General features: G+C 72.5%; 45 protein-coding genes (1 of these 45 running past the window's edge). 22 read left to right on the forward strand and 23 right to left on the reverse strand.

Translation table 11 applies throughout. The annotated features are described in order from the left end of the window. Positions 1-222: 222 nt before the first annotated feature. Entirely contained in the window at positions 223-585 is a 363-nt protein-coding gene (locus IF55_RS14525; protein ID WP_048831976.1) for a hypothetical protein, read from the reverse strand. 306 nt (positions 586-891) lie between these two features. Between IF55_RS14525 and IF55_RS14530 the strand changes: the two genes are divergently transcribed. After that, positions 892-1,731 (forward strand): DUF5753 domain-containing protein, encoded by an 840-nt coding sequence (locus tag IF55_RS14530; RefSeq protein WP_030885579.1) that lies wholly within the window; start codon positions 892-894, stop codon positions 1,729-1,731. Continuing rightward, positions 1,709-1,930, forward strand: a complete 222-nt coding sequence (locus IF55_RS37155; RefSeq protein WP_078644391.1) for a DUF397 domain-containing protein — start codon at positions 1,709-1,711, stop codon at positions 1,928-1,930. Before IF55_RS14530 ends, IF55_RS37155 begins: the two co-directional genes overlap by 23 nt. A 52-nt stretch (positions 1,931-1,982) precedes the next feature. On the opposite strand, the gene glgB is transcribed toward IF55_RS37155, so the two are convergent. The 5 genes from glgB to IF55_RS14555 all read right to left on the reverse strand — a co-directional run bounded on the left by glgB (position 1,983) and on the right by IF55_RS14555 (position 8,798). After that, a complete protein-coding gene (glgB, locus tag IF55_RS14535) occupies positions 1,983-4,235 on the reverse strand; it encodes a 1,4-alpha-glucan branching enzyme (protein WP_048831999.1) in 2,253 nt (750 codons plus the stop codon). 707 nt (positions 4,236-4,942) lie between these two features. After that, entirely contained in the window at positions 4,943-6,472 is a 1,530-nt protein-coding gene (locus tag IF55_RS14540; RefSeq protein ID WP_157854430.1) for a maltokinase N-terminal cap-like domain-containing protein, read from the reverse strand. Positions 6,473-6,934: 462 nt separating this feature from the next. Further along, the gene (yczE, locus tag IF55_RS14545; protein WP_030885587.1) at positions 6,935-7,585 is read right to left on the reverse strand and encodes a membrane protein YczE; all 651 of its coding nucleotides are present in this window, start codon (positions 7,583-7,585) and stop codon (positions 6,935-6,937) included. After that, positions 7,572-8,159, reverse strand: a complete 588-nt coding sequence (locus IF55_RS14550; protein ID WP_030885592.1) for a TetR/AcrR family transcriptional regulator — start codon at positions 8,157-8,159, stop codon at positions 7,572-7,574. The genes yczE and IF55_RS14550 overlap by 14 nt, the downstream gene beginning before the upstream one ends. Before the next feature lie 81 nt (positions 8,160-8,240). Continuing rightward, on the reverse strand, positions 8,241-8,798 hold the full coding sequence (locus IF55_RS14555; RefSeq protein ID WP_030885594.1) for a TetR/AcrR family transcriptional regulator: 558 nt from the start codon (positions 8,796-8,798) through the stop codon (positions 8,241-8,243). Between the two features lie 101 nt (positions 8,799-8,899). Here IF55_RS14555 and IF55_RS14560 point away from each other — a divergent pair, with 101 nt between their 5' ends. Next, positions 8,900-10,129, forward strand: coding sequence for an FAD-dependent monooxygenase (locus tag IF55_RS14560; RefSeq protein ID WP_030885598.1), 1,230 nt, complete (start codon positions 8,900-8,902; stop codon positions 10,127-10,129). 78 nt (positions 10,130-10,207) lie between these two features. Here IF55_RS14560 and treS read toward each other — a convergent pair whose 3' ends face one another. The 3 genes from treS to IF55_RS14575 form a co-directional block, all read right to left on the reverse strand. Further along, on the reverse strand, positions 10,208-11,920 hold the full coding sequence (gene treS, locus IF55_RS14565; RefSeq protein ID WP_030885601.1) for a maltose alpha-D-glucosyltransferase: 1,713 nt from the start codon (positions 11,918-11,920) through the stop codon (positions 10,208-10,210). Then, a complete protein-coding gene (locus IF55_RS14570) occupies positions 11,917-13,911 on the reverse strand; it encodes an alpha-1,4-glucan--maltose-1-phosphate maltosyltransferase (protein ID WP_030885604.1) in 1,995 nt (664 codons plus the stop codon). The genes treS and IF55_RS14570 overlap by 4 nt, the downstream gene beginning before the upstream one ends. A gap of 508 nt (positions 13,912-14,419) precedes the next feature. Continuing rightward, the gene (locus tag IF55_RS14575; protein WP_425428520.1) at positions 14,420-15,745 is read right to left on the reverse strand and encodes a S8 family peptidase; all 1,326 of its coding nucleotides are present in this window, start codon (positions 15,743-15,745) and stop codon (positions 14,420-14,422) included. A 596-nt stretch (positions 15,746-16,341) separates the two neighbouring features. Here IF55_RS14575 and glgP point away from each other — a divergent pair. Both glgP and IF55_RS14585 read left to right on the forward strand, forming a co-directional pair. Then, positions 16,342-18,981: an alpha-glucan family phosphorylase gene (gene glgP / locus IF55_RS14580; RefSeq protein ID WP_030885611.1), complete on the forward strand. Its 2,640-nt coding sequence runs from the start codon at positions 16,342-16,344 to the stop codon at positions 18,979-18,981. 195 nt (positions 18,982-19,176) lie between these two features. Then, positions 19,177-19,692: a hypothetical protein gene (locus tag IF55_RS14585; RefSeq protein ID WP_030885614.1), complete on the forward strand. Its 516-nt coding sequence runs from the start codon at positions 19,177-19,179 to the stop codon at positions 19,690-19,692. Positions 19,693-19,714: 22 nt separating this feature from the next. On the opposite strand, the gene IF55_RS14590 is transcribed toward IF55_RS14585, so the two are convergent. Then, positions 19,715-20,341 carry a hypothetical protein gene (locus IF55_RS14590; RefSeq protein ID WP_048831977.1) on the reverse strand — a complete coding sequence of 209 codons (627 nt, stop codon included), beginning with the start codon at positions 20,339-20,341 and terminating at the stop codon, positions 19,715-19,717. A 287-nt stretch (positions 20,342-20,628) separates the two neighbouring features. On the opposite strand from IF55_RS14590, the gene IF55_RS40555 reads away from it, so the two are divergent. The 4 genes from IF55_RS40555 to IF55_RS14610 are packed head-to-tail and all read left to right on the forward strand — an operon-like array spanning position 20,629 to position 23,087. After that, the gene (locus IF55_RS40555; protein ID WP_245661199.1) at positions 20,629-21,027 is read left to right on the forward strand and encodes an SAV_915 family protein; all 399 of its coding nucleotides are present in this window, start codon (positions 20,629-20,631) and stop codon (positions 21,025-21,027) included. After that, entirely contained in the window at positions 21,015-21,317 is a 303-nt protein-coding gene (locus IF55_RS14600; protein ID WP_030885624.1) for a DUF6317 family protein, read from the forward strand. Before IF55_RS40555 ends, IF55_RS14600 begins: the two co-directional genes overlap by 13 nt. Beyond that, on the forward strand, positions 21,317-22,606 hold the full coding sequence (locus IF55_RS14605; protein WP_030885627.1) for a WXG100 family type VII secretion target: 1,290 nt from the start codon (positions 21,317-21,319) through the stop codon (positions 22,604-22,606). The genes IF55_RS14600 and IF55_RS14605 overlap by 1 nt, the downstream gene beginning before the upstream one ends. Continuing rightward, on the forward strand, positions 22,584-23,087 hold the full coding sequence (locus tag IF55_RS14610) for a hypothetical protein (protein ID WP_030885630.1): 504 nt from the start codon (positions 22,584-22,586) through the stop codon (positions 23,085-23,087). The genes IF55_RS14605 and IF55_RS14610 overlap by 23 nt, the downstream gene beginning before the upstream one ends. A 14-nt stretch (positions 23,088-23,101) precedes the next feature. On the opposite strand, the gene IF55_RS14615 is transcribed toward IF55_RS14610, so the two are convergent. The 5 genes from IF55_RS14615 to IF55_RS14635 all read right to left on the reverse strand — a co-directional run bounded on the left by IF55_RS14615 (position 23,102) and on the right by IF55_RS14635 (position 31,871). Then, a complete protein-coding gene (locus tag IF55_RS14615) occupies positions 23,102-24,838 on the reverse strand; it encodes a helix-turn-helix domain-containing protein (RefSeq protein WP_030885633.1) in 1,737 nt (578 codons plus the stop codon). Positions 24,839-24,974: 136 nt separating this feature from the next. After that, complete coding sequence (locus IF55_RS14620) at positions 24,975-25,592, reverse strand: response regulator (protein WP_425428521.1); 618 nt, start codon at positions 25,590-25,592, stop codon at positions 24,975-24,977. Positions 25,593-25,754: 162 nt separating this feature from the next. Continuing rightward, positions 25,755-27,440: a M4 family metallopeptidase gene (locus tag IF55_RS14625; protein WP_030885639.1), complete on the reverse strand. Its 1,686-nt coding sequence runs from the start codon at positions 27,438-27,440 to the stop codon at positions 25,755-25,757. A gap of 202 nt (positions 27,441-27,642) precedes the next feature. Beyond that, on the reverse strand, positions 27,643-29,271 hold the full coding sequence (locus tag IF55_RS14630; RefSeq protein WP_449657825.1) for a M4 family metallopeptidase: 1,629 nt from the start codon (positions 29,269-29,271) through the stop codon (positions 27,643-27,645). Positions 29,272-29,585: 314 nt separating this feature from the next. Next, the gene (locus IF55_RS14635; protein ID WP_030885645.1) at positions 29,586-31,871 is read right to left on the reverse strand and encodes a M4 family metallopeptidase; all 2,286 of its coding nucleotides are present in this window, start codon (positions 31,869-31,871) and stop codon (positions 29,586-29,588) included. Positions 31,872-32,394: 523 nt separating this feature from the next. Between IF55_RS14635 and IF55_RS14640 the strand changes: the two genes are divergently transcribed. The 4 genes from IF55_RS14640 (at position 32,395) to IF55_RS14655 (ending at position 38,004) form a co-directional block, all read left to right on the forward strand. Further along, positions 32,395-32,925 carry a DinB family protein gene (locus tag IF55_RS14640; protein ID WP_030885647.1) on the forward strand — a complete coding sequence of 177 codons (531 nt, stop codon included), beginning with the start codon at positions 32,395-32,397 and terminating at the stop codon, positions 32,923-32,925. Between the two features lie 91 nt (positions 32,926-33,016). Beyond that, positions 33,017-33,517: a hypothetical protein gene (locus IF55_RS14645; RefSeq protein WP_030885653.1), complete on the forward strand. Its 501-nt coding sequence runs from the start codon at positions 33,017-33,019 to the stop codon at positions 33,515-33,517. A 35-nt stretch (positions 33,518-33,552) separates the two neighbouring features. Next, positions 33,553-37,155: a tetratricopeptide repeat protein gene (locus IF55_RS41190; protein ID WP_051776182.1), complete on the forward strand. Its 3,603-nt coding sequence runs from the start codon at positions 33,553-33,555 to the stop codon at positions 37,153-37,155. A 207-nt stretch (positions 37,156-37,362) separates the two neighbouring features. Next, positions 37,363-38,004 (forward strand): class I SAM-dependent DNA methyltransferase, encoded by a 642-nt coding sequence (locus IF55_RS14655; RefSeq protein ID WP_211269991.1) that lies wholly within the window; start codon positions 37,363-37,365, stop codon positions 38,002-38,004. 4 nt (positions 38,005-38,008) lie between these two features. Here the strand turns inward: IF55_RS14655 and IF55_RS14660 are convergent, their stop codons facing one another. Further along, on the reverse strand, positions 38,009-38,968 hold the full coding sequence (locus tag IF55_RS14660) for an NAD(P)H-quinone oxidoreductase (RefSeq protein WP_030885657.1): 960 nt from the start codon (positions 38,966-38,968) through the stop codon (positions 38,009-38,011). 171 nt (positions 38,969-39,139) lie between these two features. Next, entirely contained in the window at positions 39,140-39,724 is a 585-nt protein-coding gene (locus IF55_RS14665; protein WP_030885661.1) for a TetR/AcrR family transcriptional regulator, read from the reverse strand. Positions 39,725-39,855: 131 nt separating this feature from the next. On the opposite strand from IF55_RS14665, the gene IF55_RS40575 reads away from it, so the two are divergent. After that, positions 39,856-41,274 (forward strand): NADH:flavin oxidoreductase/NADH oxidase family protein, encoded by a 1,419-nt coding sequence (locus IF55_RS40575; RefSeq protein WP_037965884.1) that lies wholly within the window; start codon positions 39,856-39,858, stop codon positions 41,272-41,274. Between the two features lie 101 nt (positions 41,275-41,375). Then, positions 41,376-42,350, forward strand: a complete 975-nt coding sequence (locus IF55_RS14675; protein ID WP_030885664.1) for an alpha/beta hydrolase — start codon at positions 41,376-41,378, stop codon at positions 42,348-42,350. A gap of 122 nt (positions 42,351-42,472) precedes the next feature. On the opposite strand, the gene IF55_RS14680 is transcribed toward IF55_RS14675, so the two are convergent. Further along, positions 42,473-43,039, reverse strand: a complete 567-nt coding sequence (locus IF55_RS14680) for a TetR family transcriptional regulator (protein ID WP_030885666.1) — start codon at positions 43,037-43,039, stop codon at positions 42,473-42,475. 201 nt (positions 43,040-43,240) lie between these two features. Here IF55_RS14680 and IF55_RS14685 point away from each other — a divergent pair, with 201 nt between their 5' ends. Then, positions 43,241-44,167: an SDR family oxidoreductase gene (locus IF55_RS14685; protein WP_030885670.1), complete on the forward strand. Its 927-nt coding sequence runs from the start codon at positions 43,241-43,243 to the stop codon at positions 44,165-44,167. A gap of 127 nt (positions 44,168-44,294) precedes the next feature. Here the strand turns inward: IF55_RS14685 and IF55_RS14690 are convergent, their stop codons facing one another. Genes IF55_RS14690 through glgX form a run of 3 tightly spaced genes read right to left on the reverse strand, consistent with a single transcriptional unit; the run spans position 44,295 to position 50,513 of the window. Next, on the reverse strand, positions 44,295-46,151 hold the full coding sequence (locus tag IF55_RS14690; protein WP_030885673.1) for an ABC transporter ATP-binding protein: 1,857 nt from the start codon (positions 46,149-46,151) through the stop codon (positions 44,295-44,297). Further along, positions 46,148-48,022, reverse strand: coding sequence for an ABC transporter ATP-binding protein (locus IF55_RS14695; protein ID WP_030885676.1), 1,875 nt, complete (start codon positions 48,020-48,022; stop codon positions 46,148-46,150). The genes IF55_RS14690 and IF55_RS14695 overlap by 4 nt, the downstream gene beginning before the upstream one ends. A gap of 34 nt (positions 48,023-48,056) precedes the next feature. After that, entirely contained in the window at positions 48,057-50,513 is a 2,457-nt protein-coding gene (glgX, locus tag IF55_RS14700) for a glycogen debranching protein GlgX (protein ID WP_078644393.1), read from the reverse strand. Between the two features lie 324 nt (positions 50,514-50,837). Between glgX and IF55_RS14705 the strand changes: the two genes are divergently transcribed. The 6 genes from IF55_RS14705 (at position 50,838) to IF55_RS14730 (ending at position 56,710) form a co-directional block, all read left to right on the forward strand. Beyond that, positions 50,838-52,064, forward strand: a complete 1,227-nt coding sequence (locus IF55_RS14705; RefSeq protein ID WP_030885682.1) for a L,D-transpeptidase — start codon at positions 50,838-50,840, stop codon at positions 52,062-52,064. 281 nt (positions 52,065-52,345) lie between these two features. Then, on the forward strand, positions 52,346-53,518 hold the full coding sequence (locus tag IF55_RS14710) for a L,D-transpeptidase (protein ID WP_030885685.1): 1,173 nt from the start codon (positions 52,346-52,348) through the stop codon (positions 53,516-53,518). 109 nt (positions 53,519-53,627) lie between these two features. Continuing rightward, on the forward strand, positions 53,628-54,395 hold the full coding sequence (locus IF55_RS14715; RefSeq protein WP_030885688.1) for an enoyl-CoA hydratase/isomerase family protein: 768 nt from the start codon (positions 53,628-53,630) through the stop codon (positions 54,393-54,395). 262 nt (positions 54,396-54,657) lie between these two features. Continuing rightward, on the forward strand, positions 54,658-55,161 hold the full coding sequence (locus tag IF55_RS14720) for an ATP-binding protein (RefSeq protein WP_030885692.1): 504 nt from the start codon (positions 54,658-54,660) through the stop codon (positions 55,159-55,161). Between the two features lie 591 nt (positions 55,162-55,752). Further along, positions 55,753-56,382 (forward strand): N-acetylmuramoyl-L-alanine amidase, encoded by a 630-nt coding sequence (locus IF55_RS14725; protein ID WP_030885694.1) that lies wholly within the window; start codon positions 55,753-55,755, stop codon positions 56,380-56,382. A 115-nt stretch (positions 56,383-56,497) separates the two neighbouring features. Beyond that, positions 56,498-56,710 (forward strand): EF-hand domain-containing protein, encoded by a 213-nt coding sequence (locus IF55_RS14730; RefSeq protein WP_030885697.1) that lies wholly within the window; start codon positions 56,498-56,500, stop codon positions 56,708-56,710. Positions 56,711-56,728: 18 nt separating this feature from the next. Here IF55_RS14730 and IF55_RS14735 read toward each other — a convergent pair whose 3' ends face one another. After that, the gene (locus IF55_RS14735) at positions 56,729-57,037 is read right to left on the reverse strand and encodes a hypothetical protein (RefSeq protein ID WP_030885701.1); all 309 of its coding nucleotides are present in this window, start codon (positions 57,035-57,037) and stop codon (positions 56,729-56,731) included. 96 nt (positions 57,038-57,133) lie between these two features. Continuing rightward, positions 57,134-57,671 carry the final stretch of a cryptochrome/photolyase family protein gene (locus IF55_RS14740; RefSeq protein WP_030885704.1) on the reverse strand. The gene runs 851 nt beyond the window's last position, so only the last 538 of its 1,389 coding nucleotides appear in the window; its start codon lies beyond the right edge, outside the window; the stop codon is at positions 57,134-57,136.

Raw genomic sequence — 57,671 nt, forward strand, 5'->3', positions numbered from 1 at the left:
CCAGCCGGCAGGCAGCGAACCGGCGCCCGCCCGGCCCCCTCCCCCGCCGCTGCCAGCGCTTTGGACCCGGAGGGTCCGAGACGAAACCCGCGCTGGCCCACCGGCAATACCGCCCCACCCAGCGACGATCAGTGACGTCCGCCCCGCCCGACCCGCAGACAGCGAGCCAACCCCAACCCGATCCCCACCCTCGCTGGCATGAACCTCAAGCCGCAACGCACCCTAGGCGGGCGCGCCGGGCCCGCCGCGATCGAGGTCGCCCTCCTCCTCGGTGTCCTCGTGCGTGCCGTCGTCTTCCGGTTCTTCGGGTACGGGCAGCCGGCCGCCCCTGCTGGTCGCGACGCGCAGCGCGTCGTGTAGCGACTCGGACAACCTCGTGCCGAGGAAGTGGAGTTCGATCGCGGACGTGTGGCGGTTCCTGAGCATGTCCTTCGCGAACGCCAGGAGTTGGACTCCGGTGGCGAGTTGCTGTTCCTCGATCTGGTCGGCGAGGCGCGAGACGCGGCCCGTGCCGCTCTGCGACTTGAGGTAGCACGGTTTCCCGCGCTCGTCTGACCATGGCAGCAGCCGCAGGGTGTCGTTCACCGGGCCACCGCCATGGCGCTGCGCGCGCTGTGAGGGTACGGGCGCGGGCCCGTCGGCGAGTGGTAGCCGCGGGCGATACCGTGGTGCATGTCGTCAACTCCGTGTGTTTGATGGCCACACCCCCGGGCCGTTGCCGCGGTCGCGGGGGTTTTCTCGCACATGACATTCGAATACCGCGAGATTTCGCCCCGGCTGTCGGAGCGGTGTGGTACCACCATTCCTGAAAGCTCCCTTTGAGCGCACGCTCTGCGCGTCACCAATTGCCCAGCGTGGACACCGAGTTGAAGCGAAGAAAGGTTCGACTTGATGGAGTTGAACGACGAATACGGCAAGCTCAGCCCACGTGTCAGGCTTGGTCGCCGGTTGCGGCGACTGCGGGAGCGCAGGGGGCTTTCCCTGCGACAGCTCTCCGACGAAGTGGGCGGGTACTCGCACAGTTATCTCGGTCGGGTGGAACTGGGGGAACAGCTTCCCTCGGAAGCTCTCGTGAACGTGCTGGACGAGTTCTTCGACACGGACGACGCGCTGGCCGAACTGCTGGATTTGGCGCACGACAAGCTAATTCCTGACTACAGCCGGAAGGTAGTGAATCAGGAACCAGAGGCTGAGCGCATTCAGGTTTTCAGCAGCAGTTTCGTGCCTGCGCTCTTGCAGGCAGAGGCTTACACGCGGGAGATGTTCCGCAAGGCTCTTCTGCGGGAAACCGACGCTCAACTCGAAGAGCGGGTGGCCACTCGCATGCGGCGGCAGCGAATCCTGGAACGGGAGAACCCGCCCTACTATTGGGGCATCATGGACGAAGCCGCTCTTGCGCGCACAATTGGCGACACGGGGTGCATGTCCGGGCAACTCCAACACCTACTGGAGATTGGTGTTCGGCATCATGTCACGGTGCAGGTGCTGCCGTTCTCCAAGGGGGCATACCCCGCCATGGGGGGAAGCCTGATCCTGCACACGATGCCGAACGGCGCGACTGTGGGCTCAGTCGAGAGCTTCGCCTCCGGAGAACTGATCGAGGAACCGAAGAGAGCGCTGGAGCTGGTGCGAAAGTTTGATGTTGTACGCTCCATGGCCCTCTCCGGGGAAGACTCGCTCGATCTGATCCGCAGCTACTTGAAGGAGTATGAAGGTGACGATGATTCCTGATGCATCGGCTCTGCCCGACTGGCGTAAGTCGAGCTACAGCGAGAATGCAGAAGGCGCTTGCATCGAGGTTTCGGACGGCTACCCCGCCGGCGTCCCGGTCCGTGACTCCAAGAACCCCCACGGTCCTGCGGTCATCTTCGAGCCGACCGCATGGTCGTCCTTCCTCGCCGCCGTCAAGGGCGGTGGCTTCGCCGCTTGAGCGAGGCTGGGAGCCCGTACCGAAACCGCCTCGGTACGGGCCCCCGCTCGTACTACACCGGCCGCAGCCACACCGTGGCCAGCGGCGGGAGCACCGGCAGGATGCTGGTGCGGTGGCCGTGGGAGGGGACGGACTCGGCCTTGAGGGGGTCCGGGTTGGAGACGCCGCTGCCGCCGTAGCGGGTGGCGTCGGTGTTGAGGGCCTCGTGCCAGACGGTGAAGCCGTTTGGCACGCCGAGGCGGTATTCGTGGCGGACGACGGGGGAGAAGTTGGAGACGGCGAGCAGGGGGCCGCCGTCCGCGTCGTAGCGGAGGAAGGCGAAGACGTTGTCCTCGCTGGCCTCGCCGTCGATCCAGGCGAACCCCTCCGGCTCGGTGTCGCGCTGCCACAGCGCCGGTGTGGCGGCGTAGGTGTGGTTGAGGTCGCGGACGAGGTCGCGTACGCCTCGGTGGTCGGGTTCGGCGGAGTACGAGGGGTCGAGGAGCCACCAGTCGGGGCCGTGGCCCTCGGACCATTCCGCGCCCTGGGCGAACTCCTGGCCCATGAAGAGGAGTTGCTTTCCGGGGTGGGCCCACATGTAGCCCAAGTACGCGCGGTGGTTGGCGCGCTGCTGCCACCAGTCGCCCGGCATCTTCGCGGCCAAGGAGCGCTTGCCGTGGACGACCTCGTCGTGGGAGATCGGCAGGACGTAGTTCTCGCTGTAGGCGTAGACCATCGAGAACGTCATCTCGTGATGGTGGTACTTGCGGTGCACCGGCTCCTTGGCCATGTACTCCAGGGAGTCGTGCATCCACCCCATGTTCCACTTCAGGCCGAAGCCGAGGCCGCCGAAGCCGCTGGGGCCGACGTGGTGGGTGGCGCGGGTGACGCCGTCCCAGGCGGTGGACTCCTCTGCCACTGTGACGACGCCGGGGCAGCGGCGGTAGACGGTGGCGTTCATCTCCTGGAGGAACGCGACGGCGTCCAGGTTCTCCCGGCCCCCATTGGCGTTGGGGGACCATTCGCCGGGTTCGCGGGAGTAGTCGAGGTAGAGCATGGAGGCGACGGCGTCCACGCGCAGGCCGTCGATGTGGAACTCCTCGCACCAGTACACGGCGTTGGCGACGAGGAAGTTACGGACTTCCTTGCGGCCGTAGTCGAACTCCAGGGTTCCCCAGTCGGGGTGCGCGGCCCGTGCCGGGTCCTCGTGCTCGTACAGCGTGCGGCCGTCGAACTCGGCGAGCGCCCAGTCGTCCTTGGGGAAGTGTGCCGGCACCCAGTCGACGAGGACGCCGATGCCGGCCCGGTGCAGGGCGTCGATGAGGAACTTGAAGTCGTCGGGGGTGCCGAGGCGGGCCGTCGGCGCGTAGAAGCCCGTGACCTGGTAGCCCCACGAGCCGCCGAAGGGGTGCTCGGCGACCGGCATCAGCTCTACGTGCGTGAAACCCAAGTCGGCTACGTACGCGGGGAGTTGTTCCGCTAGCTGACGGTACGTCAAGCCCGGGCGCCAGGAGGGGAGGTGGAGTTCGTAGATGGACAGGGGCGAGGAGTGCACGGCGCGGCCCGCGCGGTGGATGAGCCACGCCTCGTCCCGCCACGTGTGGTGCGAGCTGTGCACGATGGACGCGTTGGCGGGCGGCGCCTCCGTCTGGCGGGCCATCGGGTCGGCGCGCAGCGTGTGCGTACCGTCCGGGCGTGTGATCTCGAACTTGTAGAGCGCGCCCTCGCCGACGCCGGGCAGGAACAGTTCCCAGACGCCGGTGCCGCCGAGCGAGCGCATGGGGGTGGCGGTGCCGTCCCAGTAGGTGAAGTCCCCGACGACGCGTACGCCGCGCGCGTTCGGCGCCCAGACGGTGAACCGCGTGCCGGTCACGCCCTGCCACGTCATCGGCTGCGCGCCGAGCGCCCGCCACAGCTCCTCGTGGCGGCCCTCGCCGACCAGATGCAGATCGAGATCACCGAGCGCGGGCAGGAAGCGGTACGGGTCGTGGACCTCCACCTCGTTGTCCTCGTACGTGACCAGCAGCCGGTAGTCCGGAATGTCCCGCAGCGGCAGCAGCCCCGCGAACACCCCGTCGCCCTCGTCGATCAGGTCCGCCCGCAACCCCCTGGCCGTCACGGCCACTTCGCGCGCGTACGGGCGCAGCGCCCGGAACACGACGCCGCCGCGCACGGGGTGCGCGCCGAGCAGGGCGTGCGGATCGTGGTACGAGCCGTCGAGCAGGCGGGCCCGCTCGCCGGGGTCGAGCGGGGGAGCGGGACGTACGCCGCGACTGTTGTGACTGGTGCCGTTATTGCCGTTATTGCCGTTGTTGCCGTTGGTGATGGCGGGGGCCGGGGCGGGGGCCGTTTCGGCCTCCGGCTCCGCCTGCACCTCTGGCTCCGCCCCCCGCTCCGGCCGGGGGGCGCGGGGCGTCGGCGGCGCGTTGTACGAGGAACGGCGCGGCTGGGGCGGTTCCGGCTGGACCGGGCCTGGCCGGGCCGGTTCCGGTCGGACCGATTCCGGCTGGGCCGGTGGGGTGGGCTCCGCCTCCTGGGCGCGCTCCTCGGCGCCGTCCGCTTCCGGCAGCGGCACCTCCTCGACGGGCGCGCGCGTACGGCCGGGAAGCCGCGGCAGTCCGCCCGGCTCGGGGGCGGGCGGGGCCTCCGACGCGGGCGGGGCTTCCGGAGCGGGTCGCCCCTGGCGCGGCGTGGCCGGGAGGAACGTGGCGGGCACCTCCGGGGGCGCCGGCGGGCCCGAGCGGTCGTCCGCGTGCGGCGGGCGGTTGGTCGGCGGACGTGCGGTCACGGTCTGGTCCTCCTCAAAGCCCCGGCACCGTTGCCGGGGGACGAATCAGTGCTGCGTCGTCGTGCGTCCGGTACGAGTTCCCGCCTCCCCGGACCCAAGCCTGAAAGCGGGCCCCGGCCCGTTCCCCGGCCCCGGCCCGTTCCCCGGCCCGTTCTCAGGCCCCGGCCCGTCCCCCGGCCTGAGCACGACGCCCGTCGCGCGGGCCCTGAGTACGCCGCCCGCCGCGCGGGCCCCCGGGCGTCGTCTCACGCCGGCCCCCCGTCCGGCAGCTCGCCCCCGTGCGCCCCGGCCGCCAGGCGGCGGATCGCGGACATCGGGACGGGGAGCCAGTCGGGGCGGTGCCGGGCCTCGTACAGGACCTCGTAGACGGCCTTGTCGGTGACGTACGCGCGGAGGAGGGCGGGGTCCTCGCGGGGGTCGGTGCCGGTGGTGGCGGCGTAGCCGTCGCAGTAGGCGGTGCGGGCGCGCTCGGACCAGGCGCCGGACGTGGCGTGGCCGACGGCGGCGGCGTAGTCGAAGGAGCGGAGCATGCCCGCGAGGTCGCGGGCGACGGGCTGCGGGCGGCGGCGCTCCGCGAGCGGGCGGGCGGGTTCGCCCTCGAAGTCGATGAGGGACCAGCGGCTGTCGGCGGCCGTCCGCAGCGTCTGGCCGAGGTGCAGGTCGCCGTGGATGCGCTGGGCGGTCCAGGTGCGGCCGGCGCGTCCGAGCAGGGCCATGGACTCGTACGCGGCGTGCAGCGCGGGGCCGTACGGGCGCAGCGCGGGCACGGCGGCGGCGGTCGCCTCCAGCCGCTCGGTCATCGCGACGGCGAGGTGTTCGAGCTGCGGGCGGCGCAGCGTGACGGTGGGGAGCGTGTCGGCGAGCGCGAGGTGCACCTCGGCGGTGGCGTGCCCGAGGGCCCGCGCGGAGGCGGCGAAGTCGGCGCTCAGGGAGAGGGAGTTGAGGGCGAGCTGCCAGCCGTCGGCGGAGGAGGCGAGGTAGTTCTGGAGGACGCCGAGCGTCATCGGCTCCGCGGCCGGCTCGGGGGACACGGCTTCGTACCAGGCGACGGGCGCGGGCACCCGCGAGCATTTGGCGCGGGCCAGCGCGAGGGGCAGTTCGAGGTCCGGGTTGGCGCCGGGGCAGACGCGCCGGAAGAGCTTGAGGATGTACGTCTCGCCGTACACGACCGAGGTGTTGGACTGCTCTGCCGTCACCAGACGGGGCGTCAGGTCGGGGTCGATGAGGGCGCCCGGGGTGTGGGTGAAGCGCAGCGGACCGAGCCGGCCCGGTGTGCGCAGGCGCTCCAGCAGTACGGCCGACAGGCGGGCGTCGGCCAGTGCCTCGTACACGGTCAGGCCGTGCAGCGGCCCCTGCGCCGGGCGGCCGATGAGCGCGGGCGCGAGGTGCGGCGGCAGCGTCTGGCGGACGCCGAGCAGGAGTTGGTAGCAGTCGGCGGCGTCGGCGGGCTCCGGCTGCGCGCCGGACTGCTGGGCCCGTACGAGCAGGTGGAGCAGGCCGGGTGAGGTGCCGTGGGGCGGGCTGGGCAGCAGCTCGGTGACGGCGACGGGGGTGAACCCCGTGATGGGGCGGCCCTTCCCCGCGAACCAGCGCTGCCTGGGCAGCCACTCCGCGAGCAGCGGCACGAGCGAGGCGAGCAGCCCGGCGTCCCCCGCGGCGGCCTGGACCGGTCGCCCGGCGGCCGCGGCGGCCGCGGCGGCGGCAGCGGTGGCCGCGGTGGCCGCCGGGCTGCCTCCGCTGCTCGCCTTGGCGCGGGCCGAGAATCCTTCCGGCATGACGTCGCGTCCTTTCCCCGGGCACACGACAGTTAGGGCGAAGTGTCCCGGATTGCGGCAGTGACTGTGCGGCGGTGCGGGACGTGTCGGCCGAGGATCGTCCATACGGTCAGCCCGTACGACCGGGTCGAACAGCCGAGACGCTGTCCGGTCCGTACGGCGAGTGGGGCGGACGCGATCCGGGAAGCCCGGCCCGTTCGGTAATAGGGAGACTTCCCAGGGGCGGGTGGTGAAAACTCCAACACGCGCCGGGGGCGCGCGCGGGCGCGACCTCCCCGCCGCCGAGCCCTGGCCTGGCGGCTGGCGGCAGGAGAGGGCTGGGCTCCAGCCCGGCGGCCGGCAGGGGTTAGGCGTCGGGCTTTGGGTCGGCGGCCGGCAGGGGTTTGACGTTGGGCCTTGGGCCCGCCGCCGCCGCGGCCCGCCGCCGAGCCCCCGCAGGGCCCCGGACTCGGTCTGCTGGGGTCACCCCGGAGTGTCGGGAGCGGGTTGGGCGCCTCGGGGGCCGTCATCGCCGTTTCCCGAGGCCGGCAGGGTCAGTTTGGGGAGGGTGTAGCCGACCAGGGGGCCTATGCCGGCGGCGAAGGCGACGGTGGCGATGCCTACGGTGCCGCCCAGGAGCCAGCCGACGGTGAGTACGGTCACCTCGATGCCGGCGCGGGCCGCGATCAGCGGGATGCCGCGGCGTACGAGGCCGGTCATCAGGCCGTCGCGGGGGCCCGGGCCCCAGCCGGCGCCGACGTACAGGCCCGTGGCGACGGCGACGCCGGTCACGGCCACGGCCACGTACGCGACGCGCCCGGCCAGGGAGCCCGGGGTGGGGAACCAGGCGATTCCCAGGTCCACGAACGGGCCCACTACCAGCGCGTTCGCGGCCGTGCCCAGGCCGGGCCGCTGGCGCAGCGGTATCCAAAGGACCAGCAGGGCTAGCGAAATGGCGACGGTGGTCTCGCCCAGCGTGAGACCGGTGGCCCGCGCGACACCTTGCCCGAACACGGTCCACGGGTCGGTGCCGAGGTGGGCTTGGACCAGTACCGCCTGGCTCAGCCCGTACAGCGCCAGACCCACCGCGACCCGCAGTGAGCGCTGCCCGGGGCGGTCGTCAAGGCGCGCCATGGCCGTGAGCGGCAGACGTCAGGAGGGCGTCGGCGGCGCGCGCCGCCGCGGTCGTGGCCGCGCCCGCCTCACCCGGGCCGTGTACGAGGACCCGCGCGGCGACCCCGTCGATCAACAGGAGGAGCTGCGAGGCGAGTTCGTCGGGGCGGTCGTACCCGGCCTCCGCGCACAGCTCCCGCAACACCCCCAGCAGCCACAGTTTCTCTCCTCGTACGGCGGCGGTCACCGCCTCGTCCGCGGGGGACTCGGCGGCGGCGTTGAGGAAGGCGCAGCCCCGGCCGTTGGCGTGCTCGTACAGGGTCGCGAGCCAGTCGAACACGGCGGTCAGGCGCGGTGTTCCGGGCTCCACGTCCGCCAGGTGGGCGGCGAGGTCGGCCGCGATGCGCCGCTGTCGCGCCTCCAGCGCTCCGGCCGCGAGCGCCGACTTGGAGGCGAAGTGCGCGTATACGGTCGGCTTGGTCGCCTTGGCCGCTCGGGCGACGGTGTCGATGTTCGTCCTGGTGATGCCCCGCTCGTAGAAGACCTGCTCCGCGGCGGCCAGCAGACGGGCGCGCGAGGTCGTGTTCCGTTGCATTATTTTAACTTACCAGATAGTTAAATTAAGCGCCCGCAGACCGAATCGGCCGGGAGGGGCGGGCTGGCCGATGGGTACGAGCTATCGGAGCGCCGCCGCCACCAAACCGCGGATCTCCTGCTCCGACACGGTTCCCCCCGTCACCAGACGATCGAAGACCAACCCGTCCACACAGGTCAGCAGCGTGACGGTACGGCCGTCGGGGTCCGCGACGCCGCGCGCCGCCAGGAAGTCGCGGGCGGCGTGACGCGCGGCGTTCGGGCGCGGCGTGAGGATCTCCCGCAGCTCGGGGTGGTGCACGCTCTCCAGCGCGCAGGCGTAGCGCGCGAGGGAGCGCCGTCGTCCTTCCCCCGTGGTCCGCCGCTCGATGAAGGCGGCGATCCCGGCGACCAGTTCCTCGGTGCCGCGCGGCGCCGGCGCCTGTTCCCCGATCGCCTGGAGCTCCGCCTGGTCGAGGGCGACCAGGCGCCGGACCAGCGCGGTGAGCAGTGCCTGGCGGGTGCGGTAGTAGGCGGACGTGGTGCCGGCGGGCAGGTTCGCGGCCCGATCCACCGCGCGGTGGGTCAGTCCCCGCATCCCGGCCTCGGCGAGCACGCCGATGGCCGTGTCGGCGAGGACGGTACGTCGATCGGTGGGCATCGCCCTTTTCTACACCTGCTTCTACAGCCGCGGGGGAGCGAGTACGCTTGTGCTGCGTCTTCTACATCTGTAGAAGGGCGGAGCGGACGAGGGAGGCCGGCATGGGCGGCAGCGCGGTGGTCGTGGGCGCGGGAATCGGCGGACTGGCGGCCGCGATCGGTCTGAGGCTCGCCGGCTGGGAGGTGACCGTCGCCGAACGCGCCCCCGTCCTCGCCGACGTGGGCGCGGGCATCTCCCTGCACGCCAACGGCCTCCGCGCGCTGGACGCCCTCGGCGTCGGAGCCGCGGTGCGCGCGGCCGCCCGGCCGCAGTACACCGGAGGCACCCGCGTCCCCGACGGGTCCTGGCTGGCTCGGATGGACGGCGCCGCCCTCGAACGCGAACTGGGCACGCCGATCGTCGGCATCCCCCGCGCCGTACTGCACCAACTGCTCCGCGCGGCGCTGCCGCCGGAGTGCCTGGTCGTCGGGGCCGAGGTGACGACCGTCGACCGCTCCGACCCGCGGCGGGTGCGCGTCCCCCTCGGGAACACCGCCGGAAACACCGCCGCCAAAGCCGCCGGGAGCACAGCCGGAAACACCCTCGGAAGCACCGTCGCGAACACCGTCCTGGAGGCCGATCTGGTCGTCGCCGCCGACGGCGTGGGCAGTCGCCTGCGCGCCCAACTCTTCCCCGGGCACCCCGGCCCGGCCTACAGCGGCTCGACCGTGCTGCGTGCCATCACCGAGCGCCCGGTCGACCTGGCCACCGACTTCGAGCTGACCTGGGGGAGGGGGGCCGAGTTCGGCCACATCGCGTTCGCCGACGGCCGGGCCGAGTGGCACGCGGTGCTCAACTCGCCGCCCGGCGTCCGGCACGCGGACGCCCTCGAAGCGCTGCGCCGCCGCTTCGGCGACTGGCATGACCCGATCCCCCGGCTGCTGACCGCGACCCGGCCCGAGGCCGTTCTGCACCATGACATCCACGAACTCGTGACGCCCCTGCCCGCCTTCGCCGCGGGCCGGGTCGTCCTGCTCGGCGACGCGGCCCACGCCATGACCCCGAACCTCGGCCAGGGCGCCTGCCAGGCGCTGGAGGACGCGGCCGTACTCGCCGCCGCGCTCGCCGCCGGGCCCACCGTCGAATCGGCGCTGGCCCGGTACGACGCCGAGCGCCGCCCGCGCAGCCAGTCCGTCGCGCGCGCCGCCCGCCAGGCCGGCCGGATGGGCCAGCGACTGGCGCACCCCCTGGCCGTCGCCGTGCGCAACACCGCGCTCCGGCTGGCGCCTTCCCGCGCGACGGTCCGCACCATCCTGCGGCACGCCGACTGGACGCCCCCGGCCCTGAGCTGACGACACCGCCCCTACCAGCGCCCCCCGCCGCCGCCACAGGGGCCCGCCCCCCGGCCCCCGCCACAGGGACCCGCCCCCTCAGCGGATGGCCGGCGGCTCCCCGTGCCGCAGCCGGAACCAGTAGAAGCCGTGGCCCGCGAGAGTCAGCAGATACGGCAGCTCGCCGATGGCGGGGAAGCGGACGCCGCCGATGAGTTCGACGGGGTGGCGGCCGTTGAAGGACTGGAGGTCCAGTTCGGTGGGCTGGGCGAAGCGGGAGAAGTTGTTCACGCAGAGGACGAGGTCGTCGCCGTACTCGCGGAGGAAGGCGAGGACGGCCGGGTTGGAGGAGGGCAGCTCGGTGTAGGAGCCGAGGCCGAAGGCGCGGTTCTGCTTGCGGATCTCGATCATGCGGCGGGTCCAGTGCAGCAGCGAGGCGGGGCTGGACATCGCCGCCTCGACGTTGGTGACCTGGTAGCCGTAGACGGGGTCCATGATCGTCGGAAGGAAGAGCCGGCCGGGGTCGCAGGAGGAGAACCCGGCGTTGCGGTCCGGGGTCCACTGCATCGGGGTGCGCACGGCGTCCCGGTCGCCGAGCCAGATGTTGTCGCCCATGCCGATCTCGTCGCCGTAATAGAGGATCGGCGATCCGGGGAGGGCGAGCAGCAGGGCCGTGAACAGTTCGATCTGATTGCGGTCGTTGTCGAGGAGCGGCGCGAGCCGCCGCCGGATGCCGATATTGGCGCGCATCCGCGGGTCTTTGGCGTATTCCGCGTACATATAGTCGCGCTCTTCGTCCGTGACCATTTCCAGCGTCAGCTCGTCGTGGTTGCGCAGGAAGATCCCCCACTGGCAGCGAGCCGGAATCGCCGGGGTCTTGGCGAGGATCTCGGAGACCGGATAGCGGGACTCGCGCCGTACGGCCATGAAGATGCGCGGCATGACGGGGAAGTGGAACGCCATATGGCACTCGTCGCCGCCCTGGTGGAAGTCGCCGAAGTAGTCGACGACGTCCTCGGGCCACTGATTGGCCTCCGCCAGGAGCACGGTGTCCGGGTAATGGGCGTCGATCTCGGCCCGTACGCGCTTGAGGAATTCGTGCGAACGGGGGAGGTTCTCGCAGTTGGTGCCCTCCTCCGCGTACAGATACGGGACCGCGTCCAGCCGGAAGCCGTCGATGCCCAGGTCCAGCCAGAAGCGCAGGGCGGCCAGTACCTCCTCCTGGACATTGGGGTTCTCGTAGTTGAGGTCCGGCTGGTGCGAGAAGAAGCGGTGCCAGTAGTACTGCTTGCGTACCGGGTCGAAGGTCCAGTTGGAGGACTCCGTGTCGACGAAGATGATCCGCGCGTCCTGGTACTGCTTGTCGTCGTCGGCCCATACGTAGTAGTCGCCGTACGGTCCCTGCGGGTCGGTGCGCGACTGCTGGAACCACTCGTGCTGATCGCTGGTGTGGTTCATGACGAAATCGATGATCACGCGCATGCCGCGCTGGTGCGCGGCGTCCACGAATTCCACGAAGTCGGCGAGGTCGCCGAACTCCGGCAGCACCGCCGTATAGCAGGAGACGTCATAGCCGCCGTCGCGCAGCGGCGACTGGAAGAACGGCGGCAGCCACAGGCAGTCGACGCCCAGCCATTGCAGGTAGTCGAGTTTCGCGGTGATCCCCTTGAGGTCGCCGACGCCGTCGCCGTTGCTGTCCTGGAAGGAGCGGACCAGCACCTCGTAGAAGACGGCGCGTTTGAACCAGTCGGGGTCCCGGTCTTTCGCTGGGGTGTCCTCGAACGTGTCCGGCACGGGCTCGTTGACGATCATTTTGTGGGTGACCCTCCGATCGGTGAGGACGGTCGCAGCGAGAACACGTGGGCCGGTGCCGGGGAACGTCCCGGCTCCAGGCGCACATAGTTGTCCCTGCCCCAGTGGTAGGTCTCACCGGTGAGCTCGTCGCGCACCGGGACGGACTCGTGCCAGTCGAGGCCGAGTTCCGGCATGTCCAACGAGACCGTCGCCTCCTGGGTGTGGTGGGGGTCGAGGTTGACGACCGTAAGGACGCATGAGGCGCCGTACCGCTTCGAATAGGCGATGACGGCGTCGTTGTCGACATGGTGGAAGCGGAGGTTGCGCAGCCGCCGCAGGGCCGGGTGGCGGCGCCGGAGCCGGTTGAGGGTGGTGATCAGGGGTGCGAGGGAGTCTCCGGCCCGCTCGGCCGCCGCCCAGTCCCGGGGCCGTAGCTGATACTTCTCGGAGTCCAGATACTCCTCGCTGCCGGCCCGTACGGGGGTGTTCTCGCACAGCTCGAACCCCGCGTAGACGCCCCACGTGGGGGAGAGCGTCGCGGCGAGCACGGCCCGCGCCTCGAACGCGGGGCGCCCGCCGTGCTGGAGATACGCGTGCAGGATGTCCGGGGTATTGACGAAGAGATTGGGCCGCATGTAGGCGGCGCTCTCCCCGGCCAGCTCCGTCAGATAATCGGTGATCTCCTGCTTGCCGTTGCGCCAGGTGAAGTACGTGTACGACTGCTGGAACCCGAACGCGGCGAGCGTGCGCATCACGGCGGGCCGGGTGAACGCCTCGGCGAGGAAGATGACGTCCGGGTCGGTCCGGTTGATGTCCCCGATGACCTTCTCCCAGAACGCCACGGGCTTGGTGTGCGGATTGTCGACGCGGAAGATCCGGACCCCGCGCGCCATCCAGAACCGCAGCAGCCGTCGGGTCTCCCGGACGATCCCCGCCCAGTCCTCGTCGAACGCGATGGGGTAGATGTCCTGGTACTTCTTGGGCGGGTTCTCGGCGTGCGCGATCGTGCCGTCGGCCCGGTGGTGGAACCACTCCGGGTGCTTCTCCACCCACGGGTGGTCCGGGGAGCACTGGAGCGCGAAGTCGAGGGCGACCTCCAGGCGCAGCTCGCGGGCGCGCGCCACGAACTGGTCGAAGTCCGCCAGGGTGCCGAGGTCCGGGTGGACGGCGTCGTGCCCGCCGTCGGCGGAGCCGATGCCCCAGGGGCTGCCCACGTCGTACGGGCCCGCGCTGAGCGTGTTGTTGGGGCCCTTGCGGTAGGCGGTGCCGATGGGGTGGATGGGCGGGAGATAGACGACGTCGAACCCCATCGCGGCCACGGCGGGCAGCCGCCGGGCGGCCGAGAGAAACGTTCCGCTGCGCGGGGGCTCGCCCTCCCGCACCACCGCCCCCTCGGACCGGGGGAACAGCTCGTACCAGGACCCGAAGAGCGCCCGTTCCCGCTCCACCAGCAGCGGCAACGGCCGCGACGCCGTGACCAGTTCCCGCAGCGGATAGCGGGCCAGCGGCGCGCAAACCCCGGGGGCCAGCGCCGCCGCGAGCCGGTCGGCCGCCGGCCGCGACGCGTCGCGCAGCGCGTCGACCGCCGCCAGCACCGCCTCCCGCCCGTCGCCCTTCGGCACCCCGGCCGCCGCCCGCTCGTACAGCCGCGCGCCCTCCTCCAGCACCAGCGCGCAGTCGATCCCCGCCGGGACCTTGATGCCCGCGCCGCGCCGCCAGGTGGTCAGCGGATCGCTCCACGCCTCCACCGTGTACGTCCAGCGGCCCTCCGCGTCCGCCGCGACCTCCGCCCCCCAGCGGTCCGTACCCGGCGCCAGCTCCCGCATCGGCGTCCACGGCCCGCACCGGCCGGCCGGACCGCACAGCACCACATTGGCGCCGACCGCGTCATGGCCCTCCCGGAACACCGTGGCGCTGACCTGGAACTCCTCCCCGACCACCGCCTTCGCGGGACGGCGTCCGCAGTCGATCAGCGGGCTGATGTCCAGGACGGGGATGCGACCGATCATGGGCTCACCTGGAGTTAGGGGTGGTCCGGCAGGGTCTGTTCTTTCTATCTGCTCCACGCGTGCCGGGCGGGCTGTGGGCATGACGGCTCCTGTCCGCGTTCACTCGGTGGGCGGAAGAGGGATGGGCCATGGGTGGCGGCGCGCGGATGCGCGCGCGTACGCGGATACGGACGTACCGAGTGAGCATTCCATCGCGATCCAGTCGGACATTCTCGGAATACGACATACGACGACCACCGCTGCCTCGCTTTCCCGGTATTCCGGGGCGTGAACGCGAGAAGGCGCCGCGGTACGGGCGTGGGGCTCCGTGTTGTACGGGCGGCGGGGCCCCTGCCGTACGGGCGCGAGAAGGCGCTGCCGTACGGGCGGTGGGACGTCCTGCCGTACGGGCGCGAGAAGGCCCCGCCGCGGGGGCGGGGCCTTCTCGGGCGAACGTCGGGTGCGGCGAATTCGAGGGGCGGCGGCTGCGACGGGGGCGCCGGCTGCGGCGGGTTCAACGAGGTCACGGTCACGATCCGACGCGCAGGAGTTTGTCGGGGGACAGCGGTCCCGCCCCGCCGACTCTGCCCGGCGTGGCCGCCCGTACCAGAGCGCCGCTCACCTCGGCCGGCCGCGCCGACGGGTGGTCGGCCAGATACAGCGCCGCCGCGCCCGCGACGTGCGGCGCGGCCATCGAGGTGCCGGAGAGCGTGGCGCTGGCCGTGTCGCTCCCGATCCCCGCCGACGTGATGGCCGCGCCGGGCGCGAACAGGTCCAGCGCCGGGCCCCAGTTGGAGAACGAAGCCCGCCGGTCGCCGATGTCCGTGGCGCCGACCGTGATCGCCTCCTTCACGCGCGCGGGGGAGGAGAAGTCCGCGGGGATGCCGTTGTTTCCGGCGGCGACGGTGTAGGTCACCCCGGACGCGATGGAGTTCCGTACCGCCGCGTCCAGTTGGGGATTGAGGAAGCCGCCGATGCTGAGATTGGCGACCGCCGGTTTCCGCGCGTGCGCGGTCACCCAGTCGATGCCCGCTATCGCCTGGGCCGTGGTGCCCGTACCGCGCGCGTCCAGCACCCGCACGCCGACCACCGACGCCCGCTTCGCCACGCCGTAGCGCGTGCCCGCGACGGTGGCGGCCACGTGGGTGCCGTGCCCGTTCGCGTCCTCGGCCACCGCGTCGTTCCCGACGAAGTCCCAGCCGCTGGCGGCCCGGCCGCCGAAGTCCCGGTGCGTGGTGCGGATGCCGGTGTCGATGACGTAGACGGTGGTGCCCCGGCCGCCGCTCGCGGGCGCGCTGTACGAACCGTCGAGGGGCCGGTCCGCCTGGTCGATGCGGTCGAGGCCCCAGGAGGGCGGGTCGGGCTGGTTGGTGGGGTGGCGGCGCTGTGCGGGCGAGTCGGGCTCGCTGACGGGTTGGGAGCTCCGGGCGGGCTGGGTGGGCCGGCGCGCCGAGGCTGACCCCGGCTGATTGCCGACGCCCGGGCCGGGAGTCCGCAGCGCCACCTCGGTGTCCTGCGTGACGGAGGCGACCGCCGGGTCTGCGGCCAGCCGCCGCGCCCGGTCCGCGTCGGCGCGTATCGCGTAGCCGTTCAAGGCGGTGCCGTAGGTGTGGCGGATCCGCGCCCCGTACTTCCGTACCAGCTCCTTGCCCGCCTCGGACGACGCGTCGACACCGCCTCGCCCGGTCTTCAGCGTGACGATGTAACTGCTGCTCACGGCGGCGGGCGAACCGGCCGCCAGGACGCGGCCCGACGGCGGTGCGGCGTGCGCGGGGAGCGCGACCGCCGCGAGGACCGCCGCGGTGGCGCAGGCGGTGACCCCCTCGGCCAGTCGGCGGCGGCTGGTGCGCGACAAGGCCATGCCCTGAGCCCCCTTCTCCACTGCTCTCCACTGCTGCGCGACTCGGCACGTGCTTCACACCCTCCCGTGGGTTACGGAGGGGTACAAGGCCGCTCATGGGGGCGGAATCGGCCAAATCGCCCGGGGGTGGGGCGTACGGCGGGAGGTACGGAGGGGCGTACGGGGACCGTCAGGTGGGGTGGCCGGCGGGGCGGGCCCGTACGAGGAGGCGGCGGCGGGGCGTACGAGGAGGGCGTGGGGCGGTCGTAGGAGGAGGCGGCGGTGAGCCGTACAAGGCCCCGCGCGGCGGGTTGTTGAACAAGGCGCGCGGCGGGGCTTATGAGGGCGCGCTCGCGCGGATCGTAGAACAATGCGCGCGGCGGCGCCGACATAGAGACGCACGGCGGGGGCGGGTCCGGGGACGAGGCTCACGACGGGGCCGGTGTCGAGACCCGCGAAGCGGTCGGCATCGGGTTCCTCGTCGAGACCCCGCGAAGCGACCGGTGTCAGGGCCGCCGTCGAGACCCGCGAAGCGACCGGTGTCTGGGCCGGTGCCGGGGCCCGCGGCCGGTTGTCGAGACCCGGGGCCCTCGCGCCGCTACCGTCGAAGCGTGAAGGCCATTCGTCGATTCAGCGTGCGCCCCGTCCTTCCCGAGCCCCTACGACCGCTCAGCGAACTGGCGCGGAATCTGCGCTGGTCCTGGCATCCCGAGACCCGAGAGCTGTTCCACGCCGTGGACCCCGAGGGCCACCGCGCCGCCGACTGCGACCCGCTGCGGCTGCTGGGCACGGTGTCCGCGGGGCGGCTGGCGCAGTTGTCGGGGGACCGCCGCTTCGTGCGCCGGCTCGCGGCGGCCGCCGACGACCTGCACGACTACCTGGGCGGCCGGCGCTGGTACCAGGAGCAGAGCGACGACCTGCCGGCGGCCGTCGCCTACTTCTCGCCGGAGTTCGGCGTGACCGGGGCGCTGCCGCAGTACAGCGGGGGCCTCGGCATCCTCGCCGGGGACCACCTCAAATCCGCCAGTGACCTCGGCGTCCCGCTCGTCGGCGTCGGGCTCCTCTACCGCCACGGCTACTTCCGCCAGTCCCTGTCCCGCGAGGGCTGGCAGCAGGAGCACTACCCGTTGCTCGACCCGAACGAGCTGCCGCTGGCGCTGCTCCGTGAGGCCGACGGCCACCCTGTCCAAGTCGCGCTCGCCCTGCCTGGGGGCCGCTCCCTGCGCGCGTACGTCTGGCAGGCGCAGGTCGGGCGGGTGCCCCTGCTGCTCCTCGACTCGGATGTGGAGGAGAACGATCCGCGCGAACGCGATGTCACCGACCGGCTGTACGGCGGCGGCAGTGAGCACCGGCTGCTCCAGGAGATGCTGCTGGGCATCGGCGGAGTGCGGGCGGTACGGGCGTACTGCCGGCTCACCGGCCACGCGGCGCCGGAGGTGTTCCACACCAATGAGGGGCACGCGGGGTTCCTGGGGCTGGAGCGCATCCATGAACTGGCCGCCGAGGGGCTGGAGTTCGCCCCGGCGCTGGAAGCCGTACGGGCGGGGACGGTGTTCACGACGCACACGCCCGTACCGGCGGGCATCGACCGCTTCGACAGGGAGCTGGTGGCCCGGCACTTCGGGGGCGGCGCCGAGCTGCCGGACATCGACATCGAGCGGGTGCTGGCGCTCGGCCTGGAGACGTATCCCGGCGGCGATCCGAACTGCTTCAACATGGCCGTCATGGGGCTGCGCCTCGCGCAGCGGGCCAATGGCGTGTCCACGTTGCACGGCGAGGTGAGCCGGCGAATGTTCGCGGGGCTGTGGCCCGGCTTCGACGCGGCGGAGGTGCCGATCACGTCCGTGACCAACGGGGTGCACGCGCCGACGTGGGTCGCGCCGGAGGTGTTCCGGCTCGGCGCCCGGCAGATCGGCGCGGGGCGTACGGAGGACGCGCTGGCGGTGGGCGGGTCCGAGCGCTGGGACGCGGTGGCCGACATCCCCGACGGCGAGATCTGGGAGCTGCGCCGCTCGCTGCGCGAACAGCTCGTGGCCGAGGCGCGCGAACGGCTCGCCGCGTCCTGGCGGGAGCGCGGCGCGGGCACGGCCGAACTGGGCTGGATCGACGGGGTGCTGGACCCGGACGTCCTGACGATCGGCTTCGCGCGCCGCGTCCCCTCGTACAAGCGGCTGACGCTGATGCTCCGCGACCGGGACCGGTTGATGGAGCTGCTGCTCCACCCCGAGCGGCCCGTCCAGATCGTCGTGGCGGGCAAGGCCCACCCGGCGGACGACGGCGGCAAGCGGCTCGTACAGGAACTGGTGCGCTTCGCGGACGACCCGCGCGTACGGCACCGCATCGTCTTCCTGCCCGACTACGGGATGACGATGGCGCAGAAGTTGTACCCCGGTTGCGACATTTGGCTCAACAATCCGCTCCGCCCGCTGGAGGCGTGCGGCACCAGCGGGATGAAGGCGGCGTTGAACGGCTGCCTCAACCTATCGGTTCTGGACGGGTGGTGGGAGGAGTGGTACGAACCGGACTTCGGCTGGTCCATTCCGACGGCGGACGGGGCGGCCGTCGACCACGACCGCCGCGACGACCTGGAGGCGGCGGCGCTGTACGAGCTGCTGGAGGAGCGGATCGCGCCGCGCTTCTACGAGCGGGGCGCGGGCGGGCTGCCGGAGCGGTGGATCGACATGGTCCGCCGGACGCTGGTCACCCTGGGGCCGAAGGTGCTGGCGGGGCGGATGGTGCGGGAGTATGTGCAGCAGCTCTACGCCCCCGCCGCCCGCGCCCACCGCGCCCTCGACCCGGCCACCGCGCGCGAACTGGCCGACTGGAAGGCGCGGGTGCGCGACGCGTGGGCGGGCGTGGCCGTCGACCACGTGGAGACGGCGGCGACCTCGACGCCGGCGGCGGGCGTCAACGGCACGGCCGAACTCGGCTCCACCCTCGCCCTGCGCGTCCGCGTCGCCCTCGGCGGCCTGACCCCCAGCGACGTCGAGGTCCAGGCGGTAGCGGGCCGCGTCGACGAGTCCGACCGCATCACCGACCCCACCACCGTCCCCCTCAAGCCCACCACCGGCCCCGACCTCGACGCCACCTGGCTCTACGAAGGCCCCCTCCCCCTCAACCGCACCGGCCCCTACGGCTACACCGTCCGCATCCTCCCCTCCCACCCCCTCCTCGCCGCCCCCGCCGAACTCGGCCTCATCGCCTTCCCGGCAGAGGCCACGGGGGAGGCGGCGGGGGTGCTGATGAGGTGACGGGTGGGGCCGGATGGTAGGGAGATAAACTGCCGACGGCGGGAGACGAGGCGTCGGCCGGCGGGGCCCGGGCCACGTGGTGGCGGAGCAGGTCGGGCCACGAGGCCACATCATGACCCGATGCGTCTCATGCCGGGGACGGGCCAGGTCACGGCGCCGCGCATTTCGCGACCGGAGCGGCCAAGGGGGCCTGGAATGAGATCACAAGCCGCTGCCGACGCTGTCGCACCCGCCCCGCTGCCCTTCCTCGGAACCAGTTGGTACCGGCGCGGGCTGGGCTACTGGACACGCCGGGCGGCGATGGTCGGCGGTCTGCTGCTGGGGCTCTTGCTGCTGGGCGCCGTCATGACGGCCGTCTACCGCGGCATCGTCGCCGGCCTCCCGCCGGCCCCGCGCCTGCTGTGCGACATCGCCCAGGCGGTCGCCTGCTGCGTATGCCTGGTGTGGGGCTGGAAGTCGGCGCGCGGACAGGTGCTGCGGCAACGCCTGGACCCGCCCGCGCCCGAACAGGCATGGCAGCGGCGGCGGGCGGAGTCCCGGCGGGGCACGGCGCTCGCCGTCGGCGGACGCGTCGTCGCGCTGGTCGCGATGCCGGTGCTGCCGGCGGCGGTGGCGTACCTGATCGGCATGGTCTGCGCGGGCATGTTCGTCCGCGAACTGCCCATCGAGATCGGCGCGCGCCGCGCCCTGGCGGAGGCGCGCCGCGCGTAGGGGCCGGCGGCCGTACGGGCGGTCAGGCGCGCGGCGGCCTGCCGTGGCGGCGGCGGTAGGCGGGGGTGCCGTGGCGGCGGGTGGCTCGGTTGTGGGGGATGAGGGCGGCGGCTTCCTCGGCTCGTGCCGCTTCCGCCGCCTCGTGTTCGCGCACCCGCCGCTCGTAGTCCAGCCGGGCCCCGATCTCGGCCGGAGTGAAGCGGACGAACGCCGCGGACGCCACCTCTCCGATCCCGAACGCCACCACGGCCGGCAGCACCGGCACCGCCACGACCAGCAGCCATCGGCTGTTCAGGGCGTCACTGCCCCGCCGCCCGCCCCGGCCGCGCGCCGCCCGGGCCTCCTTGGGCGTCGGCGGCGGGGACGGGGGCCTGCGCCGGTGGCGTACGAAGCCGCAGCCGAGCCCGGCCACGGCCAGTACGGCCTGCGTGACGTCGAGCCCCCGGTGGAAGGACGCCGAGAACGCGAACGCCCCCACGAACCCCTCGTAGAAGGCGCCCGCCACCGCCGCCGCGAAGCCCATCAGCACAAGCTGGAAGAGGCCCACGGCCACCCGCCGCAGCCAGTACCCGGCACCCCGGGCGACCCACGTCGTCCCCCAGAAGGGGACGGGCTCCGGCTCCACGGGGGCGTGCGGGACGACTGGCATTACCGGGCTGCTCATTTCAAGGGGGCGGGGAGGGGCCGGTACACCGTGTCATAGCTGACGGGTTCTGTCCGTCGCCCTCTGGCGAGCCGTTCGATGATCTCCCGGCACGGGACCGGCAACTGGTCAATGGGGGGTCAATGGGTGGCCAGAAATCGACCAAAGGTTGGCATGAATTCAGCATGCACGCATAACTATGGGCGGAATTCGGCGGATGCCGGAGCGAGTGGCGAAGTTACCTTGAGGCGCGATCCGGCGCGTGATGTCACGCGCGAGAGGAGAAGAGCCGCATGGGGGAACAAGTGGCGTCCCGAATCCTCGACTATTTCGCAGTCGAGCCGCCGACGGCAGCCCAACAGGGCGTGCCCGCCTATTCCACGCCGGTATTCGTGCCGGCGCACCCGCGCTATCCCGAGGGAGGCGGGAAACCCGACATCGCCGTCGAACTCCTGCGGCACGCGGCCGGGACCGCCGTGCCGGTCGCCTTCACCACCTTGGAAAGGCTCGTCGAGGCGCTGGGCCCGGCCCAGCCCTGGATATCCGTCTCCATCGGCTCGTTCACCGAAGCCATGCGGGACGCGAAACTCGCCAAGGTACGGCTCGACCCGGCGATACCGCCCGGCACGGTCAACTGGCGACCCGAAGACCTGGAGACGTACGCGCGAGGAGCCGCCCAATGGCAGATCTGAAAGCCGTGCTCGGCGACCTCAAATCCATGGCCGGGACCTTCCACCGGGAAGCGGGGAACTACCGCAAACTCAAGGAGAACGTCTCCCCGCCCATCGTCAGCGGCGGCGACCCCGGACTGGACCACGCGATCGTCTCCATGGCCGACATCATCATCGCCATGCACACCGGCTTCGCCGACCGCCTCGACGACCACGGCGACAAGGTCCACGAGGCGCACGACTCCTACCAGCGCCATGACATCGATGTGCACGGACTGTTCGAAGACCTGATGAAGGACGAGAAGCGCTGATGGGCGAGAGCTGGGTCGGTGGCGACATCGGCGGCATTCGCCATATGGGCGAGGCGTACAAAAAGGCCAAGAGCGACCTCGAAGGCGTCGTGAAACCCCTCGAAGGCGCGGTGAACGGGCTCGCCTCGGACGCCGGCTGGAAAGGTGAGGCGGCCGAGAGCTTCCGGGGCGCGTGGAGCGAGGACTCCATGACGGCGGGCGCCTTCGCGAGTCTCGTGCACTCCACGGGCGAGATCCTCACCAAACTCGCCGACGACCTCTCGGCCGCCGAGACCGCGCTGAAGAACGCCGAGGACGTGGCGGTCCGCGCCGGTGTGCCGATGAAGGCCAAGGGAGTGCCCAACGACTTCCTGCACAACGACCCGCCGTCGGCCGACGAGAAGAAGACCATCGCCGCGATGAAGGAGTACGCGACGGTCCGCAAGGAGGTGCTGCACACCGCGCAGCGCGCCCGCATCGTCGCCGCCGACAAGCTGCGCGGGCTGTACAAGCAGGTCACGGACCCGGTCTCGCCCGGCGACAAGACCACGCTCGCCGACTACGTCCGGGGCCTGTACGCGTACGACGCCGAGGACGCGCGGGCGGGCGGCAACGAGGCGCGCACCAAGATCGACGAGGCGAAGAAGGCGGAGACCGAGGCCAAGAAGGAGCTCCGCGCGGAACGCAAGGTGTACCAGCAGCAGGGGCGCGCCCTGCCCAAGGACTTCGCGCCGAAGGCCGCCTACCGCGACGCGATGGCCCGCGTCGAGAAGCTGGAGACCGATATCGCGCGGGCCGAGCGGGGCAGTACGGCGCTCCCGTACGACCGGGCCCTGAACGTCAAGGTCACGGACGCGGCCAAGCTGCTGCGCGCGGGCGAGGGCCTGGAGAAGCTGCCGGACTTCCTCAAGGAGATACCGGTGCTCGACGTCGCCGCCGCGGGCGCCTGCGGCATCCTGGAGGCCTCCGACGACCACGACAAGGGCTGGTCCTGGACCCACTCCGTGGTCGTCGACGGCGGCGCCAACGTCGGCGGCCTGGTCGCCGGCACCGCCGCCACGGCCGGCCTCGTCGCCCTGGCCCCCTTCGACGTGCCGGTGGCCCTGGCGGCCGGCGTCGGCGGCGGCATCGTCATCGGCGCCACCGGTGTGATCGACCACGCCTTCCACGAGCACTGGAGCGAGGACATCCACAAACACGGCGTCGTCGGCGGCGTACTGCACGGCAGCGGCCATGTGCTCTCCGAGACCGGCAAGGACTTCAAGCGGCTGGGAGGGGACGTCTGGCATGGCATCAAGAGTCTCTTCTGACCCGACCACCCCTCCCGCCCTCCCCGGCCTCGGCACCACCTGGTATGAGCGCGGCGCGTCCTACTGGGGGCGGCGGGTCGTTACCGGGGTGCTGTGGGTGGGTGTCACCGGGCTTGTGTGCTTCCTGGCGGTGAGCCTCTACGGGGGGTTCCGCGACCAACTGCCGGGCCCGGTGCGGGTGGTGTGGGATTGGGTGCAGGCCGTGGCCGCTTGCGGGGCGTTCGTGTGGGGGTGGCTCGTACAGCGCCGGGGCCATCGCGCGAAACTCGCCGACCCGCCCACACCCCAACAGGCCTGGGACCGCAAGTCGAGCGAGAAGCGCCGCACCACGGGCCTCGCCGTACTCGGCCGCGTCCTCGCCGTCGTAGCGGCCCCGGTGGCCCCGGCGATCGCCGCGTTCGCCCTGGGGTGGGTGTGCGCGGTGGTGACCGTACGGGAATACCCGAGCGAGGCCGGCGCCCGGCGGGCCCTTGGGGGGTGACGGGGGCGGTCGCTTCAAGTCGTCTGGGGCAGGAGGGCGCTGCATTCTTGGGCCACGGTTGCCATGCCCAGGTCCTCTGCTGAGCGGAGGGCTGTGGTGAGGAGGGTGGTGGCGGTGCGGCGGCTGCCGGGGGCGGGGGTGTGGAGGTGGGCGCGGGCCTCGTCGAGGCGGAGGCGGGCCATGAGCGGGGGAGAGGAGCGGGCCAGGCGCGCGGCGTGCCAGAAGTGGTGGAGGGCCCGGGCCGGCTCGTTCTCCGCCAGCGCCAGCAGGCCGCTCGCGCGCGACGCCGGGCCCAGCAGTACCGTCGGCCGCCCCGCCAGCGCCAGTTCCGATGTGTGGGGTGCCAGCCGTTCTCCCAACTGGATTGACAATGGAGGCAGTTGGCTGTCCGCTGGCGCTCTTTGCGCCAGTTTCGTGTACGCCTCCGCCAGCAGCGTCACCGTCGGCACCGACCAGCCGTGCGGCGGCAGCGTCGTGAAGCCCTTCGTGTCCTGCGCGAACGCCGCCAACTGGTCCCGCGCCCGGTCGTAGCGGGCCGTCTCGCACAGGGCCAGGATCAGGCCCGCCCGCCACGCCATGCCGTCCGCCAATCCGGAGTCGAACAGTTCCCCCACCCGGCCCTGTTCACGCAGCAGCCAGTACGCCTGGCCCAGCCGGGTCCGGCGCAGGGTGTCCGCGGGCACCGTCAAGTCTGCCTCCAGGCGTTCGACGATGGCGCGGGACTCGCCGAAGATCCAGTCCGCGGCCTCCTCGAAACGGCCGCGCCACAGGTCCAGCAGCGTGTCCAAGGTGGACTGCTGCCACGTCGTCAGCGCGCTGCGGCGGCGCGCGGCGTGCGCGCGGTGCCGTTCGACGGTGGCGAGGGCGCTGTCGACGCGGCCGGCCCGGAGCTGGTCGACGGCCAGGGCCACCAGTGCCTCACCGTGGAAGTGCGCCGAACGGGCCCGCGCCGCCGCGTCCTGAAGCTCCTCCGAGACGGTCAGCAGCTCGGCCGCCGGAGCGAAGTCGTACAGCCCCCAGCGGCACTCCGTCAGCACCTCGCAGCGGGCCTCCGCGCCGAGGCTGAGCCGGCGCTCCGGCGGCAGGCCGCGCAGTTCCCGCAGCGTACGGGCCGCCTGCCGCGCCCCCCGCTCTGAATCGGCCGCCATCGACAGCTTCTTCGCCAAGTGCGCGTTGAGCTGGAGCCGCAGCCCGTCGGCCGCCGGGCTCGCGTCGCCGTCCAGCGCGGCCAGCGCGCCCCGGAGCAGGTGCGGCAGCTCCCGGTCGGCCTGGCCCGGGTCCGACCAGCGGCGCGCGCACCGCACCACGGCGTACGCCTGGGCCCGCGCGTCGCCCGCCGCCGTCCGGTACGCCGCCAGATACCAGCGGTCCGCCTCCCGCATAGCCCCGGCCGCGTACCGCGCGTCGCCGCCGCGGATCAGCCGGTCGAACTCCGCCCCGTACTCCGGCGGGCTCTCCGCCTCGGCCAGCACCGGCCGCCGCTGCGCCGCCGCGCGCGACGGTTGTGAGGGAGGGAACAGATGTGACGGATGCGGCGACAACGGCGGTACCAGCGCCAGCAGCTCCCCCTCCGCGTCCAGCGCCACATCGCAGCGGAGCGCCAGCTCCCGTGCGGCCGGCCGGTGGCCGTTCTCCACGCCGTTCAGGTGGCCCTTGCCGTAATGCGTCAGCGCGGCCAGGCCGCTGAGCGAGAGGTTCGCGGCCTCCCGCCGGCCGCGCAGCGCGTCACCGAACCGCTCGTCCGGCGTCATCTCCCCGCCCCCCGACGCCCGTACCGGCCCCCTCGCCAAATATGCCTCGGCGACGGCCGGTTCCGCCCGCTTTCCTCCGGACCGGGCGAGCCTGGCCGGTACGAACCGGCGCGGGCCGGTCCAGGCTCGTACCGGCCTACTCCACCAGCCCCGCCTCGTACGCGAGGATCGCCGCCTGCACCCTGTTCTTCAGCGAGAGCCGCGACAGGATCGCGCTCACGTACGCCTTCACCGTGCCCTCCACCAGGTACAGCTTCGCCGCGATCTCCGCGTTCGACAGGCCGCCGCCGAGCAGGGCCAGCACCTCGCGTTCGCGGGCGGTCAGCTCCTCCACGCGGCCGCGGGCCGTGGCCGCCTTGGACAACTGGCCGCCGCTGAGGCGGGCGATGACGCGCTGGGCGATCCGCGGGGAGAGGAACGCGGCGCCGTCGGCCACCGCCTGCACCCCCGCGATCAGCTCGCGGGGGTCGCCGGACTTGAGCAGGAAGCCGCTGACGCCGCTGCTCAGCGCCTGGGTGATGTACTCGTCCTCGGAGAACGTGGTGAGCATGACCACGGCCGAGTCCGGCGCGGTGCGCCGGAGCTCGGCCGCGGCCTGCAGCCCGTCGAGGCGGGGCATCCGGATGTCGAGGAGCGTGACGTCCGGGCGGTGCTTGAGGGTGAGGTCCACGGCCTCGCGGCCGTCCGCGGCCTCCGCGACGACTTCGATGTCGGGGGACGCGGACAGTACGGCCCGTACGCCCGCGCGGATCATCGCTTCGTCATCCGCCAGCAGAACTCGGATCACGGTAGTCCCCCGTACCTCGGAATCATCGGTTCGGGTCGCTACTTTACGTCGGCCGGGGCGGGGGCCCGATGGTCGCCGTTACGTCTCGTCGGCCACCGGCGGCAGCCACCGACAGCGGGCCCCGCCCCCTCACTTCACGTTCACCGCAGCCCAAGCCTCCGCGACCGCCTTGAACTCCGCGCTCTTGTGCCCGTACAGCGCCCACGCCGCCTTCAGCGTCGCCGTCCGCGCGCCCTTGTAGTCCGTGGTGGAGGTCATGTACGTGGTGAGCGCCTTGTACCAGATCTTGACGGCCTTGTCGCGGCCGATGCCGGTGATCTTCTGGCCGTCGACAGTCGGGCTGTCGTACGCGACGCCGTTGATGGTCTTCGGGCCGCTGCCCTCCGCCAGCAGGAAGAAGAAGTGGTTGGCGACGCCGGAGGAGTAGTGCACGTCGAGGTCGCCGAGGTCGGCGCCCCAGTAGTCGGGGGAGAGGTGGTCCTTGCTGGGGTTGTCCATGTAGCGCAGCGGGGTGCCGTCGCCGTTGATGTCGACCTGCTTGCCGATGAGGTAGTCGCCGGGCTCCTGGGGGTTCTGGGCGTAGAACTCCACGGCGGTGCCGAGGATGTCGGAGGTGGCCTCGTTGAGGCCGCCGGACTCGCCGCTGTACTCCAGGCCCGCGGTGGCCGAGGTGACGCCGTGGCTCATCTCGTGGCCCGCGACGTCCAGGGAGGTCAGCGGCTTCTTGTTGCCCTCGCCGTCGCCGTAGGTCATGCAGAAGCAGTCGTCGTCCCAGAAGGCGTTGACGTAGTCGGTGGCGAAGTGGACGCGGGAGTACGCCGCCTTGCCGTCGTTCTTGATGCCGTTGCGGCCGAGCACGTTCTTGTAGAAGTCCCAGGTGACGGCGGCGCCGTACTGCGCGTCGACGGCGGCGGTCTGCTGGATCGTCGGCTGCCCGTTGCCCCACACGTCGTCGGCGTCGAGGAACGGCTTGCCCTTGCCGTCGAAGGCGCCCTGGAGGTTGTACGTCTGGTGGCCGCCGCGGGCGGTGTCCTTCATGAGGTAGGAGGTGCCGCTCTTGACGGAGCCGACCGGGACCTTGCCGCTGTACTGGCCCGTTCCGGTGCCGGTGGCCACGGCCTGGTACTCGTACAGCTTCTTTCCGGTGGCCGCGTCCGTGATGACGTGCAGTTTGCTGGGCGTGCCGTCGTCCTGGAAGCCGCCGAGCACGGTCTCGTACGCGAGGACCGGCGTGCCCTTGGCGGCCCAGACGACCTTGCGCGGCGCCTTGTCGACCGTGGGGGCCGCGCCGGCCTTGAGGCCCTTGACCGTACGGGCGGCCGCCCGCGCCGACTCGCGGGCGGCGGAGGCGGACTGTTTCGGGGTGGTGCTCGGCACCTTGATGGCGGCCTCGGTGGCCTTGGTGACGTCCGTGACCTTGCCGTCCTTGGCCTGGTGCACGACAAGGTCGCCGCCGAGCACCGGGAGCCCGGCGTACGTGCGCTCGTACCGGGTGTGCACAGTGCCGTCGGGGTCCTTGATGACGTCCCGGACTATGAGCTTCTCCTGGCCGCCCAGGCCCAGATGCGAGGCGGCGGCCCGTACGGCGGCGGCGCTCACGGTCCGGGCGCCCGCGGTGCCCGCGCCCGCGGCCTCGGCGGAACCGGCCCCGGCGGAACCGGCGGAACCGGCCCCGGAGCCCGCCGCCTCGGCGGAACCGGTGGTGAGCGCGGTGGTGAGCAGGGCCGCCGCGACGGCGGCCGCGCCGGTGGCGACGGCGGTACGGCGGTATCTGTGGCGTTCTGTGGTACGGGAATTCCGAGAAGAAGTGCGCACGCGAGACTCCTCTTTCCGTGGTGCCGGCCGCCGGAGATCGCGACCGACTGATCACAGTTTTATCGAACTCGCGTGCGCATCGGGGAGTTATCCACAGGTTCGCCGTGCGGCGTACGGCAAAAAATTCGCAAACCGGGGCAATGGGCAAGGGCGGTGTCCGGGCCTCGGCCCGGACACCGCCCCAACTGCCTCGACCGTCAGGTCACTTCACGTTGACGCCGGCCCAGGCCGCGTCCACGCCCTTGTACTCCTTGCTGTCCTTGCCGTACAGGTCGCCCGCGGCCTTCAGCGACGCCTCGCGGGCGCCCTTGTAGTCCGTGTTGGACGTCATGTAGGTGGTCAGCGCCTTGAACCAGATCTTCTCGGCCTTGTCGCGGCCGATGCCCTCGACCTTCTTGCCGTCCTTGGTCGGGCTGTCGTACTTGACGCCGTTGATCTCCTTGGCGCCGCTGCCCTCGGAGGCCAGGTAGAACCAGTGGTTGGCGACGCCGGACGAGTAGTGCACGTCCATGTTGCCGACCTCGGGGGACCAGTAGTCCGCGGACTGGCCGTCCTTGCTGGGCTTGTCCATGTAGCGCAGCGGGGTGCCGTCGCCGTTGATGTCGATCTTCTCGCCCATGAGGTAGTCGCCCGGGTCCTCGGCGTTCTTGGCGTTGAACTCGACCGCCGTGCCGAAGATGTCCGAGGTGCCCTCGTTGAGGCCGCCGGACTCGCCGCTGTACTCCAGGTTGGCGGTGGCCGAGGTGACCCCGTGGCTCATCTCGTGCGCCGCCACGTCGATCTCGGTGAGCGGCTTCTTGTCGCCCTCGCCGTCGCCGTAGGTCATGCAGAAGCAACTGTCGTCCCAGAAGGCGTTGACGTAGCCGTTGCCGTAGTGGACGCGGGAGGTGGCGCCCTTGCCGTCGCCCTTGATGCCGTCGCGGCCGTGCACGTTCTTGTAGTAGTCCCAGGTGACCTGCGCGCCGTACGCGGCGTCGACGGCGGCGGTCTCCGGGTTGGACGGCTTGCCGTCGCCCCACTTGTCCGTGTCGTTGGTGAAGAGCTTGCCCTCGCCGGACTGGCCGTGGTCCAGGTTGAGGGTCTGGTGGCCGCCGCGCCCCTTGTCGGTCAGGGAGTAGCCGCTGCCCTCCTTCGACGTGCCCAGCTCCACCTTGCCGCTGTACTCGCTGGTGCCGGCGCCGTTCTCGATGCCCTGGTACTCGAAGATCTTCTTGCCCGTGTCGGCGTCCGTGATGACGTGCATCTGGTTGGGCGTGCCGTCCTTCTGGAAGCCGCCGACCACGGTCTCGTACGCGAGGACCGGCGTGCCCTTGGCCGCCCAGATCACCTTGCGCGGCGCCTTGTCGGAGGCCGCCTTGTCGCCGGTCACGGCCTTGGCGGCCTTCAGCGCGCTGCTCTGCGCGGCCTTCGGGGCCACCTTCGGCGTGAGCGACGCGACCTTGATGGCGGCCTTCGTCGACTTGGTGACGTCCTTGACCTTGCCGTCCTTGGCCTGGTGCACGACCAGGTCGCCGCCGAGCACCGGGAGCCCGGCGTACGTGCGGTCGTACCGGGTGTGCACGGTGCCGTCGACGTCCTTGATGACGTCCTTGACGACCAGCTTCTCCTGCGCGCCGAGGCCGAGCGTCTTCGCGGCCCGCGCGGTGGTGGCGTTGGCGCTGTGCATCAGCTCGACGCGCTGCGAGGGGGAGAGCTTGACCGACTGGGCGCCCAGCTCTCTCGCCGTGGGGGCGGCGCTCGCGGAGCCGGTCGTCATGCCGGCGACGAGCGCCGCGGCGGTGGCGGTGGCGACGACGGCGGCGGTGGATATACGGGTAGCGCGAGTCCTCACGCGAACTCCTTCTTGTTGTGGGGGTCCGGGCCGGGCGGCGGGGAAGGCCGTCCGAACCGAAACAAGAGGTGTGGGTGTGACGTGCGCTGTGAGACTCCCATCCGAGGCGCGTACATGTCACCGGTCGAACATCAGGTTGGCTGGAATTCGTTCGTTCGCCGTTGATTCACATCCGGAAAACGGACAGGCCGCCGACCGGCCCCGGGCCGGCCCCGGACATGGGTAAGACGCCGCCCGGGGGAGTCGAACTCACCCCGGACGGCGTCTCGTTCGGATGCCTGCCGGTCAGCCGCGCGCCGCAGGCCGTGAATGGATCAGAAGGTCAGCTTCCAACTGTCGATGAACCCGGTGTCACCTGCGAGGACGTCCTGGACCCGCAGTTTCCAGACACCGGTGGCCGATTCCGCGGAGGCATTGACGGTGTACGTGGTGTTCACGTTCTCCGCCGAGTCCCACGGGTCGTAGTTCTTCAGCCGGTAGGACTTGCCGCTCGGCGCCACCAGCTCGACGACCAGGTCGCCGCGGTAGGTGTGCTTGATGTCCACGGCCACCTTGAGCGCGGGCGAGGCGTTGCCGCTGCGGGTCACGGTCACCGGCGAGGTGACCGCCGCGCCCGAGTCGGGGATCGCGACGTCCGTGGTGTTCTCGAACTCGCTGCCCTCGTCGCCCGTGGTCACGGTCCACTTGAAGGAGGCCGTGCCCGACTTGTTCGCCGCGTCCGTCACCGTCACGGTCACATTGCTCGTGCCGACGGCGGTCGGCGTGCCGGAGATCAGCCCCGACGCCGCGTCGATCTTGAGGCCGGCGGGCAGGCCGGTCGCCGCGTACTTCAGCGCGCCCGGGTTGGTGCTCGTCGCCTTGATCTGGAGGCTGACGGCCTGGTTCAGCTTGGTCGTCTGGTCACCGGGGCCGGTCACCGAGACGCCGCCGGTGGGCACCCGGCTGCCGACGGCGATGGCGGCCCAGGCGTTCGCCGCGTTGTTGTAGGTCTCGCTGCCGACGCCGAACAGCTCGCCGGCCGCCCACAGCGTCGCCTCCCGCGCGCCCGCGTAGTTGGTGTTGGAGCGCATCCGCTGGGTCAGCGCCTTGAACCAGATCTTCGCCGCGTTGTCCCGGCCGATGCCGGTCACCGGCAGCCCGTCGGAGGTGGGGCTGTCGTAGTGCACGCCGTTGATGTCCTTCGGGCCGCTGCCCTCGGACGCCAGGTAGAACCAGTGGTTGGCCGGGCCCGACGAGTAGTGCACGTCGATGCCGCCGATGCCCGCGTACCAACTGTCCTTGGAAGCCCGGTCCTTGCTGGGCTTGTCCATGTAGCGCAGCGGGGTCCCGTTCCCGTTGATGTCGATCTTCTCGCCGATCAGGTAGTCCCCGACGTCGCTCGGGTTGTTCGCCCAGAACTCGACGGCCGTGGCCATGATGTCGGAGGTCGCCTCGTTGAGGCCGCCGGACTCACCGCTGTACGTCAGGTTGGCGGTGGCCGAGGTGACGCCGTGCGTCATCTCGTGCGCGGCCACGTCGATCGAGGTCAGCGGCCTGGAGTTGCCCTGCCCGTCGCCGTACGTCATGCAGAAGCAACTGTCGTCCCAGAACGCGTTGACATAGGCGTTGCCGTAGTGGGTGCGGCTGTACGCGCCGACGCCGTCGCCCCGGATGCCGGTCCGCCCGTGCACGTTCTTGTAGTAGTCCCAGGTGAGCTGCGCGCCGTAGTGCGCGTCGACGCCGGCCGTCGCCGGGTCGCTCGTCGTCCCGTTGCCCCAGGTGTCGTCGGAGTCGGTGAACAGCGTGCCGGTGCCGGACGAGCCGTGGTTGAGGTTGTACGTCTTGTGGCCGCCGCGCGTCGTGTCGTTCATCTGGTACGAGCTGCCGGACCCGGACGTGCCGATGGTGACCTTGCCGCTGTACTGGCTGTTGCCCGTGCCGCTCTTGACGCCCTGGAACTCGAAGAGCTTCTTGCCGGTCTTCGCGTCCGTGATGACGTGGAGCTGGTTCGGCGTGCCGTCGTCCTGGAAGCCGCCGACCACGGTCTCGTACGCGAGGGTGGGCGTGCCCTGCGCCGCCCAGACCACCTTGCGCGGCGCCCGGTCGGCCGCGGTCTTCTTCGACCCCCGCGCCTTCGCCGCCGCGACCGCGGACTTCTCGGCGGCCGACGGCGCGAGCGCGGCCTTGGTGGTGGCCACCCGCACCCGCGCCTTCGTGGCCTTGGCCACCGACCGCAGCGTGCCGCTCTTGGTCTCGTCGACGACCAGGTCGCCGCCGAGCACGGGCAGCCCGTCGTACGTCCGCTCGTACCGGGTGTGCACCGTGCCGTTACGGTCCTGGGTGGCGTCCCGGACGACGAGCCGCTCCTTGGCCCCGAGGCCCAGGGTCTTGGCCGTCTCCGCCTTCGTGGCGTTCGCTTCCTCGAGCAGGGCGGCGCGTTGCGACGGGGAGAGCTTGACCGGCTGCGCACCGGGATCGGCCTGGGCGATCACCTTGCCGCCGGCCGCCGCGTCGTCCGGGCGGGCCGTGGCCGTACCGGCCTGTACTCCGACGGCGATCATGGCGCCCGCGGCGACGAGAGCGCCGGTCGCCATGGCGCGCCGATGGGGGGTGCGTCTCACGCTGACTCCTTCTGCGGTGGCCGCTACGGGGGGCGCGGCCGGTGGAGACCGGGCGGCGGGGTGGTCGCCCGGGCAGATCGAGGCAGAACAGATGGAGCGTCCGCCGCGTCGGGGCACGCCGAACCGGTTGGGTCGGGCGGCCGCGGTGCGCCGGGCGTGGGGGGATGGCGGCGACGCGGGCCGGCTGGGGATATGGGGGAGCCATGCGTCAACCGAGGGAAGAGTGCCACCGGAAGCGGCCATATGTCAGGGGCGTGTCAACAATTGGCCGGAAACCGTCCGTTGCGCCGATTCCGGCGTTCGTATAGCGGGCGCGGTTGCGGGCGGCGCCGGGGGCGGCGGCCCGCGCGGGGTGGGCGCGCCGGGACCGTACGGCGGGTGCGCAACGGCTCGTACGGTGCGGGCAAGGCCCGTACAGCGCACGCGGGCAAAGGTCCGTATGGGAGCACGCGGGCAAAGACCCGTGCGGCCGCCTCACCGGCACGTGCCGGAGTGCGCGCACCGCCGTCCGTACGATCTCCGCATGACGATGCCACTGCCGCCCGCCGGGGAGCCGCCGCACACCCTCGGCGACCTGCGCGAACTCGCCGACACGTACCTCGACTACTACCGCGCCGCGCTGCTGCGCAAGCTCGACGGCCTCGACGAGACAGAGCTGCGCACCAGCCGCGTGCCGTCCGGCTGGACGCCGCTGGAGCTGGTGCGCCACCTGACCCGGGTCGAAGCGCGCTGGTTCCGCTGGGGCTTCGAGGGCGAGGCCATGCCGCCGGAACGGGCCTGGGGCGACCGGGGGCCGGACGGCCGGTGGCAGGTGCCCGAAGGGGAGACGGCCGAGAGCGTACGGGCCGCCTTCACCGCGCAGTGCGAGCGCTCGCGCGAGATCGCCTCCGGCGTGCCGAGCGGCCAACGCGCCCGTACCGGCGGCCGGTTCGCCACCGAGGAGGACGCGCCCACGCTCGGCTGGATCCTCTTCCACGTCCTCCAGGAGTACGCCCGCCACGTCGGCCAGCTCGACGTGGTCCGTGAGCTGGCGGACGGCGCGACCGGGGAATGACGGCCGGTACCCTTCGGGGCAACGACGGACCGTACGGGGCCTTTCGCTCGCCCGTACGGCCGAACGGCGACGACGTCGAAGGGGAGACCGGATGCTGACGGAGGCGTTGGCCGCGCTGGCCGGGGCGGGCGGTACGGCGGTGGTCCAGGCGGCCGGCACGGACGCGTGGGGCGCGTTCCGGGACCGGCTCGCGGCGTTTTTCGGCCGGAGCGGCGAGCGGAGCGCCCGGACCACGCTGGAGCGGCTGGACCGTACGGCCGGCGAGCTGACCACCGGATCGACCGACGGGCCCGCCGCCGACGAACTGCGCGACCGGCTGCGGGACCGCTGGCAGAACCGGATCGCGGACCTCCTCGAAGACCTCGACGACGCCGAACGGGAGGCCGCGGCCGAGGAGTTGCGCGCCGCCGTCTCCTTGGTCGACCGCCATGTCGGCGACGCGCGCGGCGCCCACGTGGCGGGCGACCGCGGCCTCGCCGCCGGCACCGTCACCGCCCACGCCGAACGGGGCTCCATCTCGGGCGGCGTCGTCAACATCGACGGGGGCGTGACTCTGGGAAACCCCTCCAGGCCGGATTCGCCCCGAGACTGAGGGAATCCGGCCCGGCGTCCGCGAACGGAGGGCTCGTGCCGGGCCCCGCGGGGGCCGTGGCCGCGAGCGAGGGCTCGATCGCCGCGCTGCGCATCGGCCAGGTCGTGGTCGGCGGCCCGGCCCGGCCGCCGGTCCGCTGGCCGCACCAGGTCGGCGTCATCCCCGGCCGCGCCGACTGCTTCCAGCACCGGCTGGCCGTCGACGACCTCGACGCGGCCGTCGCCGACGGCGGTACGGCCGTGCTCTGCCAGGTCCTCTCCGGCACCGGCGGCGTCGGCAAGACGCAGCTCGCCGCCCACTACGCCCGCCGCCAGTGGGACAGCGGCGGCGTGGACCTGCTGGTATGGGTCACCGCGAGCGGCCGGGACGCCGTCGTCTCCGCCTACGCGCACGCCGCCGCCCAGGTCGTGCCCCAGGCCGCCGACCCCGGCGACGCCGATCCGGAGCAGGCCGCCCGTACGTTCCTGAGCTGGCTGGAGACCGCGCCGGTGCGCTGGCTGGTGGTCCTCGACGACCTCGCCGACCCCGGCCTGCTGCGCGGCCTGTGGCCGCCGCGCGCCGGGGCCGGCCGGGTCGTCGTCACCACCCGTCGCCGCGACGCCGCGCTCACCGGCAGCGGCCGACGGCTCATCAACGTCGGCCTGTTCAGCCCGCGCGAGGCCGCCGCCTATCTGACGGCGACCCTCGACGCGCACGGCCGGGCCGACGACCCGGAGCAGATCCGGGCGCTCGCGGCGGACCTGGGCTGTCTGCCGCTGGCGCTCGCGCAGGCCGCCGCGTACCTCATCGACCGCGGCCTGGACTGCGCCGGCTACCGCCGCCGGTTCGCGGACCGCCGCCGCGCACTCGCCGAGGTGCTGCCCGAGGACGGCGCCCTCCCCGACGAGCAGCGCGCCTCGGTGGCCGCCACCTGGTCGCTCTCCATCGAACTGGCCGACGGGCTCGCGCCGCGCGGCCTGGCCCGGCCGCTGCTCCAGCTCGCCTCTCTCCTCGACGCCAACGGCATCCCCGCCACCATCCTCACCAGCCCCGCGGCCCTCACCTACCTCACCGAGCACCGGCGGGGGGCGGGAGGCGGGGGCGGCGTCGGGGATGCCGTCGGGGGTCGGGCCGCTGGCGGCGACCGGGACGTCGACGAGGAGGCCGCGAGCGACGCCCTGCACTGCCTGCACCGGCTCAACCTCGCCGACCTCGCGGACCCCTCGGTGCCAGGGCCCGGCACCTCCGGTGCTCCCGGTACCTCCGGCCCCTCTGGCACTCCCGGCACCTCTAGTGCCCCCGGCGCCCCTGGCACCTTCGGTACTCCTGGCGCTCCGGGCACCTCCGGCGCTCCCAGCGCTCTCGGCCCCTCCGGCGCTCCTGGCGCCCCTGGCGTTCCCGGCCCCTCCAGCTCTCCCAGCTCCTCCGGCGCCCCCGGCGTCTCGGGCGCCTCCGTCACCCCTGGCACCTCCGGCAACCCCGGCTCCTCCGGCACCCCTGGCACCTCTAGTGCCCCCAACACCCCTGGCGCTCCCGGCACTCCCGGCCCCTCCGGCACTCCCGGCACCTCCACTGCCCCCGGCGCCCCCGGCCCCTCCGGCTCTCCCGGCAACTCCAGCGCCTCCGGCACTCCCGGCGCCCCTGGCGCCCCCGGCACCTCCGCCGCTTCCGCCACTCCTCCCGCCGCGCCCGTACGCCCGTACGGCGACGCGGCCCAGCGCTCGCTGCGCGTCCACGGTCTGATCCAGCGCGCCACTCGCGACGAGCTGAGCGCGGAGGCGCTCGACAAGGCCGTACGGGCCGCGGCCGACGCGGTGCTCGCGGCGTGGCCGGCCGCCGAGACCGCTGCTGACCACCGGGTGCTGCGCGCCAACGCCGACGCCTTGGACGCCCACGCGGGCCCCCGGCTCTGGACGACGGGCGCCCACCCCGTGCTCGTACGGGCCGCGCAGAGCCTCTGGGAGTCCGGGGCCGTCGTCGCCTCGGTCGGTTACACGCGCCGGCTGTACGAGGCGGCGGCACACCACCTCGGCGCCGCGCACCCCGACACCCTCGCCGTCCGCGGCGACCTGGCGCTGCGTCAGGGCCGCGCGGGCGACTGGGCGAAAGCCGCCGAGGAGACCGCGGGACTCCTCGCCGAGCGGCAGCGGACCCTCGGCCCCGCCCACCCGGAAACCCTCCTGACCCAGCGCGACCTCGCGAGCTGGCTCGCCAACGGCCGCGACTGGATCGGCGCCATCGCCGTCACGGAGGCGATGCTCGCCGCCCAGCAGGACGCCCTCGGCCACGGCCACCCCGACGTCCTCGCCACCCGCCGCAACCTCGCCCAGCTCCGCCGCGACAGCGGCGACCGGGAGGGCGCGGCCGCCGACAACGCGGACGTGTTCGCCGCGCAGAAACGGCTGCTGGGCCTCGCCGACCCCGCCATCCTGCCGACCTGCCACCGGATCGCGGAGTGGCGGCTGACCGCCGGGGACCGGGCCGGGGCGGTGGCCGTCTGGGAGGAGTTGCTGAGCGAACGCGAACGGGAACTGGGGCGCGAACACCCCGGCACCCTCGCCGCCCGGCTCCACCTCGCCCAGTGGCGGGCGCAGGCCGGCGACCCGGCCGGCGCGGCGGCCGAGACCAGGGAACTCCTGGAGGAACAGCAGCGCGTCCTCGGCCGCGACCACCCGGACACCCTCGCCACCCGCCGCCACCTCGCCGACCGGCTCGTCCACGTACGGGACCGGCGGGGCGCGGTCGCCGAGACCGAGATCCTCCTCGGCGACCTGGAACGGCTGCTCGGCCGCGACCACCCCGACACGCTCGCCGCCCGCCGGGCCCTCGCCGACCGGCGCGGCCAGGCCGGCGACTGGGCGGGCGCCATCGCCGACACGGAGGAACTGCTGGCGGAGCTGGCCCGGCTGTGGGGCCCGGACCATCCCGAGACGCTGCTGATGCGCCGTACCCTCGCGGCCCGGCGCGGCCAGGCGGGCGACTGGGCCGGGGCGATGGCCGAGACCGAGGCCCTTCTCGTGGAGCAGGAACGGGTGCTGGGCCGCGGCCACCCCGCCACCCTCGCCACCCGCAGCGCCATAGCCGAACGCCGCGGCCACGCCGGGGACTGGGCGGGCGCCATCGCCGTCACCGAAGAACTCCTCGCCGACCAGCGGCGGCTGCTGGGCCCCGCCCACCGCGACACGTGGGTGACGCGGCGCAGGCTCGCCGACCGCCGGGGCCAGGCCGGGGACATCGCGGGCGCGGTCGGCACGCTCACCGAAGTCCTCGCCGAGCAGCGCGCCGAACTGGGCCGGGACCACCCCGAGACCTGGACGACCCGCCTCCACCTGGCCCATTGGATGGGCATGTCCCGCGACTGGGACGGGGCGATGGAGACGCTGGAGGAGGTACTGGCCGAGAAGCGCCGGGTACTGGGCCCCGACCACCCGGACCTGCTGGCCACGCGGCGGCGGCTCGCCACCTGGTGGGAGAGCTCGGGGGACTGGCCCGGGGCCAACGAGGCCCTGTCCCACCTGCTCGCCGAACACGAACGCGTCCTGGGCCCCGACCACCCCGAGACCCGCGCGACGCGCCGCCGCCTGGCCCGCTGGCGCATGCCGTCGCACCAGAAGCCGAGGGGCGGCAAGGGCGGCCGCCGCGGCACCGGACCGCGGTGACGGCGCACGGCCGGGCCGGTCGCGTCGTCGCAGGGGCCAGGAGCCGGGGGCCAGGAGCCGGGGGCCAGGAGCCGGGGGCAGGCGGCGGGGCGCCGACACGCGGCCGGGCGTGGCGTGGTTGTCCGTCGCTTCGCCGCCGCCCTAGCCTCCTGCTATCCGTCGCCGCCGGGTCGGCGACGACGGCACCGGCGTCGAGAGGCGGCACCCGTGGCCGAGCGGTTCCCTGTCCAGCACCCGATCCTGAAGCGCATGTACCACCTCGACGGCGACGTCGAGGAACGCACCGGCATCTACGACGACTGGGCCTCCGCCTACGAGGCGGACACCGTCGGCCAGTTGGGCTACGTCGGCCCGCCCCTGGTCGCCGCCCTCGTCGCGGACCTGGTGCCCGCCGCCACCCCCGTCCTCGACGCCGGCTGCGGTACGGGCCTGGTGGGCGCCGAACTGGCGGCGCGCGGCTTCACCGTCATCGACGGGGTCGACCTCTCCGAGGGCATGCTGAAGGTCGCCCGGGCCAAGGGCGTCTACCGGCGCCTGGAACGCGCGGACATCACCCGCCCGTTGCCGTTCGCCCCCGGCGACTACGGAGCGGTGACCTGCGTCGGCACCTTCACGGCCGGACACGTGGGCCCCGAGGGCATCGACCCGCTCCTCGCGGCCGCGGGCCCCGGCGCGTACGTCGTGATGACGGTCCTGACCCAGGTCTGGGACGGCATGGGCTTCGCCCGCCACGTGGCCGACCTGACGCACCGCGGCGCCGCCGCCCTCGTCGAGGACCGCCCCGACCAGACGTACCACACCAGCGAACCCCTCACCTGCCGCGTGCTGGCGCTGCGCGCGGAGCGGTGACGGCTCAGTCGTTCACCAGCAGGATCTTGCCGACGTGCCGGCCCGTGTCCATGAGCCGGTGCGCCTCGGCGGCCTCGGACATGGGCAGGGTCCGATCGATGATCAGCCGCACGGCCCCGCTCTCGATCATCGGCCAGACAGCGGCCTGCGCCTCGGCCACAATGGCGGCCTTCTGCGCCGCGGGCCGGGTGCGCAGGGTGGTGCCGTGCACCGACAGGCGCTTGAAGACCAGGTCGGCGAGGTTGAGGTTGCCCTCCAGGCCGTCCTGGAGGCCGATGACGACCAGGCGGCCGTCGGTGGCCAGGGCGCGGATGTTGCGTTCGAGGTACTGGCCGCCCACGACGTCGAGGATGACGTCGTACGGGCCGTGCTCGGCGAAGTCCCGCGTGCGGTAGTCGACCGTCACATCGGCGCCCAGTTCCCTGGCCCGGTCGGCCTTCTCGGGGCCGCCGACGGTGGTGACGACACGGGCTCCGAGCGCCTTGGCGATCTGGATGGCCATCGTGCCGACGCCCCCGGCGCCGCCGTGCACGAGGAAGGTCTCGCCCTCCTTCAGCCCCGCGGTCATGACGATGTTCGACCACACCGTGGCGACGGCCTCGGGCAGGCCGGCCGCCTCGGTCAGGCCGATGCCCTGGGGGACCGTGAACAACTGCCCGGCGGGCACGGCGACTCGCTGCGCGTAGCCGCCGCCCGTCAGCAGGGCGCAGACCTCGTCGCCCACCTGCCAGCCGGTGACCCCTTGGCCGATGGCGCCGATCCGGCCGGAGACCTCCAGCCCCGGGTACGGCGACGTGCCCTCCGGTACGGGGTACAGCCCCATCCGCTGCATGATGTCGGCCCGGTTCAGCGCGCCGGCCACCACGTCGACGAGGACTTCGCCGGGGCCGGGGGAGGGGTCGTCGACCTCGGTCCACTCCAGGACCTCCGGTCCGCCCGCTTCCTTGATCGTCACTGCCTTCATGATGCTCCGCTCGCTGGGTGGGAGGGTGAGGGCTTCGCGGGCACCTTTCTACTGGAATGTCCGCAAAGATGAATGTATGCACTGCTCACATTAGGGAAGGATGTGTGCAGTGTCAACATTGGGCGGCGCGAGGCGCTGTCCGCCGTTCCGTCGGCCTTCCGGCGCGGCCCTCTATCGCGGCGCCGGCGCGGCGCCGAGCAGCGCGAGAACCGCGGCGCGGACCCGATCGGCGACCGCGTCGGCCGTCGAGGCGTCGAGCTTGCCGTCCAGGTGGAGGAACGCGAGGCCGTGGACCAGGGCCCACACCGCCGTCGACAGCGCGTCCGGCGCGGCGTCGGGGTAGGCGCGGCGGACGATGCCGCGGACGTACTCCGAGACGGCGGCGGTCGCGGCGACCCGTTCCTCGTTGCCCGGGTCGCAGGGCTCGGCGAACATCGCCCGGAACAGCGCCGGATGGTCGAGCGCGAAGCGGACGTAGGCGACGGCGACCGCCGCGAGTTCGTCGGGGGTGGCGGGCTCGGGGTGGGCGGCGGCGAGGTGTCCGGCGAGTTCGCGGTACCCCCCGGCGGCGACGGCGGAGACGAGTGCTTCGCGGTCCGGGAAGTGGCGGTACGGCGCGGTCGGCGACACCCCCGCGCGCCGCGCGACGGCCCGCATCGACAGCGCGGCGCTGCCGTCCTCCTCCAGCAGTTCGCGCGCGGCGCGCAGGCATGCGGCGCGCAGATCGCCATGGTGGTACGTGCTCGCTTGTGGCACAGGTCACATCCTTCTATGTATGCACTGCTCACATCCTCGGTCTAGTGTGAGGGTCTATGTGAGCGGCGCACACATTCTAGGCGGTCGAACCGAGGAGAGGGATTCCGATGGTCGGTGACACGGTCGGCGACATGACCAGCGAACTGTTCTCGCCGCTGCCCCTGCGCTCCGGACAGGTGCTGGGCAACCGGATCGCGAAAGCGGCCATGGAGGAGAACCTGGCCGAAGACGGCCAACTGCCCGGCCGCCGCCTGAGGGAGCTGTACCGGCGCTGGGCCGCCGGCGGCACCGGACTGCTGATCACCGGCAACGTCATGGTGCACGCCGAGGCGCTGACCGGCCCCGCCGGCGTCGTGCTCGACGAGGCCGCGCCGCTGGAGCCGTTCGCCGAGTGGGCCCGGGCGGCCAAGTCCGGTGGCGGGGCCGTATGGATGCAGATCAACCACCCCGGCCGCCAAGTGCAGGCCGACATGCCCGGCGTCGTATGGGGACCGTCCGACGTGGGCCTCGACCTGGGCCGGCACAGCGGCCGCTTCGGCCGCCCCGTCGCCATGACGCCCGCGCGGATCGAGGCCACGGTCGCCCGTTTCGCGACCACGGCGCACCGGGCCGAAGAGGCCGGATTCGACGGCGTGGAGATCCACGCCGCCCACGGCTATCTGCTGTCCCAGTTCCTCTCCCCGCTGGTCAACCGGCGCACCGACGCGTGGGGCGGATCGCTGGAGAACCGGGCCCGGATGCTGCTGGACGCCGTACGCGCCGTACGCGCCGACGTCTCACCGTCCTTCGCGGTCGCGGTGAAGCTCAACTCCGCCGACTTCCAGCGCGGCGGCTTCGACGCCGACGACGCGCGGCGGGTCATCGACATGCTCGAACCGCTCGGCGTCGACCTGGTCGAACTCTCCGGCGGCAGCTTCGAAAGCCCGGCGATGATGGGCCGCCCGGCTGATGCGGGTGCCGGTGCCGGTGCCGGCGCTGCTGGGCGTACGGGCGTACGTACCGACGCGCGCGATGACGGCCGTGCCGATGCCCGTGCCGACGACTGTACGGCCGGACGTACCGATGCCCGTACGGCCGGACGTACCGACAGGCGTGCCGACGGACGCACCGACGCGCGCACCCGGGCCCGCGAAGCCTACTTCCTGGACCTGGCGCGGGAGTTGGCGCGTACGAGCCCGGTCCCGCTGATGCTCACCGGCGGCATCACCCGGCGCGAGACCGCCGAAGCGGTGCTCGACGGCGGCGTGGCGCTCGTCGGCATGGGCACCGCCCTGGCCGTCACCCCCGACCTGCCGGAGCGCTGGCGGCACGGCCGGGAGGCCGACCGGCGGATGCGGCCGGTCTCCTGGTCCGACAAGGCGCTCGCCTCGGCCGCCGGTATGGCGCAGGTCCGCCACCAGATGCGCCGCATCGCCCGTGGCCGGGCCCCCAGGCCCGGCACCCACCCGGTCCGCGCCCTGCTCTGGGAGCAGGGCCGGCAGCGCCGGGCCCTGCGCCGCTACCGCGCCTGGCTGGCCGCGGACGGTGCGGGTTGCGCCGCGCGGGGGTGACGCGACTATGGAGTGAGCGAGGAGAACGGGGGACTCGCGCCGTTCCGCGTGATGGCCGTCGGCTGTGAGCAGTGGGCACGAGCCCAGGAGATGGAGCGAACATGACCGAGATACCTCCGCCCCTCACCCCCTACCTCGAACCCGCCGCGCGGGAACTGGCCGAGGCGACCGACCCGCACCCGCGGATCTACGAAGTCCCTCCGGAGCAGGGGCGGGAGATCCTGCTCGGCCTCCAGAGCGACACCAGCGTGGCTCGGCCGGACGTCGAGGAGGAGTGGGTCGAGGTGGACGCGGGCCAGTGGGGCCCGGTCCGTACGCGCGTCATCCGGCCCAAGGGGGCCGACGGCGCCCTGCCGGTGGTCTTCTACATCCACGGCGCCGGCTGGGTCTTCGGCGACGAGAAGACCCACGACCGCCTCTTCCGCGAACTCGCCGTCGGCGCGGGCGCCGCGGGCGTCTTCCCCGTCTACGACCGCGCGCCGGAGGCGAAGTACCCCACTCAGATCGAGCAGAACTACGCCGTGGGGCAGTGGCTGCTGCGGCACGGCGCGGAACACGGCCTGGACGCCTCGCGCGTGGCCGTCGCCGGCGACTCCGTCGGCGGCTGCATGTCGACGGTGTTCGCGCTGATGAACAAGGAGCGGGCCGGGCTCGGCCTCAAGGCCCAGGTCCTGCTCTACCCGGTCACGAACGCCGACTTCGACACCCCCTCCTACCGGCAGTTCGCCGAGGGCTACTACCTCACCCGCGAGGGCATGAAGTGGTTCTGGGACGCGTACACCACCGAACCCGTCCAGCGCACCGAGATGTACGCCTCCCCGCTCCGGGCCCCGCTCGAACAGCTCCGGGGGCTGCCCACCACGCTGATCATCACCGACGAGGCCGACGTGCTGCGCGACGAGGGCGAGCAGTACGCCAACAGGCTGCGGGAGGCCGGGGTGGACGTCACCGCGGTGCGCGTGACCGGCATGGTCCACGACTTCCTGATGCTGGACAGCCTGCGCGACACCCGCGCCGCCGACGTCGCCCGCAAGCTCGCCGTCGACGCCCTCACGGCCGCGCTGCACGAAGCCTGAGCCGCCGCCCCGCCGCCCCCGCCCGCCTGCTCGCCGGACCCCGCGCTCACGGCCGCCTCCCGGCGACCACCTCCCGGTGATCGTCTCCCGGCGGTCACATGCCTGCGGTCACATGGCTGCTATCACATGCCGGCCGTCACCGCCTTGAGGCCGTCGAGGGCTTCGCGGAGGAAGTAGGCCAGGGGGCGCTCCCCGCTGTCGCCGATCCAGCGGCCGAACCCGACCTTGAAGACCGTGATGCCCGCCTCCGCGGTGAGGCTCGCGGCCGGGTCGGGGACGCCGCGGCGGCGCAGCGCGGTGGCGAGGGCGGCGGAGAGCGATGCCAGTTTGATCAACTCGCGTTCGCGCAGCTCCGCGTTGGCCATGATGACCGCCTGGCGCTGCCGGGCCCGTTCGTGATGGCCGAAGTGCTGCTCGGCGATGGTCTCCAGGGTCGAGGCCAGCGCGTCGATCGGCGCGGCCGACTCCGGGACGCCGGTGAGGGTGTCGACGAAGGCCTGCTCCAGGAGGTGGGCCTGGCCGAAGAGCACTTCGCGCTTGTCGGCGTAGTGCCGGAAGAACGTCCGCTCGGTGAGTCCGGCGCGCTCGGCGATCTGCGCGGCGGTGGTCTGCTCGAAACCGCGCTCGGCGAACAGTTCCAGCGCCGCTTGCTCAAGACGTCCGCGCGCGTTGGGCTGCCATCGACTCATACGCGGATTCTACGTGATGGCAGTGACTGACATGGGGGTGCTACAGTCGATGGCAGTTACTGACATCGACTGTCCGCCCCGTACGTCGTCCGTGCTCCCCGTACCTCCGTACGCCCGCACGTCCGGCGCGCCGGGCCCGTACGCCCGTACGGGCCTTGGTACACAGGGCGCGAGGCGGTCGACATACCCGGAGGTTTCCTCATGCGCGTATTCGTCACCGGGGCATCCGGCTGGATCGGTTCAGCCGTCGTCCCCGAACTCATCGGCGCGGGCCACGAGGTCGTCGGGCTCGCCCGCTCGGACGCCTCGGCCGCCGCGCTCGCCGACGCCGGGGCCAAGGTGCGCCGCGGCACGCTCGACGACCTCGACACGCTGCGCGACGCGGCCGCCGAGTCCGACGGGGTGATCCACCTCGCCTTCAAGCACGACATCGCGTTCAGCGGCGGCTTCGACGCGGCCGCCGACGCGGACCGGAGCGCCATCGACGCGTTCGGCGAGGCGCTCGCCGGCTCCGACCGTCCGTTCGTCATCGCCGGCGGCCTCCTCGGCCTGGCGCCGGGCCGCGTCGCCACCGAGCGCGACGGCCAGGCGACCGGCCAGGAAGGCGACCAGGGGCCGGCCAAAAGGGCCGTCAACGCGCAGGTGACGGTCGGGCTCGCGGAGCGCGGCGTGCGCTCGTCCGTCGTGCGGCTCTCGCCGACCGTGCACGGCGACGGGGACCACGGCTTCCTCGCCCAGATCGTCGCCACCGCCCGCGAGAAGGGCGTCGCCGGCTACGTCGGCGACGGCGCCAACCGCTGGAACGCCGTCCACCGCTCCGACGCCGCGCGCCTCTTCCGCCTGGCGCTGGAAGCGGCTCCGGCGGGCTCGACGCTGCACGCGGTGGCGGAGGAGGGCGTGCCGATCCGCGACATCGCGGACGTCATCGGCCGCCACCTCGGCCTGCCCACGGCCTCGATCCCCCCGGCCGACGCCCCCGGCCACTTCGGCTGGCTCGCGTCCTTCATCGCCCTGGACAGTCCCGCCTCCAGCACCCTCACCCGCGACCTGCTGCCCTGGCACCCCACCGGTCCCACCCTCCTCGACGACCTGGACCAGGGTCACTACTTCACCAACCACCCCGCCTGAGCCGGGCCCCTGCCTGAGCCCGCCCCCGCCTGAACCCGCCTGAGCCGGGCCGTCCTCGCCTGAGCGGCCCTCGCCCGCAATGAGCCGGCCCCCGTCTCGGCCCCTTCCCCTGCCGCCTGAAACCCCGTCAGACCAGGCTCTCGCGCCAGGCGCGGTGCAGGGCGGCGAAGCGACCGGTGCCCGCTATGAGCTCGGCCGGGGGGCCGTCCTCGACGATGCGGCCGTCGGCCATGACGAGGACGCGGTCGGCTATCTCCACCGTCGAGAGGCGGTGCGCGATGACCACGGCCGTGCGGCCGCGCAGCACCGTGTCCATCGCGCGCTGCACGGCCCGTTCGCCCGGGATGTCGAGGGAGGACGTGGCCTCGTCGAGGATGAGGACCGCCGGGTCGGCGAGGAGGGCGCGGGCGAAGGCGACGAGCTGCCGCTGGCCCGCCGAGATCCGGCCGCCGCGTTTGCGTACGTCCGTGTCGTACCCGTCCGGTAGGGCGTCGATGAACTCGTGGGCGCCGATCGCCTTCGCCGCCTGCGCTATCTCCTCCGGCGTGGCGCCGGGCTTGCCGATGGCGATGTTCTCGCCCACCGTGCCGGAGAAGAGGAATGCCTCCTGCGTCACCATCACCACGTTGCCGCGCAGTTCGGAGGTGGCCAGGTCGGCGAGCGGCACGCCGTCCAGGAGGACTCGGCCGCCCGTCGGGTCGTAGAACCGGGCGAGCAGCTTCGCCAGCGTCGACTTGCCCGCGCCCGTCGCCCCGACGACCGCGACCGTCTGCCCGGCACGCAGCGTCAGGTCGAAGCGGGGCAGCACCTCGCCGCCCGTGCGGTACCCGAAGCGCACCCCGTCGAACACGACCTCGCGGCCCGCCCGGCCGGCGCGCGGCTCCGGCAGCGGGCGCGGGGACGCCGGCTCCGGTACGGAGGGCCTCTGGGCGAGCAGTCCCGCGATCTTCTCCAGCGACGCGGCCGCGGACTGGTAGGAGTTGAGGAACATGCCCAGCCGGTCGATCGGGTCGTACAGCCGCCGCAGATAGAGCGCGGCCGCCGCGAGCACGCCCAGCGCCAGCTCGCCGGAGGCGACGCGGTACGCGCCCCACACCACCATCGCGGCCAGCGCCGAGTTCGCCACCAGCCGGGACGAGACGACGTAGCGCGCCATCTCCAGGATCGCCGAGCCGTTGAGCCGCTCGTGGCGCCGGTTCAGCTCCGCGAACCGCGCCTCGTTGGCACGCTCCCGGCGGAACGCCTGCACCGGGCGGATGCCGTTCATGGTCTCCGCGAACTTCACGATCACTTGTGCCATGGCCGTGGACCGCGCCCGGTAGGCGATCATCGAACGGCGCCGGAAGTTCCCCACGAGCAGCGCCAGCGGCACGAAGACGAGCAGCGCCGCGCCGCCCAGCCCCCAGTCGAGGTAGAGCAGCATCGCCGAGATGAACACCGTCGACAGGGCGACGCCGATCAGCTCCTGGAGCCCGTCGTTGAGCAGTTCGCGGATCGACTCGACGTCCGTCGTGGCGCGGGAGATGAGCCGCCCGGAGGTGTACCGGTCGTGGAAGTCCACGCTCAGCGCCTGCGCGTGCCGGAAGATCCGGCCCCGCAGATCGAGCAGCGCGTCCTGGCCGATCCACGCGGAGAGCCGGACGAAGGCGAGCTGCAGCGCGCCCGCGAGCAGGGCGCAGACCAGGTAGGCGGTGCCCACCGCGATCAACGGGCCGTAGTCGTGCCGCCGGAACGCGGGCACCGCGCGGTCGATCGCGAACGCCACGAGCAGCGGGCCCGCCTGTACCGCCGCCTGCTGCACCAGCAGCACGAGGACGCTCACCCACACCCGCCCGCGGGCCGGCCTCAGCAGCGAGCGGAGCAGCGCCCAGGACGCCCCCTTGGGCGCGGGCAGCACGTCCTGGTCGAACGAGTCGTCCGCCGCCGGCGGCGGCGCGGGGCGCTCCTCGTCGGTGGCCGGCTGATCGGAAACGGTGGTGCTCATCGTCGTACGCCCCCCTCGTGGCTGTCGTGGCGGTCGTGGCCGGACATCAGCGCCGCGTACTCGGCGTTGCCGCGCAGCAGTTCCTGGTGTGTGCCGACGGCCGCTATCCGGCCGCCGGACAGCAGCGCCACCCGGTCGGCGAGCAGCACCGTGGACGGGCGGTGCGCGACGATCAGCGCCGTCGTGTCCGCCAGCGCCTCCCGCAGCGCCGCCTCCACCAGCGCCTCCGTATGCACGTCGAGCGCCGAGAGCGGATCGTCGAGCACGAGGAACCGCGGTCCGCCCACCACGGCCCGCGCCAGCGCGAGCCGCTGCCGCTGCCCGCCGGACAGGCTCAGCCCCTGCTCGCCGACCTGCGTCCGCGTGCCCTCGGGCAGTTCGTGTACGAAACCGGCCTGCGCCACCTCCAGCGCCCGCGCCAGGTCGTCCTCGGTGGCGTCCTCGGCGCCCATCAGGACGTTCTCGCCGACCGTGGCGGAGAAGAGCGTGGCCTCCTCGAACGCCACCGCGACCAGCGAGCGCACCCGCTCCCGGGGCAGCGCCGTCACATCCATGCCGTCGAGCGTGATGCGGCCCTCGGTCGGCTCCTGGAGCCGCGGTATCAGCGTCGTGAGCGTCGTCTTGCCGCTGCCCGTCGCCCCGACCAGCGCCATGGTCTCGCCCGGCCGTACGTGCAGACGCACATCCCGCAGCACCGCCGGGGCGTGCGGCGGCGCGTCGGGATAGCGGAACCCCACACCGTCCAGCCGCAGCCCGTCCCCCTCCGGCCGCACCGGTTCCGTACTCCCGTGGGCAACCCGCTCGCTCGCACCGACCCCGCGCCCTGCCCCGGCCTCCGCCACCACGTCCTCCGGCACCGGCGCGTCGAGCACCTCGAACAGCCGGTCCGTCGCCGTCGCCGACTCGTTGCTGAGCGCGAGCAGGAAGCCGATGGACTCGACCGGCCAGCGCAGCGCGAGCGCCGTGGACAGGAACGCGACGAGCGTGCCCGCCGACAGGACGCCGTCGGCGACCTGCACCGTGCCCAGCACGAGCGCCGCGGCGATCGCCAGCTCCGGCAGCGTCGTGATCAGGCCCCAGAGCCAGCCCAGCAGCCCGGCCTTGCGCAGCTCCGTGCCGCGCACGCGCCCCGACAGCGCCCGGAACGCGCGCTGCTGCGCCCGATGCCGGCCGAAGCCCTTGATGATGCGGATGCCCAGCACGCTCTCCTCGACGACCGTCGTCAGGTCGCCGATCTGGTCCTGCGAGGTGCGCGCCGCGACCGAGTAGCGGTGCTCGAAGATCGAGCACAGCACCACGATCGGCACGATCGGGGCCAGCAGCACCAGCCCCAGCCCCCACTGCTGGATGAACAGGATGACGCAGCCGACGACGATCGTGACCCCGTTGACCAGCAGGAACGTCATCGGGAACGCCAGGAACATGCGCAGCAGCATCAGATCGGTCGTGGCCCGCGAGAGCAACTGCCCCGAGGGCCAGCGGTCGTGGAAGGAGACCGGGAGCCGCTGGAGATGCCGGTAGAGGTCCCGTCGCATGTCGGCCTCGACCCGGGCCAGCGGCCGCGCCACCAGCCACCGCCGCAGCCCGAACAGCCCCGCCTCCGCGACGCCGAGGAGCAGCAGCATGCCGCCGCCCAGCCACACTCCCGACGGATCGCGGTCGGCGACCGGGCCGTCCACGATCCATTTGAGGGCCAGCGGAATGACCAGGCCCAGGCAGGACGCCACGACGGCGACCACCGCCGCCGTGCCGAGCCGGGCGCGCACCGGCCGTACGTACGGCAGCAGGCGCAGCAGGGAACGGACGGCGGAGCGGCGCGGGGCTCGCTCCGCGCCGTCCGTCGGATGGGGTACCTCGCTCGTCGTCGACATCAGTGGTGAGACTACGGTTCACCACTGACAACGCTCACCGGGTTTTCCGGCGCGGCTCGGCCCGCACCGGCAACGGCCCGGTCGCGGCCGCCTCGACGACCTTCAACAGCACGACCGAGCGCGCCCCGACCGTCAGCCGCGACCCCGCCCGGTACCGGACCCCGGCCCCACCATCCGGTACGCCGCCCTGATCCGGGACACCGGCCCGCTCGTCCGGGGAACCCGCCCAACGGCCCCCCGACTCGTGCGCCGTGTCCACCAGCACCTCGTACGCGCCCGCCCACGGCGCCCCCGGCAGTGTGCACCGCATCGCCTCCTCGCCCGCGTGCAGCAGCGCGAGGAAACTGTCGTCCACGACCGGGACGCCCTGCGGATCGCGCTGCGCGATGTCCCGCCCCGACAGGTACATGCCGACCGTCGCCGTCGGCGCGTACCAGTCCGCCTCCGTCATCTCCGCCCCGTCCGCCGTGAACCAGGCCAGGTCCCGCAGCCCGTCCGGGGTCTGCCGGCCGGAGAAGAAGGCGCGGCGGCGGAGCACCGGGTGGGCGCGGCGCAGCGCGATCAGCCGGGCCGTGAGATCGCGCAGCGCCCGCCAGCCGGGGTCGTCGAGCAGTGACCAGTCCACCCAGCTCGTCTCGCCGTCCTGGCAGTAGGCGTTGTTGTTGCCGCCCTGGGTGCGCCCCATCTCGTCGCCCGCGACGAACATCGGCACCCCCGTGGACAGCAGCAGCGTCGTCAGCATGTTGCGCAGTTGCCGCCGCCGCAGCGCCCGTACGGCCGGGCCGCCGGCCTCGCCCTCCGCCCCGCAGTTCCACGACCGGTTGTCGTCGGTGCCGTCCCGGTTGCCCTCCCCGTTGGCCTCGTTGTGCTTGTGCTCGTACGAGACGAGGTCGCGCAGGGTGAAGCCGTCGTGCGAGGTGATGAAGTTGACGGACGCGTACGGGCGCCGGCCGCCCCACGCGTAGAGGTCGCTGGAGCCGGAGAGCCGGTAGCCGAGGTCCCGTACGTCCGGGAGGGCGCCCCGCCAGAAGTCGCGCACCGCGTCCCGGTAGCGGTCGTTCCACTCGGTCCACAGCGGCGGGAAGGACCCCACCTGGTAGCCGCCGGAGCCGACGTCCCAGGGCTCGGCGATCAGCTTGACCCGCCGCAGCACCGGGTCCTGGGCGATGACGGCGAGGAACGGCGAGAGCATGTCGACGTCGTGCATGGAGCGCGCCAGCGCCGCCGCGAGGTCGAAGCGGAAGCCGTCGACGCCCATTTCCGTCACCCAGTAGCGCAGCGAGTCCGTTATCAGCCGCAGCACATTGGGCTGCACCACATGGAGGGTGTTGCCGCAGCCCGTGTAGTCCGCGTAGCGGCGCAGATCGCCCTGGAGGCGGTAGTAGCCCCGGTTGTCGATGCCGCGCAGGGACAGCGTCGGCCCGTACTCGCTCGCCTCGGCGGTGTGGTTGTAGACGACGTCGAGGATCACCTCGATGCCCGCCGCGTGCAGCGCCCGCACCATCCGCTTGAACTCGCCGACCTGCTCGCCGCGCGTCCCGGACGCCGAATAGGCGGCGTGCGGGGCGAAGTAGCCGATCGAGTTGTAGCCCCAGTAGTTGCCGAGCCCCCGCCGCAGCAGATGGTCCTCATGGGCGAACTGGTGCACCGGCAGCAGCTCCACGGCCGTCACGCCGAGCCCCTTGAGGTGGTCGATCGCCGCCGGGTGCGCGAGCCCCGCGTACGTGCCGCGCAGCCGCTCCGGGATGCGCGGATGGCGCATGGTGAAGCCGCGCACATGGAGTTCGTAGATGACCGAATCGGCCCACGGGGTCTTCGGCCGGCGGTCGTCCGCCCAGTCGTCGTCATCGTGGACGACGACGCCCTTGGGGACGTACGGCGCCGAGTCCCGCTCGTCGCGCACGGTGTCGGCCACATGCTGCTGCGGCCAGTCCCGCACGTGCCCGTACAGCTCGGCGGGGAGCGCGCCGCGCCCGCTCCCCGTGGGCCCGTAGCCGGTGAAGTCGCCGTCCACGGCGCGCGCGTACGGGTCGAGGAGCAGCTTGGCCGGGTTCCAGCGGGCCCCCATCCAGGGGTCCCAGCGGCCGTGGACGCGGTAGCCGTACCGCTGGCCGGGGAGCACGCCGGGCAGGAAGCCGTGCCAGATCTCGTGCGTCAGCTCGCCGAGGACGCAGCGCGTCTCCGTGCCGTCCGACGCGAACAGGCACAGCTCGACCGCTTCCGCGCCGCCCGCCCACAGCGCGAAGTTCGTCCCCGCCACCCCGTCCGGGCCCACCCGGAAGCGCGCACCGAGCGGTTCCGAACTGCCGGTCCACACCCGGGCCCCGGCCCGTCGCCCGCCATTGCGCGCGCCGGGCCCGGCGGGTGCGGCCCCGGCGGGCGCGGTCTGGCCCGGGGCGGCCGGACTCGGGGCGGCCGGGGGCGAGGCCCCGTTCGTACGAGTCTGTGCCGGTCCGTCCTGGACGGCCTGCTGCTCGGCTGCGCTCGACACCTGTTCGCCTCCGGGCGGCTCGCGGACGGCTGGTCCTGCTGGGTTCTGCTGACCCCTGCTGATCTCTGCTGGTCTCCGCGGGGCACGTTGCGCGTCCCGCGGTGCACCCCGCTGTTCATCGCGCCGTTCATCTCGGTGTTACCCGCTGTTCCCTGCTGCGCGCGGGACGGCACCGCCATCGCCCCGGCGTCCCGGCCGGGCCGAGGCGATCCCGTCCTTTTACCTGTTCTTCCCAGAACAGGGCATGTCATCACACCCCCGGCCAGCCCCGACGGCCCCCCGTCCGCTCGTTTCCCCCGGTGGGGCACGGTCGTTGGGCCGGTCGTGACACATGCAACGAAGCGCGGGGCGCGCACGGGGGCCAGACTCTGCTTCGCGACGGCCGTATCGGCGCTCACGGGGCTCGCGGCGCTCACGGGGTGCGGCCGCGGCGGCCCCGCGCCGGACGACGGCGCACGGCCGCCCGAGGAAGTCATCACCGTCGTTCCACGCGACGGCGCGAGAGGCGTACGCGCGGCGGACGCCCTCACGGTGGACGCCCCCGGCGGAAAGCTGGAGCGGGTACGGGTCGCCGCCGTGGCGGACGGCGACGAGCGGACCGTACCGGGCCGGATCTCGGCCGACGGCCGCCGCTGGCGGCCCACCGGCCCGGCCGGCCTGCGCCTCGCCGCCAAATACACCGTGGACGCCGTCGCCCGGGACGAGCGCGGCCACCGCGCCGCCCGGCACACCGCGTTCACCACGTACGTGCCCGAGCACCGCTTCATCGGCTACTTCCGGCCCGAGGACCGCTCCACCGTCGGCACCGGAATGATCGTCTCCCTGGACTTCAACCGGCCCGTCACCGACCGGGCCGCCGTCGAACGCGCCGTGCGCGTCACGGCCGAGCCGCGGACCGAGGTGGCCGCCCACTGGTTCGGCCCCGGCCGCCTCGACTTCCGCCCCCGCGCGTACTGGAAGCCCGGCACCAAGGTCACGCTCGACCTGCGGCTGCGCGACGTGCGCGGCGCGGCGCGGGCGTACGGCATCCAGCAGAAGAAGGTCGCCTTCACCATCGGCCGCTCCCAGGTCTCCACCGTGGACGCCGCCGCCCACACCATGACCGTCGTCCGCGACGGCCGGCGGATCGCGACCCTGCCGGTCACCGCGGGCGGGCCCAAGAACCCCACGTACAACGGCAAGTTGGTGGTCAGCGAGAAGTACGACGTGACGCGGATGAACGGCGACACGGTCGGCTTCGGCGGCGAGTACGACATCGAGGACGTGCCGCACGCGATGCGGCTGACGGCCTCCGGGACGTTCCTGCACGGCAACTACTGGGCTCCGCCGGGGACGTTCGGCTCCGCCAACACCAGCCACGGCTGCGTGGGGCTCCGCGACGAGCAAGGCGGCAGCCCCGCCACCCCGGCCGGCTGGTTCTTCGGCAAGACGCTGATCGGCGACGTCGTCGAGGTGGTCAACTCGCGGGACGGCTCGGTCGCGCCGGACAACGGGCTCAGCGGCTGGAACATGCCGTGGGAGCGGTGGCGGGCCGGCTCGGCGCTGCGCTGAGCCCCGCGCCCCGGCGGCCCATCGGAGCCCGCCGGAACGGACCGTACGATTCACGCCTTCCGGACACGCCTCAGTACGACCGCCCGCACGGCCCGTACCAGCGGCCCCACTTGGGACCGAACGGTGACATTGGAGGAAGGTGATCTGTCAGTGCCCTGTGGTTATCTATCGCCATGCGCGGTGTGGCGCGCTGTGGATATGCCGCGGGGCCGCGGGCCGTTCGAGGGGAGACGACCGCTTTGTATGCGCAGCCGGGATCGGGGAGGCGGCGGCAGGGCCTGTTGGCACTGCTGCTCGGGGCGTTGTTGCTGCTGGTGACCGCGTGCGGCGGGGGCGGCGGCTCGGACGACGGGAAGAAGGCGGGCGCGAAGCTCGGGGACAAGGCCGAGTCGCGGGCCGTGGTGACCATCGAGCCCAAGGACGGCACGACCGACGCCGCGACCAGCGGCGTCCTCAAGGTCACCGCCGACAAGGGCACGCTGAAGACGGTGAAGGTCGTCGACTCCAAGGGGAACGAGGTCGACGGCAAGATAACCGCCGCCGGTACGGCCTGGACGCCGACCGGGCACCTGGGCGCCGCCACCAAGTACACGGTGGACGCCGTCGCGCGCGACGAGGACGGCCGGGAGGCCGCCAAGCACTCCGTCTTCACCACGCTCACCCCGAAGAACACCTTCGTCGGCTACTACACCCCGGAGAACGGCTCGACGGTCGGCGTCGGCATGCCCGTCTCCCTCAAGTTCAGCCGCGGCATCACCGACCCGAAGGCCGTCGAGGCGGCGATCAAGGTGACGGCCGAGCCGTCCGTACCGATCAAGGGGCACTGGTTCGGGAACGACCGGATCGACTTCCGCCCGGAGAAGTACTGGGCGGCGGGGACCAAGGTGACGCTCTCGTTCGACTTCAACGGCGTCGAGGGCCGCCCCGGCGTGTACGGCACCCAGACGCGGACCGTGAAGTTCACCATCGGCCGCTCCCAGGTCTCCACGGTGGACGCGAGCTCCAAGAAGATGACCGTCGAGCGCGACGGCAAGCTCGTCAAGACCATCCCCATCACCTCGGGCAGCCCGTCCAACCCGACGTACAACGGGCAGATGGTGATCAGCGAGAAGTACGACGTGACGCGGATGAACGGCGAGACGGTCGGCTTCGGCGGGGAGTACGACATCAAGGACGTGCCGCACGCGATGCGGCTGTCCACCTCGGGCACCTTCATCCACGGCAACTACTGGTCGGGCGCCGGCACCTTCGGCTCGGTCAACGCCAGCCATGGCTGCGTCGGCCTCTTCGACCAGCGCGGCGGCGGCGACCCGTCGACCCCGGCCGCCTGGTTCTACCGCGGCTCGCTCATCGGCGACGTGGTGATCGTGAAGAACTCCAAGGACCGGACCATCCAGCCGGACAACGGCCTCAACGGCTGGAACATGTCCTGGGCCGAGTGGACCCGGCGCTGACGGGCGGGGCGGCGGCGGGCGGCGGCGTCCGGACCGCCGCCGCCCCCGCGGTCTGCCTGTGACCGAACGCACCGGCGCGAAGGGTGTTAACGGCAGCTAACCTGCTGCCATGACTGTGCATCTTGAGGCCGCCGACGGCGTCGGCACCATCCGCCTGGACCGCCCGCCGATGAACGCGCTGGACTCCGCCACCCAGGACCGGCTGCGGGAGCTCGCCGAGGAGGCGACGCGGCGCGAGGACGTGCGCGCCGTGGTGATCTGGGGCGGGGAGAAGGTGTTCGCGGCCGGCGCGGACATCAAGGAGATGCGGGACATGGACCACGCCGCGATGGTCTCCCGCGCCGGCGACCTCCAGGGCGCCTTCACCGCCGTCGCCCGCATCCCCAAGCCCGTCGTCGCCGCCGTCACCGGGTACGCGCTCGGCGGCGGCTGCGAGCTGGCGCTCTGCGCGGACTACCGGATCGCCGCGGAGAACGCCAAGCTCGGCCAGCCCGAGATCCTGCTGGGCCTGATCCCCGGCGCGGGCGGCACGCAGCGGCTGGCCCGGCTCGTCGGCCCGTCCAAGGCCAAGGACCTGATCTTCACCGGCCGCCAGGTGCGGGCGGACGAGGCGCTGTCGATCGGGCTCGTCGACCGGGTCGTACCGGCCGAGGAGGTGTACGAGCAGGCGCACGCGTGGGCCGCGAGGCTGGCCGCGGGGCCCGCCATCGCGCTGCGCGCGGCCAAGGAGTCCGTCGACGCGGGGCTGGAGACCGATATCGACACCGGGCTGGCCATCGAGCGCGGCTGGTTCGCGGGGCTGTTCGCGACCGAGGACCGGGAGACCGGGATGCGGAGCTTCGTCGAGGACGGGCCCGGCAAGGCCAAGTTCCGCTGATTCCCTGTGAGTTATGGGGAGTGCTCGATGGCCGGTGCTCCTTGCGGGGGAATTATCCCGGGCTTCGGCCAGCCTAATTTTTCCCGCCCACAGGCGTTCGGTGATCTTCCGTGCGCGAGAGGTCACCGCTGGTCAGCGGGGTGGTCCGGGAGATTAACTGCCGTTGGCATATGTCGGGAGGGTTGCGCGGAACGGCGGATTCCGGCCTGATGAATCCCTCTGTTCCACCCCGGAGGGGCATTTTGACGGCCATGATGGAGCCATGGCGGGCTTGGAGGAAATGGGGCAGCCGCAGCCGCGAGCCGCTATGGCCGGGGCGCGGTGGACGCCGACCGTCGACGACGAACTGACGGTCAAGGCGTTCGAGCTGTTCGGGGACCCGACGGCCCACGAGGTGCGATTGCCCTCCCGCCCGGAATCCGCCGCCTCCGCCCGCCGGCTGACCCAGTGCGTAGTGCTGCGCAAGTGGGGAATGTCCCCCCAACTCTCCGAGTACGCCGTCCTGTTGGTGTCCGAACTGGTCGGCAACGCGGTCCGGCACACGGGCGCCCGCTCCTTCGGGCTGCGGATACACCGGCGGCGTGGCTGGATACGGGTCGAGGTCCGCGATCCGTCCCGGGGGCTGCCCTGCCTGATGCCGGTGCAAGAGCTCGACATCAGCGGTCGCGGCCTCTTTCTGGTGGACAAGCTCTCGGATCGCTGGGGGGTGGACCTGCTGCCGCGCGGCAAGACGACCTGGTTCGAGATGCGCGCCGCCGACCGCTGAGGGCGCGGCTCGACGCCGGCCGCCGTGTGGGCCGCCGATCGCCCGGCGCCGAGCGCGGTGCGGCCGGGGCGGGGACGGAAAACGCAGAGGCCCCCATCCGTCGTCTTGCGACGGCGCGGGGGCCTCTGCGTGTCGCCGTGGACGAAAGGGGTGTGGTCCACGGCGCTGTGGTCGACCTGGCCCGGGTCAATGGGGGTCGTGAGACCGACTATGTCAGACGGGGCGCTGTCCTGCTAATGCGCCATAGCGGAAAATGCCCCACTAAAACGGACAAAAGAAAAGTGAATCCAAGGTGACATGTGACACGAGCCTTGCAAACAATGGGTGAATGGGTATGTGCCCAAGGGAATCGTGTTCCGGTGGGTGGGATAATGGGCGGCTGGCCGACGGACACGCCGCCGCCCGTGACGCCCGTGCCCAATTGCCCGCCGCCGCAGCGGAATTGCCCCCAGGAAATCCCGGAAAAGAGGCGCGGAAAACTCTCCGTGCCGTGCGGTTCTTGGCGTGGAGTCGTTGAAACCTCAGCATGGAGGGGCGCCAGTGAGTGGCATGCACCTGCCTGTATCAGCAGCTACGGACTCGGGAGTACGCATGGCAGAGCTTGAGCACCACAGACCCGGCCTGTCCCGCAGGCGCCTCCTGCGCGGTGCGACCCTCCTCGGCGCCGCGGGCCTCGGCATCACCGCCGTCTCCCGCATGGACGGCCACGACGCGGCCGCCGACCCCAAGCCCGACCCGTCGTACCCGCCGCTCCACTGGATCCCCGCCAGCACCGCCAACTACACGGTCTCCAACCGCCCCGGCGCGTACCCCGTCGACCTCGTCATCATCCATGTGACGCAGGCGACCTTCCCCACCACGATGAAGATCTTCAAGGACCCGTCCTCGAAGGTCTCCGCGCACTACGCCATCGCCTCCGCCGACGGGTACATCGGCCAGTTCGTCCGCGAGAAGGACGTCGCCTGGCACGCCGGCAACTGGAACCACAACACCCGCAGCATCGGCATCGAGCACGAGGGATGGGTCGACAAGCCGGAGTACCTCACCGACGCCATGTACCGCGCCTCGGCCAAGCTCACCGCGGCCATCTGCGACCGCTACGCCATCCCCAAAACGCGCGGCCACATCATCGGCCACGTCGAAGTGCCCGGCACGGACCACACCGACCCCGGCCGGTACTGGGACTGGAACAGATACCTGAGGCTCGTCAACGAAGCCTGAGGCGGCCGGGGTTCCGAGGGCGTCTCCGTCGCGGCGCCGTCCGGCGCTACCGCTAATCTGTGCCGGTCGGACAAGCACACCGGCATTGGATCAGCACACAGACAGGGGTGGACCCATGGCGGACATAGAGGCGGCGCGTACCGCGTTCCAGCGGTACGACAAGGACGGCGACGGACTGGTCACCGCCGCCGAGTACAAGAAGGTGATGGCCGAGCTGGGCGACCCCTACGTCACCGAGAGCGTCGCCCAGGCCGTCATCAACGCCAAGGACGCCAACGACGACGGCGTCCTCTCCTTCGAGGAGTTCTGGGCCGCCATCAACCACTGACCGCGGCGGCGGCCCGGGTCAGCGCCAGCCCCGGCGCTGCGCGCTGGCCCGCCGCCGCCGGTCGTTGCAGAGCAGGCAGCGGCCCCACCCCGGCGGCAGCGGATCGTTCTTGTCGCCGAACAGCGGGTCCACCGCCCCTCGCGGATGCTCCGGGCAGCCTGTGGCCCCGCCGCCCGTCCCCAGGGAGCTCGCGGCGGCCAGCGCCCGGCGCAGCGCGTCCACGAGCTGGTCGGCCTCGTGCGCCGCGGGCGCGGATTCGATCGAGAAGGCGATGTCCGAGGCGGTGCTGAGCGCGCTCTGGAGTTCGCGCAGGTCTGCGTAACTCATGCTCCGGAGCGTACGCGCCGCCACTGACAACGCCGTGTGGGCGGGGTGCGGGCGGCGCCGGTCGCGGCACCAGGGCGTGTCACCGGGCCGGCCGGCCTACGCGCCGCGCGCCCGCTCGAAGCGCTCGCGGCCCCGGGACAGCCCGACGATCGGGGCCGGGTAATCGGCGGGATGGTCGGCCGGCGCGCCGCCCTCGTCCTTCAGCCGCCACGGCTCGTGCACGTACCGGTCCGGGACCTCCGCCAGCTCCGGCACCCAGCGGCGTACGTACGAGCCGCGCGGGTCGAAGCGCTTGCCCTGGGTCACGGGGTTGAGCACCCGGTTGGGCCGGGTGTCGGTGCCGGTGCCCGCGACCCACTGCCAGTTGAGCTGGTTGTTGGCGATGTCCCCGTCCACCAGGAGATCCAGGAAGTGCCGGGCGCCCACCCGCCAGTCCGTGTAGAGCGTCTTGGTCAGGAAGCTCGCCGCCAGCATCCGGCCCCGGTTGTGCATCCACCCCTCGTGCCGCAATTGCCGCATCGCCGCGTCCACCAGCGGATAGCCCGTACGCCCCGCACGCCAGGCCGCGATCTCCGCCGCGTCCTCGCGCCACCGGTCGCCCCGCGGCCGGTAGTCGGCCGTGGAGGCGTCGGGT

This window comes from Streptomyces varsoviensis (genome assembly GCF_000718635.1).
In the GTDB taxonomy this organism is placed as follows: Bacteria; Actinomycetota; Actinomycetes; order Streptomycetales; family Streptomycetaceae; genus Streptomyces; species Streptomyces varsoviensis.

Bases quoted from the DNA above. Each gene is read 5' to 3' on its own strand.
- IF55_RS14530 (WP_030885579.1), top strand. From the start codon at position 892: ATGGAGTTGAACGACGAATACGGCAAGCTCAGCCCACGTGTCAGGCTT.
- IF55_RS37155 (WP_078644391.1), top strand. From the start codon at position 1,709: ATGAAGGTGACGATGATTCCTGATGCATCGGCTCTGCCCGACTGGCGT.
- IF55_RS14540 (WP_157854430.1), bottom strand. From the start codon at position 6,472: ATGCCGGAAGGATTCTCGGCCCGCGCCAAGGCGAGCAGCGGAGGCAGC.
- yczE (WP_030885587.1), bottom strand. From the start codon at position 7,585: ATGGCGCGCCTTGACGACCGCCCCGGGCAGCGCTCACTGCGGGTCGCG.
- IF55_RS14550 (WP_030885592.1), bottom strand. From the start codon at position 8,159: ATGCAACGGAACACGACCTCGCGCGCCCGTCTGCTGGCCGCCGCGGAG.
- IF55_RS14555 (WP_030885594.1), bottom strand. From the start codon at position 8,798: ATGCCCACCGATCGACGTACCGTCCTCGCCGACACGGCCATCGGCGTG.
- IF55_RS14560 (WP_030885598.1), top strand. From the start codon at position 8,900: ATGGGCGGCAGCGCGGTGGTCGTGGGCGCGGGAATCGGCGGACTGGCG.
- treS (WP_030885601.1), bottom strand. From the start codon at position 11,920: ATGATCGTCAACGAGCCCGTGCCGGACACGTTCGAGGACACCCCAGCG.
- IF55_RS14570 (WP_030885604.1), bottom strand. From the start codon at position 13,911: ATGATCGGTCGCATCCCCGTCCTGGACATCAGCCCGCTGATCGACTGC.
- IF55_RS14585 (WP_030885614.1), top strand. From the start codon at position 19,177: ATGAGATCACAAGCCGCTGCCGACGCTGTCGCACCCGCCCCGCTGCCC.
- IF55_RS14590 (WP_048831977.1), bottom strand. From the start codon at position 20,341: ATGCCAGTCGTCCCGCACGCCCCCGTGGAGCCGGAGCCCGTCCCCTTC.
- IF55_RS40555 (WP_245661199.1), top strand. From the start codon at position 20,629: ATGGGGGAACAAGTGGCGTCCCGAATCCTCGACTATTTCGCAGTCGAG.
- IF55_RS14600 (WP_030885624.1), top strand. From the start codon at position 21,015: ATGGCAGATCTGAAAGCCGTGCTCGGCGACCTCAAATCCATGGCCGGG.
- IF55_RS14605 (WP_030885627.1), top strand. From the start codon at position 21,317: ATGGGCGAGAGCTGGGTCGGTGGCGACATCGGCGGCATTCGCCATATG.
- IF55_RS14610 (WP_030885630.1), top strand. From the start codon at position 22,584: ATGGCATCAAGAGTCTCTTCTGACCCGACCACCCCTCCCGCCCTCCCC.
- IF55_RS14615 (WP_030885633.1), bottom strand. From the start codon at position 24,838: ATGACGCCGGACGAGCGGTTCGGTGACGCGCTGCGCGGCCGGCGGGAG.
- IF55_RS14620 (WP_425428521.1), bottom strand. From the start codon at position 25,592: ATGATCCGCGCGGGCGTACGGGCCGTACTGTCCGCGTCCCCCGACATC.
- IF55_RS14640 (WP_030885647.1), top strand. From the start codon at position 32,395: ATGACGATGCCACTGCCGCCCGCCGGGGAGCCGCCGCACACCCTCGGC.
- IF55_RS14645 (WP_030885653.1), top strand. From the start codon at position 33,017: ATGCTGACGGAGGCGTTGGCCGCGCTGGCCGGGGCGGGCGGTACGGCG.
- IF55_RS14660 (WP_030885657.1), bottom strand. From the start codon at position 38,968: ATGAAGGCAGTGACGATCAAGGAAGCGGGCGGACCGGAGGTCCTGGAG.
- IF55_RS40575 (WP_037965884.1), top strand. From the start codon at position 39,856: ATGACCAGCGAACTGTTCTCGCCGCTGCCCCTGCGCTCCGGACAGGTG.
- IF55_RS14675 (WP_030885664.1), top strand. From the start codon at position 41,376: ATGACCGAGATACCTCCGCCCCTCACCCCCTACCTCGAACCCGCCGCG.
- IF55_RS14680 (WP_030885666.1), bottom strand. From the start codon at position 43,039: ATGAGTCGATGGCAGCCCAACGCGCGCGGACGTCTTGAGCAAGCGGCG.
- IF55_RS14685 (WP_030885670.1), top strand. From the start codon at position 43,241: ATGCGCGTATTCGTCACCGGGGCATCCGGCTGGATCGGTTCAGCCGTC.
- IF55_RS14690 (WP_030885673.1), bottom strand. From the start codon at position 46,151: ATGAGCACCACCGTTTCCGATCAGCCGGCCACCGACGAGGAGCGCCCC.
- IF55_RS14695 (WP_030885676.1), bottom strand. From the start codon at position 48,022: ATGTCGACGACGAGCGAGGTACCCCATCCGACGGACGGCGCGGAGCGA.
- IF55_RS14715 (WP_030885688.1), top strand. From the start codon at position 53,628: ATGACTGTGCATCTTGAGGCCGCCGACGGCGTCGGCACCATCCGCCTG.
- IF55_RS14720 (WP_030885692.1), top strand. From the start codon at position 54,658: ATGGCGGGCTTGGAGGAAATGGGGCAGCCGCAGCCGCGAGCCGCTATG.
- IF55_RS14725 (WP_030885694.1), top strand. From the start codon at position 55,753: ATGGCAGAGCTTGAGCACCACAGACCCGGCCTGTCCCGCAGGCGCCTC.
- IF55_RS14730 (WP_030885697.1), top strand. From the start codon at position 56,498: ATGGCGGACATAGAGGCGGCGCGTACCGCGTTCCAGCGGTACGACAAG.
- IF55_RS14735 (WP_030885701.1), bottom strand. From the start codon at position 57,037: ATGAGTTACGCAGACCTGCGCGAACTCCAGAGCGCGCTCAGCACCGCC.